This window comes from Pararobbsia silviterrae, assembly GCF_003628125.1.
Lineage (GTDB): Bacteria > Pseudomonadota > Gammaproteobacteria > Burkholderiales > Burkholderiaceae > Pararobbsia > Pararobbsia silviterrae.
This window is the reverse complement of sequence record NZ_RBZU01000002.1, coordinates 57,672-114,804: the sequence shown is the minus strand read 5'-3', so window position 1 is coordinate 114,804 and position 57,133 is coordinate 57,672. Positions and strand designations below refer to the sequence as shown.

Here is a 57,133-nt window from a genome sequence, read left to right as displayed (position 1 = left end):
GCCCGGCATCGGAGTGCGGCCTCGATCGATCACACGACATGCGCGAGATGTCCGACGTGCACGACGCCGCATGCGCTCACGCGCATTCGAAGCGCTAGCGGCCCGTCAGCGGAAAGACCATCACGATCGTGAGCTCGCCCGTTTCGTCGTTCGACTCGAACGTGCATTGACCGCCATGCGCCTCGGCCACGCGGCGCGGCAGCGTGAGCTGATGTTCATGGCTCGCGCGTTCGGCGGGTGCGGCCGCGCACGTCAGCGTCGTCGTGCACACGCCCTGCTCGACCGACACGCGCAGCGCGGCGGCATCGCTCGGCGCGCCGATCGCGGTCAGAGCCGCCGCGTTGCCCGCGGCGGCCTGCGATTGCTCGCGCGCATACGCAAGCAGACACCACCAGGCCTGCCACAGACGTTCGGCGTCGACGTCGGCCTCGCGCGCGTCGCCCTGCCATGCATAGCTCAGATCGCCGGGCCCGAGCGTGATCCGCGCGTTCGCGACGACGTCGTCGCAGATCGCCGCGAGCGACGCCCGGCTGCGCACGATCGCAAGATGACGCGTCGCGATGCGCGGCGCGTCGATGATCTTCTCGATGAGTCCGACCTGTTGTTCGACACCCGCGCGGATACCCGCGAGCGCGCGGCCGATCGAAGGGTCGGCGTCGCCGAGCTTGCGTTCGAGCACGTGCGCCCAGGTATGGATCGCGTTGAGCGGCCCGCGCAGATCGTGCGAAGCGACCGACAAGACATGATCGCGGCCGAACACCTGCGACTCGGCGCGCACACGCGCCGCGCGTTCGAATGCGAACGCGCGCTCGGACGGGATGGCCGGCGGAGTCGCGGCGGGTACGGAGGAAGCGGCGGGCGGATCGATCGTCGAAGACCGGCTGTCGGGTGTCATATCGGAAGCGGTCGTGGATTCGGACAAGGTGGGAGTCCTCGCAAGCGTCGACGAGATCGATTATAGGGGCGTCCACGCCGGTTCTGCGCGTCCGCTGAGGTACCATTGCGGATCATTTTGAGGAGATGCGCAACATGGCTGCAATTACGACCGATTCGGGTCTCAAGTATGAAGACCTGACCGAAGGCACCGGCGCCGAAGCGACGAAAGGCGCAACGGTCAGCGTGCATTACACGGGCTGGCTCACCGACGGTCAGAAATTCGATTCGAGCAAGGATCGCAACGAGCCGTTTTCGTTCCCGCTCGGTGCCGGTCATGTGATCCGCGGCTGGGACGAAGGCGTCCAGGGCATGAAGGTCGGCGGCGTGCGCAAGCTCACGATTCCGCCGCAGCTCGGCTACGGCGTGCGGGGCGCGGGCGGCGTGATTCCGCCGAACGCGACGCTCGTGTTCGAAGTCGAGCTGCTCGACGTCTGATCATGGCAGGCGGTACCTCCCCGTACGCTTCGCCGCTCGTGACCGTGCGAAGCTACGATGAAGTCTCCGCCACCGATTCGCACGACAGTTATCACCAGATCGCGCTGGGCATCGAAGGCGGCCTCGAACTCGAGGTCGATCATCTCGCGACGTGCGTCGCGCCGACGCTCGGCGTCATCGTGCCGGTCGGCGCGCGTCATGACTATCTCGGCATCGGCGCGAACAATCGGCAACTGATCGTCGACGTCCCCGTCGACGCGTTGACGCTGCCCCGGCAACTGTTCGACCGCCCTTCGCTGATTCCGATCGACGCGGCGTTCGCGCAATGGGTCGTGAGGCTCGCGCAGCTACGCGACAATCCCGACCGCTTCGCGCACTGGCAGGCGACCGCGCGACTCTGCGACGCCGTGCTCGAACGCATGAGCGGCGCCGGTCACCCGAACCCCGAGCGCTTCACGCTCGCGCGCGTCGATGCGTACTTGCGCGCGCATCTCGCCGAACCGCTGTCGATCGCCGCGCTCGCGTCGTTTTGCGGGTGCGGCGTGCGCAGCTTCCACGATCGCTTCGTCGCCGAATTCGGCATCACGCCGCATCGCTATCTGCTTCGGCTACGCGTCGAACAGGCCGCGCGCATGATGAACGAGCGCCGCAGAAGCCTCGCCGATATCGCGCTCGCGTGCGGATTCGCCGACCAATCGGCGATGACGCATGCGTTCGCGGCGCGCTTCGGCATGCCGCCGGGCCGCTGGCGCGGCGGCGACGCGGTGCGTCCCGGCACGTCGGACCGCGAAACGTAACCGTATCGCACACAGATCCGACGCGTGAAACGTTCGCGTCGAAGCGACGTCGACGACTACGCGATGCCGCGTGCGAGGTCGGCGCAGATATCGTTCGGGTCTTCGAGACCGACCGACAAGCGGATCACCCCCTCGGTCACGCCGGCCGCCGCGCGCGCCTCGGGCGTCACGCGCGCATGCGTCGTGCTCGCGGGATGCGTGATCGTCGTACGCGTGTCGCCGAGATTGCCCGTGATCGAAATCACGCGCGTCTGATCGATGACGCGCCATGCGTTCGCGCGCTGCGCCTCGGGCGTGTCGCCATGCAGCTCGAACGCGACGAGTGCGCCCCCGGTCTTCTGCTGGCGCTTGGCGATGTCATGCTGAGGGTGCGATGCGAGCGACGGATACCAGACCCGCTTGATGCCCGGCTGCGTCTCGAGCCACTGCGCGATCTTGAACGCATTCGCCGATTGGCGCTCCATGCGGATCGGCAAGGTCTCGAGACCGCGCAGCATGAGCCATGCGTTGAACGCCGACAGCGAGGGCCCCGTCGTGCGCACGAACACGAACACCTTGCCCATCACGAAGTCGCGCTTGCCGATGATCGCGCCGCCGAGCACGCGGCCCTGTCCGTCGATGTATTTGGTCGCCGAATGCACGACGACATCGGCGCCGTGTTCGATCGGACGCTGGAGCGCCGGCGAACAGAAACAGTTGTCGACGACGAACAATGCGCCCGCCTCGTGGGCGACGTCGGCGACCGCGCGGATATCGGAGACCTCGGTCAACGGATTCGACGGCGTTTCGAGGAAGAACAACTTCGTCGTCGGTTGCACGGCCGCGCGCCACGCGTCGAGATCGTTCGGATCGACGAACGTCGTCGTGATGCCGAAGCGCGTGAACACCGTCGCGAACAGATTGAGCGTCGAACCGAAGATGCTGCGCGAGCTCACGATGTGATCGCCCGCATTGCACGCGCTCATGACGATCGAGAGGATCGCGCTCATGCCCGATGCGGTCGCGATGCAGGCCTCGCCGCCTTCGAGCGCCGCGAGCCGGTCCTGCAGCATCGTGACGGTCGGGTTCGTGAAGCGCGAGTACGTGAAGAAGTCTTCCGAATTCGCGAAGCGCTCGGCCGCCTCCGCCGCCGACTTGAAGCAGAAGCTCGAGGTCAGGAACAAGGCCTCGGCATGCTCGTTGTATTCGCTGCGCAATGTCCCCGCGCGGACAGCCGCGGTATCGAATCCGAGTTCGTCGAAGTTCAGGGCTTCGCGTGGTGTGATGTCGTTCATTTTCCGGTCCTTGAAAAGCACAAAGCCCGCTTTGCAGTCATGCAAAGCGGGCTTTCAAATCTCCGCGCCGGTCGCACAGCCCCGGCGGCTCACCTCGCTTTAGCTGATTCGGGGCCGAGGCCCCCGCGTCCGCAAGCTGATTCAAATCGACGCGTGAGCCAGATGGTAGCACGGCGCGCGCGAGGCGCGCCGCACATCAAGGGCATGCGCGGACGCGATCCGTCACGCGGACAACTGCAGATGCAGTTGCGAGCGCGCGGGCGGCTCCGCGTCGAGGCTGCCGTCGCCCGCCGGATCGCGGTCCTTCTGCGAAGCCGGCTGCATGCGCGCGCGCTCGATGCTGTCGAGATAGCCGTCGGTCACGTCGCCCGTCACGTATTTGCCGTCGAAACACGAGGCTTCGAAGTCGGCGAGCTCGGGATTGATGTCGCGGATCGCGCGCTTCATGTCCTCGAGATCCTGATAGACGAGGTAGTCGGCGCCGATCAGCTGCGCGACCTCCTCGTCGGTGCGGCCATGCGCGACGAGTTCGCTGCGCGTCGGCATGTCGATGCCGTAGACGTTCGGGAAACGCACGGGCGGCGCGGCCGATGCGAAGATGACCTTCTTCGCGCCCGCATCGCGCGCCATCTGCACGATCTCGTGGCTCGTCGTGCCGCGCACGATCGAGTCGTCGACGATCAGCACGTTCTTGCCCTTGAACTCGACGCCCATCGCGTTGAGCTTCTGGCGCACGGACTTCTTGCGCACCGCCTGACCCGGCATGATGAAGGTCCGGCCCACGTAGCGGTTCTTGAAGAAGCCCTCGCGGTACTCGACGCCGAGCTTGCTCGCGACCTGCATCGCCGCGGGCCGGCTCGAATCGGGGATCGGCATCACGACGTCGATCTCGACGTCCGGCAGCTCGCGCTTGATTTTCTCGGCGAGATAGTTGCCCATGAGCAGCCGCGCGTTATAGACGGGCACGCCGTCGAGCACCGAATCGGGCCGCGCGAGATAGACGTATTCGAAAATGCACGGATACAGCGACGGCTTGTCCGCGCACTGGCGCGCGCTGATATTGCCCTCGAGATCGATGAAGATCGCTTCGCCGGGTTCGAGGTTGCGCACGAATTCGAAACCGACGCCCTCGATCGCGACCGACTCCGACGCGACGATCCATTCGGTGCCTTGCGGGGTTTCGAGCTTGCCGAGACTCAGCGGACGGATGCCGAACGGATCGCGGAACGCGAGCAGCCCGTAGCCGGCGATCATCGCGACGATCGCGTACGACCCCTTGACGCGCTTGTGCACGCCGTTGACGGCCTTGAACAGCGTGTCGAGATCGAGCGAGAGCCCGGTGCTCGTGAGCTGCAGTTCGTGCGCGAGCACGTTGAGCAGCACTTCGGTATCCGAGTTCGTGTTCAGGTGACGGCGGTCGATCCGGAACATCTCTTCCTTGAGCTGTTGCCAGTTCGTCAGATTGCCGTTGTGCGCGAGGATGATGCCGTACGGCGCGTTCACGTAGAACGGCTGGGCTTCCTCTTCGCTCGTCGCCGAACCGGCCGTCGGATAGCGGACCTGGCCGATGCCCGTCGTGCCGGGCAGCGACCGCATGTTGCGCGTGCGGAACACGTCGCGGACCATGCCGTTCGCCTTGTACATGTGGAAATTGCTGCCGTTCGCCGTCGCGATGCCGGCGGCATCCTGCCCGCGGTGCTGCAGCAGCAGCAAGCTGTCATAGATCAGCTGATTGACGGGCGATTTTGAAACTGCACCTACGATGCCGCACATGGCATGTCCTTCTAGTGAACCGAATCCTTCACGTCGCGCTTGCTACGCATGGCCGTATCGCACCCGTACGCGCATCGAGCGCCCTCAGTAGTGCACATAGGCCGCCAGCGTGTCCGGCAAGAGCGGCTTCAATCCGCGCACGCCCTGCTCGGCATAGGGCCGCAGCAGTCCGTTGCGCCAAAAATCCTGTTGCGGCAAGGTCGTCAGCCCCGCCAGCGCCACCATCAGCAGCACCAGCAGCACACCGCGTGCAAGCCCGAACACCATGCCGAGCGAGCGATCGACCGCGCGCAGCCCCGTTGCTTCCGTCATCCGATTCGCGAGCGCGGCGAGCACGCCGATCACGAGCATCGTCGCGATGAACAACAGCGCGAAGGCTAGCAGCAATTGCGTCATCTCGCCGCCGGGCCAGGTCGACGGAATCCATCCGGCAACCTCTCCAACATAGTGCCTCGCGACAAGAAATGCGATGACATATCCTGCCAGTGCAAAAATTTCCGCGAGCAAACCGCGCCACATGCCGCGCAGCGCCGACAGCCCGATGACGATCATGACCGCGTAGTCGAATCCGGTCAGCATCGGATCAGTCCCCGGCCCGCGCGCCGCACGCACGATTCACGCCGCACGCGCCGTTCATCCGTGCGCATCGGCCGGCGCATCGACCGTGCGGACCTTGCGGACTGCCGCCTCGGCCGCCGCGCGGTCGGCGAACGGCCCCGCGCGCACGAGCACGCGGTCGCTGCCGTCATCCTGACGCGCATGCTGCACATATGCGGGCACGCCCGCCGCTTTCAACTTGGCGACCCAGGCCTGGGCCGGCGCCTCGCTCGAGAACGCGCCGATCTGTACGACGAAATGACTGCCCGCGGGCGGCGCATCGTTCGCGGTCGGCGCCTTGGCGGCCGTCGAGGCCGTCGATGTCGCATCGCCGCGCGTGCTTTGTTCAGACGAAGGATTCGCTGCATTCGCAGCCGGCGCATTGACCGACGGTCGTGCCGTCTGCGTCGCGGCCGCGTTGGCGGACGGGCCGGTACTCGACTTCACGCTCGCGTCGGCCGACGTCGCGCGCTTGCCGCCCGACGCGAGGCCCGTGGATGAATTGGATGAAGCGTTGGCCGTCGAATTCGAATCGCCGCCGCTGGCCGGCGCGAGACCCGCGACGCCCGCCGCGGCCGAGGTCGAAGGCGCGGAGGCACCTGCCCCGCTTTCGTCGTCCGCCGCCTCATAGGCCGCGGTCGATCCCTCGGGCGCCGATGCCGCGCCCGGCGCCGGGGCGTCGTCGTGCGCCGGAATCTCGATCGCGATGCCGTCGGTCGCGGGCTTCGGATGGGAGTCGAGGACCATCGGCAAAATCACGACGGCCGCGAGAACCAGCGCAATCGCGCCGATGAGCCGCCGGCGCGCACGCTGCTTTTCGGGCAGCGTCGGATCCAGCATATTCGCGTCGGCCGGTTCGCTCTGGCGACGGCGGCGCAGGCCCTCGGTCTCGGACCGGTCCGCGCCTCGCCGGCTCGCGCGCCCCGCCGACCCGGACGAATTGCCGCCACGCGCCGACGTTGCCGAAGCGTCTTTGTTGCCGAACGAAAATAGGCCCATATTCGCTGCGTGGATCCCGGTCGGGGGTCAATGATGCTGGAGTTTTCGGTACGCCATCACGTCGGCGACAGTGTAATGCGATCCGAAGACCACGATTCTATCATTTTCACCCGCTTTTTCTTGCACTGCGGCGAACGCGGCGCGCGCCGAGTCAAACGTGCGTACGCCGTGGTCGGCATCGTCGACGACGCCCGCCTCGCGCAGATAGCGTTCGAGCATCGCCGCGGTCGCCGCGCGCGGCGTCGGCAGATCCGCGACGTACCAGAAATCGATTTCATCGTGCAGTTGCCGGACGATCGCCGCGATGTCCTTGTCCTTCATCGCACCGAACACCGCGTACGTGTACGGGAAGTAGCCCATATTGCCGAGGTTCTGCGCGAGCACGGCCGCCGCGTGCGGGTTGTGCGCGACGTCGAGAATGACCTGCGGCTTGCCCGGCACGACCTGGAAACGCCCGGGCAATTCGACGTTCGCGAGCCCGAGCCGGATGTCCTGCGCCGCGACCGGCAAGCGGTCGCGCATCGCTTCGAGCGCCGCGAGCGCGGCCGATGCGTTGAGCAGCTGGTTCGCGCCGCGCAGCGCCGGATAGGCGAGCGCGGGTCGCTTGAGCGCGCGGCCCGAATAGGTCCATTGCTGGCGCTCCGCGCCGGGTTGCGGATCGCAGCGGAAATCGCGGCCGACGAGCCAGAGGTCCGCGCCGATCTCGGTCGCGTGATCGATCAGCGTCTGCGGCGGCAGCGGATCGCCGCAGACGGCCGGGCGGCCGGCCCGGAATATGCCGGCCTTCTCGAACGCGATCTTCTCGCGCGTGTCGCCGAGATAGTCGGCGTGGTCGATATCGATGCTCGCGATGATCGCGCAATCCGTATCGATGACATTGACCGCGTCGAGACGTCCGCCGAGACCGACTTCGAGGATCACGGCATCGAGCCCCGCGCTCGCGAACAGATGCATGATCGCGAGCGTCGTGAATTCGAAATAGGTCAGCGAAACCGGCTCGGGCAGGCTCGTGCGCGCGGCTTCGACGATCTCGAAGTGACGCACGAGCGCCTCGTCGCTCGCATCGACGCCGTTGATCCGCGCGCGCTCGTTGAACGCGAGCAGATGCGGCGACGTATGGCAGCCGACCTTATAGCCCGCGCGCAGCAGAATCGTTTCGAGCAGCGCGCACGTCGAGCCCTTGCCGTTCGTGCCGCCGACCGTAAAAACGGGGCATTCGAACCGGAGTCCGAGTGCGTCCTTGACTTTGCCGATCCGCGTGAGCCCCATGTCGATGCCGACAGGGTGCGCGGTTTCGAGGTGGGCGAGCCAGTCGCCAAGCGTCGCGAAGGTAGTCATCAGGCGTAAAAAGCAAACGCGGCCGAAGCCGCGTTGTTCAAGAGAGTCCGTGTCGGGCGATGCGCGGCATCGGCCGTGCCGCCGCGAACGGGGAGCGTCTCGCGATCAGGCGACCGCGTCGGCCGGCAGACGCGTGAGCAGCGCGAGCAGACGCGCGATTTCCTCGCGCATCTTGCGGCGGTCGACGATCATGTCGATCGCGCCCGACTTGAGCAGGAATTCGGCACGCTGGAAGCCTTCGGGCAGCTTCTCGCGCACGGTCTGTTCGATCACGCGCGGGCCCGCGAAGCCGATCAGCGCCTTCGGTTCCGCGATGACGACGTCGCCGAGGAACGCAAAGCTCGCCGACACGCCGCCCATCGTCGGATCGGTCAGCACCGAGATAAACGGCAGCTTCGCTTCGGAGAGCTGCGTGAGCATCGCGGTCGTCTTGGCCATCTGCATGAGCGACAGCAGGCTTTCCTGCATCCGCGCGCCGCCCGAGGCCGTCACGCAGATGAACGGCACTTGCTGCTCGAGCGCCGTGCGCGCGCCGCGCACGAAGCGTTCGCCGACGACCGAGCCCATCGAGCCGCCCATGAACGCGAACTCGAAACACGCGACGACGACCGGCAAGGTATGGATCGCGCCGCCCATGACGACCATCGCGTCGGTTTCGCCCGTCTCGTCCATCGCTTCCTTGAGACGATCGGGATACTTGCGGCTGTCCTTGAACTTGAGCGGATCGACAGGCACGACTTCCTGGCCGATTTCGTAGCGGCCTTCGGGATCGAGCAGCGCATCGAGACGCGCGCGCGCATTGATCCGCATATGGTGGTCGCACTTCGGGCAGACCGAGAGGTTCGCCGCGACGTCGGTCCGGTACAACACGGACTCGCAGCTCGGGCACTTGATCCAGAGACCCTCGGGAATGCTCTTGCGGCTTGCCGGATCCGTTTGCTTGATCTTCGGCGGAAGCAGTTTATCGAGCCAGCTCATCAATACTCCTTGTTGATTACGCGAGCGACGCGGTCCGTCCGGAGACGGTCACGCCGACACGCGCGTCCGCGAACGATGCGGTTCGCGGACGATGTAAGGTCAAGCCGCCGCCGCACCCGTGGGTGCGTCGAGCGCCGCGCGCACACCCGCGACGAACTCGATCAGCGCGGGCACCGCGGCCTCGGGCGCCGCCTGTTCGAGCAGCTGGACGATCCGGCTGCCGATGACAACCGCGTCCGAATGCTCGGCGACGCGCCGGGCGGACTCGGCGTCGCGAATACCGAATCCGACCCCGACAGGAACCGGCACACGCGATTGAATGGCCGGAATTTTACTCGCGATACTGGAAACGTCCAGATTTCCGGCGCCGGTCACGCCCTTGAGCGAGACGTAGTACACATAGCCGCGCGCGATCTGACCGACCGCGGCGATCCGTTCGTCGAGCGAGGTCGGTGCGATCAGGAAGATCGGATCGAGGTCGAATTCGCCGAGTTTCGCGGCGAATTCATGCGATTCCTCGGGCGGATAGTCGACCACGAGCACGCCGTCGACGCCCGCTTCGCTCGCGGCCTTCGCGAACGCGTCGACGCCCATGCGTTCGATCGGATTCGCATAGCCCATGAGCACGACGGGCGTCGTCGCGTTCGACGTCCGGAACGTGCGCACGTCGTCGAGCACGCGGCGCAGCGATACGCCGCGCGCGAGCGCGCGCTCCGACGAGCGCTGGATCACGGGGCCGTCGGCCATCGGATCGGAAAACGGCACGCCGAGCTCGATGACGTCCGCGCCGCCCTTGACGAGCGCGTGCATGAATTCGACGGTCCGCGCGGGATCGGGGTCGCCCGCCGTGATGAACGGGATCAGGCCCTTGCGGCCTTGAGCGGCAAGCGCCGCGAAAGTTTTTTCAATTCGGGACATGGTGAGGAATATCGGCAATGCGTTGACGGGCGACCGCGTGATAGTCGGCGTTGATCTCGTAGCCGACGAAGTGACGCCCGTGCATCGCACAGGCGACAGCGGTCGTGCCGCTGCCCATGAACGGGTCGAGTACGGTGCCGCCCGGCGGGCAGCTCGCGAGCACCATTCTCGAGATGATCTCGAGCGGCTTCTGCGTCGGATGATCGACGCGTTCCGCGTGCTGGCGGTGCAATCTGGACACGGACCAGACGTCCTTCGGGTTGTAGCCCATTTCGAGCCACTTGCTGCCCTCGAAGATGCGCCGGGACCGTGCTTTCTTCGTGGCCGCGTCGTACGGGATGCGGACCGGATCGAGGTCGAAGTAGTAGTCCTTCGACACCGCGAACAGCCCGATGTTGTCGTGAACCGACGTGAAGCGTCGCGTCGTTCCGCCCATGCTCGGCACGCGCCGGTCCCAGACGATCTCGTTGATCATCGTGAGCTTCGTCTTCAGAAAGCTGAAGATTTCCGGCGCGTACTGCCAGGTGCAGAAGATGTAGAGCGAGCCGCGCGGCTTGAGCTTCGGCAGCGCGAGTTCGAGCCAGTGGCGCGTCCAGGCGAGAAAGTCCTCGCCGGAGCGCATGTCCGAATCGTTGCCGTAGTCCTTGCCGAGCCCGTACGGCGGATCGGCCAGAATCAGGTCGATCGACTGGTCGGGCAGATTCACGACGTCGGTCAGGAAATCGCGGTGATGCAGCGCGATCGACGGCGCCGCCTGCGCGCCATCGGTCGTGTGCACCGCCGCGGCCGGCGATCCGCCGGCCGCGTCCGCGATCTTGATCGGGTCGTCACGCATCGACATACGTGCGGCGCGGCTCAGAGCTCGATACCGCCGCGCTCGGCGACGGTATGCATGTCCTTGTCGCCACGACCGGACAGATTGACGAGCAACACCTTGTCGCGCGGCATCGACGGCGCGATCTTCGCCGCATGCGCGATCGCATGACTCGATTCGAGCGCGGGAATGATCCCCTCGATGCGGCACAGCGTATGGAAGGCCTCGAGCGCTTCTTCGTCGGTGATGCCGACGTAGCTCGCGCGGCCCGAATCCTTGAGCCATGCGTGCTCGGGACCGACGCCCGGATAGTCGAGCCCGGCCGACACCGAATGCGTCTCGATGATCTGACCGTCCGCGTCCTGCAGCAGATAGGTCCGGTTGCCGTGCAGCACGCCCGGCGTGCCGCCTTGCAGCGACGCCGCGTGGCGCCCCGTATCGAGCCCGTCGCCGTTCGCTTCGACGCCGATCAGCGCGACGTCCTTGTCGTCGATATACGGATAGAAGATCCCCATCGCGTTCGATCCGCCGCCGACGCACGCGATCACGGCATCGGGCTGACGGCCGATCATCTCGGGCATCTGCACCTTGCACTCGTCGCCGATCACGCGCTGGAAGTCGCGCACCATCATCGGATACGGGTGCGGACCCGCGACCGTGCCGATGATGTAGAAGGTGTTCTCGATGTTCGTGACCCAGTCGCGCATCGCTTCGTTGAGCGCGTCCTTGAGCGTGCGCGAACCCGATTCGACAGGCACGACGGTCGCGCCGAGCAGCTTCATCCGATAGACGTTCGCGGCCTGGCGGCGCACGTCTTCCGAGCCCATGTAGACGACGCACTCCATGCCGAAGCGCGCGGCGATCGTCGCGGTCGCGACGCCATGCTGGCCCGCGCCCGTCTCGGCGATCACGCGCGGCTTGCCCATGCGCTTCGCGAGCAGCGCCTGGCCGATCACGTTGTTGATCTTGTGGGCGCCCGTGTGATTGAGGTCTTCGCGCTTCAGATAGATCTGCGCGCCGCCGAGCATCTCGCTCCAGCGCTGCGCGTGATAGATCGGCGAGGGACGGCCGACGAAATGCTTGAGCTCGCGCGTGTATTCGGCGAGGAAGTCGGGGTCGTTCTGGTACTTCTCGTATTGCGCGCGCAGATCGTCGAGCGCGTGAATCAGGGTTTCGGCGACGAAAATACCGCCGTACGGGCCGAAGTGGCCGCGTTCGTCAGGCAAGTTATACATGGTCTGGCTCCGTCAGTGGCCGACGGAAAATCGGATGCATCCCGCGCTATCTCGCTATCTCGCTATCTCGATATCGCGGCGGTCCGCGCCGGCGCGCATCAATCGCGCGCGCCGTGTTCCGAATCGGCCTCAAGGCATTCAAGAGCGTCCTGTGCGCGCACCGCGTGCACAAACGCCGTCATCCGGGCGTGATCCTTCACGCCCCGCACCCCTTCGACTTCGATGCCGCTCGAGACATCGACAGCGAACGGGCGCACGCGGGCAATGGCCTCACGGACGTTTTGCGCGTTCAAGCCACCACTTAAAACGGCCCGATGCGCGAGCTCTTCGGGAATGATTGACCAATCGAACACCTTTCCGCCGCCGCCGTAGCCCTCGACGTGCGCGTCGAGCAGCAAGCCCTGCGCGGCCGCATAGTTGACGGATGATTCTACCAAATCGGCGCGCGTGGAATCCGCTTTGACCCGAATCGCCTTGAGCCAAGGCAAGCGCGCCGCGCTCGACAGCCGCTTGCACTGCTCGGGCGTCTCGTCGCCATGCAACTGCAGCGCGCCGAGCGGCAACGCGTTCGCGACCTCGCGCACGAACGCCTCGTCGGGATTCACGAACAAGCCGACGATCGTCACGAACGGCGGCACAAGGCGCGCGAGCTGGATCGCCTGCGACACGCTGATCGCGCGCGGGCTCGGCGGATAGAAGACCATCCCGATCGCATCCGCGCCGAGCGCGACCGCATGCTCGACGTCCTCGACGCGCGAGAGTCCGCACAGCTTGATGCGTGTGCGCAGTTGGGCGCGCGTCGGATGGGATTCGGGGAGCGTCTGCATCAAGGGGGCCGGCGTCAAGGGAGCCATCGAGGTTCGGGAGCGGGAAGGCGGTCAAATCGCCGCATGGGCGTCGCGCGCGGAACGCACGCGATCGCGATTTTACCGAGGGCAGACAGCCTCGGCTAGGCGCCCCAGACCTCGCTCCAGGCTTCGCTGCGCAGATTGGCCGGCGGCAAATCGAATTCGGCCGGATAACCGACGTCCGCCAGATACAGTCCGTCGGGCATGAAGGTCGGCGCCGCGGCCTTGCGGTCACGCGCCGCGAGGACGGCGCCCGCCCATTCGGGCCGCTCGCGCCCGCGACCGACGCTGAGCAGGCAGCCCATCAGATTGCGCACCATGTGATGAAGAAACGCATTCGCGCGAAAGCGGAAATGCACGAACGCCCCGCGCGTCTGGATATCGATGTCGTAGACGTGCTTGACCGGCGTCTTCGACTGGCACTCGGACGAGCGGAACGACGAGAAATCGTGTTCGCCGATCCAGTGCCGCGCGGCCTCGCGCATCGCCTCGACGTCGAGCGGCGTATGCACCCAGCCCGCACGGCGCGCGAGCATCGGCGCGCGGACCGGATGCACGTAGAGCACGTAGTAGTAGGTGCGCTCGAACGCCGCGAATCGCGCGTGGAACGTCTCGCTGACGGGCTTCGACCATTGGATCGCGACGGTCGGCGGCAGAAACGCGTTGACGCCGCGCACCCACGAAAAAGGCTCGCGTTCGAGGTCGGTATCGAAATGCAGCACTTGGCCGAGCGCATGCACGCCCGTATCGGTACGTCCCGCGACGACGGTCTGCAGGGGCACCGTCGCGAACGCCTTGAGGGCGCGCTCGACCTCGTCCTGGACCGTGTTGCCGTGCGGTTGCGATTGCCAGCCGCAAAAAGCGGCCCCGTCGTATTGCAGACCCAGTGCTATGCGCATCGCGACGTCATTTGAGCGAATCGAGCAGCGCCTGCGCGCGTTCGCGCGTCGCGAGGTCGTGCGTTGCGAGCACTTCGTTGAGCAAGGTGCGCGCGCCCGCACGGTCTCCGAGTTCGACATATTCGGCAGCGAGATCGAGCTTGTTGAGCGCGATCGTCGCGAGATCGTGCGACGTCGGCGTCGAACCAGGTGCCGCGGCGTTCGGCGTCAGTTCGAGATCGAAGTCGAGATTGAGCGCGCCGAAACCGGCCGCGCCCAGGCCCGGCGAGAGCGGCGGCGGCAACGGCGGCGGCTCGTCTCGCAGCAGGTTCCCGCGCTGCGCGTCGCGCAGCGCCGACGTGCGCACGGCGTCGCCCGAGAACAGCGGGCGGCTCGCATCGCGCGCGCGGTCCGGACTCTCCGTCGCTTCGGGGGCGTTCGCGCCAGGCGCATCGGCGCTGGTGTCGCTGGCGTCGCTTGCACCGCTCGCCTGCGCGGCGTCGCCGTCGAGGGCCGGCGGCTCGCCCGCATCGTCATGTCGGCGCGCGTCGGGCGGCGCCGCGTCAGTCTGCTCGGTTCCGGCCGGCGTCACGCTGCTCGCCCCGCTCGGCGCGCCGAGTCCCGCGACGGCGCCCGCACCCGCGGTACCGCGCGTCAGCGATTCACCGACCGGCGCAGGACCTGCATCGGGCTCGCCAAGCGACGTCGCGAGACGCGGATCGGCCACCGGCACGTGCTCGGGCTGCCGCGCCTCGGGCAGTGCGGCATTGTCACGCGCGGGCGGTGAACCCGCGGGCGTATGCGGTTGAAACGCCTCGCGCGCGCCCGCCGAGGGCGCGTCGAGCCACGAGAGATCGACCGGCCCGCGCGGCGCCGAGGGCGACTCGGGCGCGGCGCTCGGGCGTGCGGGCTGATCGCCGGCCGTCTCGCCGCGCGACGCGTCGGGGGCCGCGGCATCATCGACGGGCAGATTCAGATCGACGTCGGGCATCGGCTTGACGAGACCAGCCTCGGACGCGCCGTGCTGCGTGCGATACGCGGCAAACGGATCGTTCGCGTAAAGCGGATTGTCGGGATCGATGCGGCGGCCGAGTTCGGCAGCTCGCGCCCAGTCTGCGCCCTCGCCATCGGTCAGTTCCCAGAGTTCGTGCGCCGTTTCCTGGAAGCGATCGATTTCGCGGCGATGCGCGTGCATTTCGAGCAAGCCGAGCAGCAAGCCGGTGTCGAACGGCGTCCGCGTTTCGGCAAATGCACCGCGTTGCGGATCCTGCGGCGACATGCTGCCTGCCGCGCCGAATTCGTACGGCGGCTGCGCGGGCGCTTCATGTGCGGCGGCGGCGTCGAAGATCGAATCGTCTTCGGGCGGTTGTCCGCGCGGGATGTCGCGCGAGGCGCGTCCCGACGTCAAGCGCGATTTGGCGGTGTCGGCGGTCCGCGATCCCGACGGTTCGACGGTGTCGGCATCGCGGGACGCATCGTCCGCCGGATCGCCGGACACACCCGTATCGGCAGACGACAACGCGTCGTCGCCGAGATGCGGCGACTTCCGACGCCGCGCGGGCAAGCAGACCCAGATGCCGAGCAGGACGACGATCAGCACGGCCAGCGCGGCGGGCAGCGCGAGCGGTCCGCGCAATCCGGCCTGGGGCGTCGCCGATCCCACCGATCCCGCCGCCCCGGACGCCGAAGCCGACGATGTGCCGCCCGCGCGCGGCGCGGACGCGGCTGCGCCCAGGCCATGCGCCTGCATCGCGGCCAGGACGCGATTCTTCAACTGGAGCAGTTGCTGGAGACTCGACACGTTCTGCGCGGGCGCGTCGGCGCGCGCCGCACCGCTCGCGGGGACAGCGGTCGCGAGCGGCGCCGAAACCGGCGCGGGCTGGATACTGCCGGTCCACGCGTGCGAGGCCGACGCCGCGTTGGCGGGCGCGCCCGTCTGTGCGCCGCTCGCTGCGGCGCCGGTATCGGTTGCCGCTGCGGACGCCGAAGCGGCAGGGTTGGCGACCGATGTCTGCGACGCGGATGAAATCGATGAGGCTGCTGGTGCAGCAGCGGCAGCCTCACTCGATGCGGCGGTCACGTTCGATGCGCTTGCGGCGTTCGTCGTCGCCACGGCACTCGATGCCGACGCCGATCCGGCCGTCGATGCCGGCGCGCCCGTGGCCGCCGATCCGTTCGACGCGGCCAGCGTGGCCGAGGCAGCCGGCGCGTTCGACGCGGACAACACAGCCGCCGCCGTTGAAGCCGACGCGGCGGAGAGGCTCGTGGCCGTCGCCGGCGCACTCTTGGACGCCGTCGCCGTACTCGTTCCGGTCGGAGAACTCGATGGCGCCGACGCGGTCGCGGCGCCTTGCGAGGCACCGACAGCGGCATGCGCCTGAGTCGCGCCGCTTGCAGCGGCTGCCGCGGACGCCGAAGCGGACGCATCGGCACTCGCCCCCGGACGCGGCACGGCAAGCACGGCGCCGGCCTTCATCCGGCTCGGATTGTTCGCGTAGAACGCGTTCGGATTCGCGTCGAACAGGGCCTTCGCCATGTTCTGCTTGACGGTCTTGTCGTCCGACAGCGTGAGCGCGGCGGCGACGTCGAGCAGCGACTGCCCCTTCTGGACCGCATAGTGTTCGGGCAACGCCGCCGCGGAAGCGGCCTGCGGCGCCGCGCCGAGCTGCCCGGCGGGTGCGACGCCGGCCGCCGACGGGTGCGTCGATGTCGAAGCGGGTGCCTGGCCTTGTGCGTGCGCGGCCACCGAACTCGCGGCGAGCGCCGCGATCGACCACGCAAGCGCGGTGGTCTTCCACACTGCTGGCGCTGCATCACGACGCACCAGTCGGTCTAACACGATCATCACACTCCCGGACAAGGCTTTCGACGAGCACCCGATCGGCCCGCCCGCTTCGCGCGCCGATCCGCGCGCCGTTCAGACTGCAGCGTCCGCTGCGTCCGTCAAAGTTTTAAATGCAAAAAGAGCGCCGCGCGAACGCGGCGCTCTTTGACGCCAACCAGAGAATAGGCCGCCTGCTGGGCCCAAGGTTAGCACGAGCCGAAATGAATCCTGTATTCCGAATTCGCCCGATATGCGCCGGCCGCGTACGATCGCCGACAGGCCGGTGCAAGGGCTGCAGTGTGGCGCGTCGCGTCACACTGTCCCGACCGATTGATTACGCGTACGCGTGCGAATCGCGCTGACCCGCGGTCTGCTCGGCGTCGAGCAGGATCCGCAGCATGCGGCGCAGCGGTTCGGCCGCGCCCCAGAGCAGTTGATCGCCGACCGTGAAGGCCGACAGATACTCGCCGCCCATCGCGAGCTTGCGGAAACGGCCGACCGGCACGTGGAGCGAACCGGTGACCGCCGTCGGCGTCAGATCGCGAATCGACGCGTCGCGCGTATTCGGCACGACCTTGACCCAGTCGTTGCCCGACGCGACGATGGCCTCGATCTCGTCGAGCGACACGTCCTTCGTGAGCTTGATCGTCAGCGCCTGCGAGTGGCACCGCATCGCGCCGATGCGCACGCAGAGGCCGTCGACGGGCACGCAACCCGGCTCGCCCATCGCGGGCTTGCCGAGAATCTTGTTCGCTTCGGCGCCGCCCTTCCACTCTTCCTTCGACATCCCGTTGCCGAGATCCTTGTCGATCCACGGAATCAGCGAGCCGGCGAGCGGCACGCCGAAATGGTCGATCGGCATCGCATCGCCGCGCATCGTGTCGATCACGCCACGATCGATATCGAGAATCGCCGACGACGGGTTCGCGAGCTTGTCGGCCACCGCGTCATGCACGGTGCCCATCTGCTTGAGCAGCTCACGCATGTTCTGAGCGCCCGCGCCCGATGCCGCCTGATACGTCATCGCGGTCGTCCACTCGATGAGGTTTTCGCGGAACAGGCCGCCGAGCGCCATCAGCATGAGGCTGACCGTGCAGTTGCCGCCGATGAAATTCTTGACGCCCTTCTTGAGGCCGTTGCGGATCACGTCGAGGTTGACCGGATCGAGCACGATCAGCGCGTCGTCCTTCATGCGCAGCGACGACGCCGCATCGATCCAGTAGCCGTCCCAACCGGCCGCGCGCAGCTTCGGGAACACGTCGTTCGTGTAGTCGCCGCCCTGGCACGTGATGATGATGTCGCACTTGCGCAGGTCGTCGATGCTTGTCGCGTCTTTGAGTGTGGTCTCGTTTTTGGCGAACGACGGCGCCGCGCCGCCCGTATTGCTCGTGCTGAAGAACACCGGCTCGATCAGCGCAAAATCGTTTTCTTCCTGCATGCGCTGCATGAGCACCGAGCCCACCATACCGCGCCAACCTACGAGACCCACAGTCTTCATTTCTCTCTCACTCGCTTCGCGTTTTCACCACCGGCACTGAGCTGCACTGCTTGCGCCGTACCCGCCAGTATCGCCGACCTGGCCTTCATTCAGCGCAAAACCGCGCCGTTGCCGCCCAAAAAAACAGAAATTACCCGAATTCGGCCCGTCAAACGAAAATGGCCGCTGCATCCTGCCGCAGCGGCCACCTGAGGATCGGGCGTCGCTGCTAGAGCGCGGCGACCACTGCCGCGCCCATTTGTTGAGTCCCCACTTTGGTCGTGCCTTCCGACCAGATGTCGGCTGTGCGCAGACCCTGCGCGAGCACCGCCTTGACCGCATTCTCGACGCGATCCGCCTGTTCGGCCTTGCCGAGCGAATAGCGCAGCATCATCGCGGCCGACAGGATCGTCGCGAGCGGATTCGCGATGCCTTTGCCCGCGATATCGGGGGCCGAACCATGCGACGGTTCGTACAAGCCTTTGTTGCTCTTGTCGAGCGACGCCGACGGCAACATGCCGATCGAACCCGTCAGCATCGCGGCCTGGTCCGACAGGATGTCGCCGAACATATTGCCAGTCACGACGACGTCGAACGCCTTCGGCGCCTTGACGAGCTGCATTGCCGCATTGTCGACATACATATGCGAGAGCTCGACGTCCGGATACTGCTTCGCGACCTCGATCATCGTGTCGCGCCAGAGCTGGGACGTTTCGAGCACGTTCGACTTGTCGACGCTCGTGACCTTGCGGTTGCGCTTCTGCGCGGCCTGAAATGCGACATGCGCGATGCGCTGCACTTCGGGCTCACTATAACGCATCGTGTCGAAGCCTTCCTTCGCGCCCGCGAACGGACCGTCGGGCGCCGCGCGCACGCCGCGCGGCTGGCCGAAGTAAATATCGCCGTTGAGTTCGCGCACGATCAGGATATCGAGCCCCGACACGACTTCGGGCTTCAGCGACGACGCGCTCGCGAGTTCCTTGTACAGGATCGCGGGACGGAAGTTCGCGAACAGGCTCAGATGCTTGCGCAGACCGAGAATCGCCTGCTCGGGGCGCAGCGCGCGCTCGAGGCTGTCGTATTTCCAGTCGCCGACGGCGCCGAACAGGATCGCGTCGGCCTGCTTCGCGAGGTCGAGCGTCGAATCGGGCAGCGGATGCCCTTTGGCCTCGTAACCGGCACCGCCGACGGGCGCCTCCTCGAGCGTGAACGATTCGCCGAGGGCGTTCAGCACGTTGACCGCTTCGGCGACAATCTCGGGACCGATCCCGTCGCCGGGCAAAACTGCAATCTTCATGGAGCTGTTTTCCTTCGTTCCAGGAGGAACATTCAATGACGTTCGCGCGCGGATCGATCCGCGCGCGCGTTCGAACGATCGATCAGCCGGGCAGCCGGTTCGCGAGCCAGGGCTGGCGCGCGAGACGTTCGGCTTCGAACGCGCGGATCTGATCGGCGTGACGCAAGGTCAGGCCGATATCGTCAAAACCGTTGAGCAGACAGTATTTGCGGAACGCCGTCACGTCGAACGCATATTCGCGGCCGTCGGGCGCGCGCACGACTTGCGCTTCGAGATCGACCGTGAGCTGGTAGCCGTTGAACGCAAACGTCTCGTTGAACAGATGATCGACCTGCTGTTCGCTCAGCGCGATCGGCAGCAAGCCGTTCTTGAAGCAATTGTTGAAGAAGATGTCCGCGAAGCTCGGCGCGATGATCGCGCGGAAGCCGTACTGCTGGAGCGCCCACGGTGCGTGCTCGCGCGAGCTGCCGCAGCCGAAGTTCTTGCGCGAGAGCAGCACGGTCGCGCCTTGATAGCGCGCCTGATTCAACACGAAGTCCGGGTTCAGCGGACGATTCGAATTGTCCTGGCCCGGTTGTCCGACGTCACGGTAGCGCCATTCGTCGAACAGGTTCGGACCGAAGCCCGAGCGCTTGATCGACTTGAGGAACTGCTTCGGGATGATCGCGTCCGTATCGACGTTCTCGCGATCGAGCGGGGCGACAAGCCCCGTGTGTACGACAAACTTTTCCATGATCTGGCTCTGAAATGGATCCGGTTACGGCATTCGGGCGTTAACCGTTAACCGCTCGTGACCGCGTCGTGAATCTTGTGGCCGACGGTCTTCACACCGCTCGCGACCGCGTGGCCCGCCGCTTTCGCACCATCGCCGATCGCGTGACCCGCGGATTCGGCGCCTTCCTTGATGCTATGCGCGGCCGATTTCGAATCGCGTTTGATCGCGTGACCGGCTTCCTTGCTCTTGTCGCTCACCGCGTGACCGGCTTCCTTGCTTTTCTCGCCGACCTCGTGTCCCGCGGCCTTGCTGTCGTTCTTGATCGCGTGACCTGCCTCGCTGCTCTTTTCGCCGATCGCGTGACCCGCCTCGCTGCTTTTCTCGCCGATCGCGTGCCCGACCTCGCTGCTCTTCTCACCGATCGCGTGGCCGGCCTCTTTCGCATCGCTGCCGATCTCGTGACCCGCTTGCTTCGCGTCGTCGACCGGATGCACTTCATCGGCGTGCGCGTGCGGCGCAACAGCGAGCGCCGCCGCGCTCGCGACGACCGCCGCGACCAGCCAACGCTTCGAAATAGTCAACGACTCCTGCTTTGCCTTCATGCGTTCTTCTCCTTGAGACTAGACGTCAATCGGATGATGTTCAGCTCAGCTTGCGAATATCGACGAAGTGGCCTTCGATGGCCGCGGCCGCGGCCATCGCCGGGCTCACGAGGTGCGTGCGTCCGCCCGCGCCCTGCCGTCCTTCGAAGTTGCGGTTCGACGTCGACGCGCAACGCTCGCCCGGATCGAGACGGTCGGCGTTCATCGCCAGACACATCGAGCAGCCCGGCTCGCGCCATTCGAAGCCCGCATCCGTGAAGATCTTGTCGAGACCTTCGTGTTCGGCCTGCTGCTTGACGAGCCCCGAGCCCGCCACCACCATCGCGAGCCGGATATTCGGCGCGATCTTGCGGCCGAGCTTGCGCACGACATAGGCGGCCGCGCGCAGATCTTCGATCCGCGCATTCGTGCACGAGCCGATGAACACCTTGTCCGGACGAATCGCTTCGATCGGCGTGTCCGGCGTCAGCGCCATATATTCGAGCGCACGTTCGAGCGCGTTACGCTTGACGGGATCCTTTTCCTTCTCGGGATCCGGCACGCGGTCCTCGATCGACACGACCATCTCGGGCGACGTGCCCCAGCTGACCTGCGGCTTGATCTTCGCCGCATCGAGTTCGACGACACGATCGAACGTCGCATCGGCATCGGACGCGAACGTGCGCCAGATCGCGGCGGCCTGGTCGAATTCGACGCCCGAGGGCACGAACGGACGACCCTTCAGATAATCGATCGTCGTGTTGTCCACCGCGACCATGCCGGCGCGCGCACCCGCCTCGATCGCCATATTGCAGACGGTCATGCGGCCTTCCATGCTCAGCGAACGAATCGTCGATCCACCGAACTCGATAGCATAGCCCGTGCCTCCCGCCGTACCGATCTTGCCGATGATCGCGAGCACGATGTCCTTGGCCGAGCAGCCGCGCGGCAGCACGCCCTCGACCTTGACGAGCATGTTCTTGCTCTTTTTCTGCAGCAGCGTCTGCGTCGCCATCACGTGCTCGACCTCGGACGTGCCGATGCCGTGCGCGAGCGCGCCGAACGCGCCGTGCGTCGACGTATGGGAATCGCCGCAGACGATCGTCATGCCCGGCAGCGTCGCGCCCTGCTCCGGTCCAATGATGTGGACGATGCCCTGACGCACGTCGTTCATCTTGAACTGCGTGATGCCGTACGCGTCGCAATTCGAATCGAGCGTATCGACCTGCAGTTTCGACACGGGATCGGCAATGCCATGCGCGCGATCGAGCGTCGGCACATTGTGGTCCGACGTCGCGAGATTCGCGCTGATCCGCCAGACCTTGCGGTCGGCTAGACGCAGACCCTCGAACGCCTGGGGACTCGTCACCTCATGAAGCAGTTGGCGGTCGATATAGAGAATGGTGGTGCCGTCTTCCTCGGTATGGACGACGTGCGAATCCCACAACTTGTCGTAGAGCGTCTTTGCCATGATGGTCATCACTGCGGTTCGGTGCGTGGCACCGGTGGGGAATATCTCGTTGGATTCGATGCGGGCCCACGATAGCGCAATTCGGCGTTCTCGCTGTCCTGGTACCGCATCGAATGTGAGACGATTATGCCACAAGAAACCCGCTCAATTTCCGGCAAAGTGCATTCAATTTTTCTTAATCTCGCTCATTATCTGGTGTTTTTACTACCAGGATAATCAATACCCGAGAAACCGGCGCGGCGCAAAATAACCGTCGCCGCGCCAGCTAGATCACTTCAAATAGTCGACCACGTACGGCCACAACAGCACGACATGCACGACGACGCTGATCGTGATCGCGCACACGCCCGCGATGGTAATGGCCCATCCGCACACGTCGATCACGCGCGCCATATTTTTCTCGGACGACAGAAAGCGAATTGCCGCGTCTCTCATCGTTGTACCTCCCTTCAAAAGATGATTAAAAAAACATCGACCAGACCATCTGCATCGAATGAAATCCGACGCACGCAACGGCGCTGAACGTTGCGGATCGGATCGACCACCGGATAAACATGCCGCGCGAGCGGATCGAGGCCAAGGCCATGAGGCCCCGATATTGATCGAGCGACATCGGCGGGGAGCGTGTCGGCGTCATCAGCCGCTTCATGGCTCGGCGAAAATGGCCGACGACCGTGGCAGCGCTCAGCGCGACGATCGAGCCGAAGCCCACAATGCCGTAGCAGACGAGGAACACCGCGCACAGCACGCCCGGCCCGGCCGGCGCGCACTCGGCCGTCAACACCTCGAACGTACCGGCCGCGCACAAGCCGATCGCGACCCAGAACAATTGGCCGTCGCGAATCGACGCGCACATCATCTGATGCGACGCACGCGAGCCGATGACGGGCGACATCGAAAGCAGCGAGAACAGCGGCGCGAAGATCGGCACGCCGATATTGAGGAACAACCAGAGAACGAACTGCGCGGCCATGACTCGCTCCCGAAACAGTGGCGTCTCATTTTGACGAACCCACTATCTCGTATTCAAACTCGAGCGCCAGCTCATGGCTCTTCGCACATAAGACAACACCCCGCCGAATGCAAGCATCGGGCGGGGTGTTCGAGCGAACCTCGGGAAAGGTCCGCGGCAAGCGAGTCGCGCAGGCGACTCGCCGGGTTCAGCAGGGCTTAACGCGCGCCGAGCGCCTTGGCCTGGCGCGGCGTGTCGCCGATGAACAGCTGACGCGGGCGACCGATCTTTTGCTCGGGATCCGCGATCATCTCGTTCCATTGCGCGATCCAGCCGACCGTACGCGCCATCGCGAAGATACACGTGAACATCGACGTCGGGATGCCGAGCGCGCGCTGGACGATGCCCGAGTAGAAGTCGACGTTCGGGTAGAGCTTGCGCGACACGAAATACTCGTCCTCGAGCGCGATCTTTTCGAGCTGCATCGCGAGCTTGAACAGCGGATCGTCGTGCAGGCCGAGCTCGTTGAGCACTTCGTAGCACGTTTCACGCATGAGCTTCGCGCGCGGATCGTAGTTCTTGTAGACGCGGTGACCGAAGCCCATGAGCTTGACGCCCGAGTTCTTGTCCTTCACCTGACGGATGAACTCGGGGATCTTGTCCGGCGAGCCGATCTCTTCGAGCATGTTCAGCGCGGCTTCGTTCGCGCCGCCGTGCGCCGGGCCCCACAGACAAGCGATCCCCGCGGCGATACACGCGAACGGATTCGCACCCGACGAACCCGCGAGACGCACCGTCGACGTCGACGCATTCTGCTCGTGGTCCGCGTGCAGGATCAGGATGCGGTCGAGCGCGCGCACGAGCACGTCGTTGACCTTGTACTCCTCGCACGGGTTCGAGAACATCATGCGCATGAAGTTCGCCGTGTACGACAGGTCGTTCTTCGGATACACGAACGGCTGACCGATGTTGTACTTGTACGCCATCGCGACGAGCGTCGGCAGCTTCGCAATCATGCGGATCGCGGAGACTTCGCGGTGACGCGGATCGGCGATATTCAGCGAGTCGTGATAGAACGCCGACAGCGCACCGACGCAACCCGTGAGAACAGCCATCGGGTGCGAATCGCGACGGAAGCCACGGAAGAACAGATGCATCTGCTCGTGGACCATCGTGTGCTGCGTGACCGTCGTCACGAACTCTTCCTTCTGCGCAGCGTTCGGCAGTTCGCCGTTGAGCAGCAGAAAGCAGGTTTCCATGAAGTCGGCGTTAACCGCCAGTTCTTCGATCGGATAACCGCGATACAGCAATTCACCCTTGTCGCCGTCGATATACGTGATCGCCGAGTTGCACGCGGCGGTCGACATAAAGCCCGGATCGTAGGTGAACTTGCCCGTCTGGCCGTAGAGCTTGCGGATATCGATGACATCCGGACCCATCGTTCCCTGATAGATCGGCAATTCGACGCTGGGCGAATTGTCGCTGAACGATAGCGTGGCTTTTACTTCGGACGGAGTCATAGGGTTCCTCTATACGAACATTGAAAATTCAACACGAGCGCAGGATCGCGAGGACATGTGCGATCTCGGGAGTCGCGAGATCGCCCTCGAGTTCAGCGCGCGCCATCAGCAAATCCATAAGCTCATTGTCGGACAGTTCGAGCAGGGCTGTCAGAGCACCAACATCGGCGTCGGTCAGATCCAGCTCGTAGCGCTCGAAAAACCGCTCGAAAATCAGGTCGTTTTCAAGCAGCCCGCGACGCGCGCGCCAGCGAAGACGCGCGCGCCGATGGGGATCGGCCTGATGAGTCGAGGCGGTCGGTTCGTCCATATCAAACGGCACGGCGAACCATCAGTTCCTTGATCTTGCCGATGGCCTTCGTCGGGTTCAGTCCCTTCGGGCACACATCGACGCAGTTCATGATCGTGTGGCAGCGGAACAGACGATACGGGTCTTCAAGATTGTCGAGACGATCGCCCGTCGCGGTATCGCGCGAATCCGCGATGAAGCGATAGGCTTGCAGCAGACCCGCGGGACCGACGAACTTGTCCGGGTTCCACCAGAAACTCGGGCACGACGTCGAGCAGCTCGCGCAGAGAATGCACTCGTAGAGACCATCGAGCTCTTCACGCTCTTCGGGCGACTGCAGACGCTCCTTCTCGGGCGGCGGCGTGTCGTTGATCAGATACGGCTTGATCGAATGGTACTGATTGAAGAACTGCGTGAAGTCGCAGATCAGGTCGCGCACGACGGGCAGACCCGGCAGCGGACGCAGCACGATCTTCGCGGGCAGGTCGTTCAGGTTGGTCAGGCAGGCAAGACCGTTCTTGCCGTTGATGTTCATTGCGTCCGAACCGCAGACGCCTTCGCGGCACGAACGGCGGAACGAGATCGTCTCGTCGACCGACTTGAGGCGCACGAGCGCGTCGAGCAGCATCCGGTCCGTCGGTTCGAGTTCGATTTCGTACGTCTGCATCCGCGGCGCTGCATCCTTGTCCGGATCGTAGCGATAAATTTCGAAGGTGCGTTTTGCCATGATGGAATCCTGTATGTCGCCAGTGCGTCAGAAGGTACGGGCCTTGGGCGGAACCGAGTCGACGGTCAGCGGTTTCATCGTGACCGGCTTGTAATCGAGGCGGTTGCCCTCGCTGTACCAAAGCGTATGGCGCAGCCAGTTTTCATCGTCGCGATGCTCGTTGTCGCGAAGCGCGTGCGCGCCGCGGCTTTCCTTGCGCGCATCGGCCGAGACCATCGTCGCTTGCGCGACTTCGATCAGGTTCGCCAGTTCAAGCGCTTCGATACGCGCCATGTTGAACACCTTCGACTTGTCCTTCAGGTGCACGTTGTCGACACGATCCGAGATCGCGCTGATCTGCTTGACGCCTTCGGCGAGCAGTTCCGACGTACGGAACACGCCGGCATGGCTCTGCATCGTCTTGCGGATATCGTTCGCGATGGTCTGCGTGTACTCGCCCGACGTCGAGGCGTCGAGCTTCGCGACGCGCGAGCGCGCGAAATCGGCCGCATCCGCCGGCAGCGGCTTATGGTCGCCGAGTTCCTTGATGTGCTTGACGATATGGTTGCCCGCGGCACGACCGAACACGACGAGGTCGAGCAGCGAGTTCGTGCCGAGACGGTTCGCGCCGTGAACGGACACGCACGAGCATTCGCCGACCGCGTAGAAGCCGTGCACGGGCGCCTTGTGATCGCTGCCCTTGCCGACGACCTGGCCATGCATATTCGTCGGAATCCCGCCCATCTGATAGTGAATCGTCGGCACGACCGGAATCGGTTCCTTGATCGCGTCGACGTTCGCGAACTTGAGCGCGATTTCGCGGATCGACGGCAGGCGCTTCAGAATCGTGTCGGCGCCGATGTGCGACAGGTCCAGATACACATAGTCGCCGTTCGGACCGCAACCGCGGCCTTCCTTGATTTCCTGGTCCATCGAGCGCGAGACGAAGTCACGCGGCGCGAGATCCTTGAGCGTCGGCGCATAGCGCTCCATGAAACGCTCGCCGTTCTTGTTGCGCAGGATACCGCCCTCGCCGCGCACGCCTTCGGTGATCAGCACGCCGGCGCCCGCGACGCCCGTCGGGTGGAATTGCCAGAATTCCATGTCCTGCAGCGCGATGCCCGCGCGTGCGGCCATGCCGAGGCCGTCGCCCGTGTTGATGAACGCATTCGTCGACGCCGCGTAGATTCGGCCCGCGCCGCCCGTGGCGAACAGCGTGCACTTGGCTTCGATGATGCTGATCTCGCCCGTTTCCATTTCGAGCGCGACGACGCCGAGCACATCGCCTTCGGCGTCGCGGATCAGGTCGAGCGCCATCCACTCGACGAAGAACTGCGTGCGCGCCTGGACGTTGCGCTGATAAAGCGTGTGAAGCAGCGCGTGACCCGTACGGTCGGCTGCCGCGCAAGCGCGCTGGACCGGCTTCTCGCCGTAGTTCGCCGTGTGGCCGCCGAACGGACGTTGATAGATCGTGCCGTCGGGGTTACGGTCGAACGGCATGCCGAAGTGTTCGAGTTCGTAGACGACGTTCGTCGCTTCGCGGCACATGAACTCGATCGCGTCCTGGTCGCCGAGCCAGTCGGAGCCCTTGATCGTGTCGTAGAAGTGATAGTGCCAGTTGTCTTCGCTCATATTGCCGAGCGAGGCGCCGATGCCGCCCTGGGCGGCGACCGTGTGCGAGCGCGTGGGGAAAACCTTCGAGAGCACGGCGACCGAGAGGCCCGCCTGGGCGAGTTGCAGCGAGGCACGCATGCCCGAACCGCCCGCGCCGACGATGACCACGTCGAACTTGCGACGCGGCACAGCATTCTTGATTGCAACCATTTTTATTTACACTCTCCAGAGAATCTGCGCTGCGTAGGCCGCACAACCGACCAGCCAGAGAAACGTCAACGCGTGAAGCGTGATGCGCAGACCCAAGGGCTTGACGTAGTCCATCCAGATGTCACGCACACCGACCCATGCGTGATAGAACAGGCTCAGCAACGCGACGAACGTCGCGAGCTTCATCCATTGCAGCGCGAAGATCCCCGCCCAGCCGTCGTACGAGAAATTGCTCGCACCGAAGAACCAGACGACGAGGATGACCGTATAGATCGCCATGACGGTCGCGGTCAGACGTTGCAGCAGCCAGTCGCGCAGACCGTAGTGCGCACCGACGACCTGGCGCTTCGGGCCGATTTTTTGTTTGGATTCGTAGGCAGCCATCTCAGAAGGCTCCGAAGATTTTGAGGGCGATCGCGATCGTGAGCAGCGACGAGAGCACGAGCACGACGGTCGCCGTGTTACGGCCGCCCTCTTTGCTGACCGCCGTGTGGGTGTCGAGCAGCAGGAAACGCAGGCCGGCGAAGAAGTGGAACGCGAAGGCCCACGAGATCACCAGAACCACCAGCTTGACGATGATGTTGGAGAAGAAGCCTTTGAGGGTATCGAAGCTGATCTCGGACGTGAGACTTTGTTCGAACAGATACAGCGAGAACGGCAACAGAAGGAACAAAAGAATCCCGCTGATCCGATGCAGGATGGACACTTTCCCTGCGAGCGGTAGTCGGTACTTCGCAATCTGCCCTATACCGATGTTCCGGAACTCCGGCCTCGATTTTTTTACGGCTTCAGCCATGCTAGACCCCATAGGTGTTACGTCAAGCCGCGATTCTAGCGCCATTTGACAGCGCACTGCACCGTAGGAAGCCTCGCGACAGGGCATCCGGCGGGGCGGCCGCTGCGCGCTTCGCGCCCGGCCGCAGTCTCGTTTGCCTATGTGGCAAATTCATTTCAGCGGGTATCCGCGGACTCAGCTCAGATCATTTTGGTAAAAAAACCGCGTCGTCACGTACCACCCCCGCCGGACCTCGACGGGCTTGTCCCCGTAGGTATACGACACACGGTCCACGCTGAGCAGCGGAAACCCCGTCTCCACCTTCAACAACTCGGCCACGGCCGGATCGGCGGCCACGGCCCGGATCTTCTCCGACGCGCGGATCATCCGCGTGCCGAAATCCGTCTCGAACATCGCATACAGCGGCCCTTCATAGCCGGCCAGACGTTCGAGCGTCAACCCCTTGAACATCGCGCCGGGCAGCCAGATCTCGTCGAACACGGTCGGCGTGCGCTCGAATTCGAGTACACGCCGGATCAGCACCGCGGGATCGGCCGGCTTGAGTTCGAGCTGACGCGCGATCTCGGCCGGCGCGCGCAGCCTCCGGCATTCGACAAGCCGGCTGTCGTGTCCGAGCGATCCGCCGTCGTCGGGCAACAAGCGCAGAAACCGGAACTGGACCCGATCCTCATTGTGCGTTGCAACAAACGTACCCTTGCCCTGCCGCCTGACGAGCAGATTATCGGCCGCCAGCTCGTCGATGGCTTTGCGTACCGTGCCCTGACTGACTTTGTAGCGCCCCGCGAGCTCGACCTCGCTCGGGATCATTTCACCCGGCTTCCACTCGCCGCTTTCGAGCCCCTGTGTAATCAGCGCCTTGATCTGCCGATAAAGCGGACTGAACGTCGGCGAAGACGCGGCGACCCCTTCTGCACGGTCGTTTCCCGCGGGCGCCGAGGTCGAGCTTGCCGGGTTTGAATTCATGGCCGGGATTTTTTCACAGAGCTTCCGGATCGTCCACAGAAATTCCCCTCCGTCATATGTCTTATATAAGACATAAGATACGGTTGACTTTGACAGGAGCGGCTCCTACACTCCGAGCGGCTTGCGGTTATGCCGTGCCGGCTGTCCGAATCGGGGAGCGTCGAATCGCCGGGATTGTCCGACGTTGTCATGACCGGCACGCGACAGCCGATTACACTACTGCTTTTTCGCCGTTGCCCTGCCGTGCGGACGTGTTCGCCGGTGGTCCGCTTGAGCGTCACGCGGACCGCTTCGATCCGAACCACGACGGTGCGCCGGTGGTTCACGACCCGTCCTGGAGAACTTAAATGGCTAAAGCCGCTAAGCGTGTTGCCGTTACCGGCGCCGCCGGTCAAATCGCGTACTCGCTGCTGTTTCGCATCGCCAACGGCGACCTGCTCGGCAAAGACCAACCGGTCATCCTTCAGTTGCTCGATCTCCCGCAGGCGCAAGCGGCCGTCAAGGGCGTCGTCATGGAGCTCGAAGACTGCGCGTTCCCGCTGCTCGCGGGCGTCGTGATCACCGACGATCCCAAGGTCGCATTCAAGGATGCCGACGTCGCGCTGCTCGTCGGTGCGCGTCCGCGCAGCAAGGGCATGGAACGCAAGGACCTGCTCACGGCCAACGCCGAGATCTTCACGGTCCAGGGCCGCGCGCTCGACGAAGTCGCGAGCCGCGACGTCAAGGTGCTCGTCGTCGGCAACCCGGCGAACACGAACGCGTACATCGCGATGAAGTCGGCGCCGAATCTGCCGAAGAAGAACTTCACGGCCATGCTGCGCCTCGACCACAACCGCGCGCTGTCGCAGCTCGCCGCGAAGTCGGGCAAGGCGGTCGCGAGCATCGAGAAGCTCGCCGTCTGGGGCAACCACTCGCCGACGATGTACCCCGATTTCCGTTTCGCGACCGTCGAAGGCCAGCCGCTCAAGCCGCTGATCAACGACGACGTCTGGAACAAGGACGTGTTCATCCCGACCGTCGGCAAGCGCGGCGCGGCGATCATCGAAGCACGCGGCCTGTCGTCGGCCGCATCGGCCGCGAACGCCGCGATCGACCACGTGCGCGACTGGGTGCTCGGCACGAACGGCAAGTGGGTCACGATGGGCATTCCGTCGGACGGCTCGTACGGCATCCCCGAAGACATCATCTACGGCGTGCCCGTGACGTGCGCGAACGGCGAATACACGCGCATCGAAGGCCTCGAAATCGACGCGTTCTCGCGTGAAAAGATGGACGGCACGCTCAACGAACTGCTCGAAGAGCGCGACGGCATCAAGCATCTGCTCGGCTAAGCCGAACGCGATGCGCAAAACCGGAGCCCGCACGCCACACGCGCCGCGGGCGCCGGGTCCGAGCCGGCGCCCGGCCCCTCAGGGGCGGGCCCGGCTCCTCCAAGAGCGGCACGAGCCGCCGGGAACACGACGCAAGGCGTGCGGCACCGCCGCTTGCCTTGCGTGATGTCCTCGAATGCAGCACTGCACCCACATGCACCCGATTCGCAGACCGTCATGACGCGCCCTCTCGCACCCGCCCAAGTTCTGTTCGACGGCGACACGCCGCCGGTGGTGCTTCCGCCTTGCGATCACTACGCGGGCAGCGAAAAACTCATGCTCAAGTCGCTCTCGCTGCAGCGTGAGCGGGGTCCGGTCTTCGACGTCACGCTCGACTGCGAAGACGGCGCCGCCGTGGGACAGGAGGCGCGCCACGCCGAACTCGTCGCGTCGCTGATCGGTTCCGAGCACGACGCCTTCGGCCGCGTCGGCATCCGGATCCACGACTATCGGCATGACGCCTGGCAGGAAGACCTGCGGATCATCCTGAGCGAGGCGCGGCGCCCGCCCGCCTACGTGACGCTGCCCAAGGTCCGCCGCGCGAGCGAGGCGACCGAAATGTGCGCGTACATCGAGACGCTGCGCCGCCGCGACAACATTCAGACGCCGATTCCGGTCCACGTCCTCATCGAAACGCACGAAGCGCTGGCCGACGTGTTCGCGATCGCCGCGCTCCCGCCCGTCGAGGCGCTGAGCTTCGGCCTCATGGATTTCGTCTCCGCGCATCACGGCGCGATCCCCGACTCGGCGATGCGCTCGCCCGGCCAGTTCGATCACCCGCTCGTGCGCCGCGCGAAGCTCGAAATCGCGGCCGCCTGCCACGCGCACGGGAAGGTCGCCTCGCATAACGTCACGACCGAAGTCCGCGACATGGCGGTCGTCGCGAACGATGCGCGCCGCGCGCGCGGCGAGTTCGCCTATACGCGCATGTGGAGCATCCACCCCGCGCAGATCGAGCCGATCGTCGACGCGCTGATGCCGAACGACGGCGAGATCGGCGGCGCGGCCGAGATCCTGCTCGCCGCCCAGGCGAACGACTGGGGGCCGATCCGGCACGCGGACACGCTGCACGATCGCGCGAGCTACCGGTATTACTGGTCGGTTTTGCGACGCGCGCACGCCGCCGGCCGGCCGCTTCCGCCTTCCGTGCGCGATTTTTTTACAACATCATTGCATTCCGGCAAAACGTTGACCGCAGGGGTCCGCAATGCGTCTTAAAATCTCGCGGACCCGAGGCCGAATCGGAGACAATGGCGGCCTTGACGCGCATTCAAACCCATTGAATGCGGACTCGACGAACGACTCGTATTGAAGGTGAAACTGATGAATAAACCTCTGCTGGCTGCGCTCCTCGGTGCGGTTTCTTTTGCTCTCGCAGGCGTATCGGTCGATGCAGCCGCTCAGGCAGGCGCGCCCGCGCCGAAGCCCTCGACCGTCAAGAAGGTCAAGAAGTCGAAGAAGGCACAGGCCAAGGCCGCAGCCAAGGTCGATCCGATGCCCGACGGCGCGGAAACGTGGAATTGCGCGGAAGGCACCGCGCTGTACCTGAAGGGCGACATGAGCCGCGATATGGTCATGACGCTGCACTGGAAGGATCGCAACTACAAGCTGCCGCGCGTGATCACGACGACCGGCGCGGACCGCTTCTACGACACGGCCACCGGTCTCGACCTCGTCGTGATCCCGACCAAGGCCATGCTGTTCGACGACACGGGCGACCGTGAGCGTCTCGCCGACGAATGCAAGACCGACGACATGGCGCACAACGGCGCCCTGGCGCCGACGCAATCGAACGCCCTCAAGAACGGTCAATGACAGGAACGGCGCCGGCGCCTCGCCGCGCGCGCCGCGCCGGTGCTGACATTGCCGTTTTTGCCGGTCGACTCACCGCCGGCCTCGCGTACCTCGGGTGTCCGATCGATACCCGGCGCACACAGGCCGACCCAACCCAGTTCCGCGTTTAACGAAGGAATCTAAATGGCCCACAATCTACATAAAACGCTCAAGGAATTTGACAGCGGCGCCGGCAAAGGCAAGTACTACTCGCTGCCCGCGCTCGGGAAGGCGCTTGGTGTCAAGGTCGAACGTCTGCCCGTGTCGATTCGCGTCGTGCTCGAATCGGTCCTGCGCAATTTCGACGGCAAGAAGATCACCGAAGAACACATCGAGCAGCTCGCGAATTGGGCGCCGACCGCCTCGCGGGTCGATGAAATTCCGTTCGTCGTCGCACGCGTCGTGCTGCAGGATTTCACGGGCGTGCCGCTGCTCGCCGATATCGCCGCGATGCGCGGCGTCGCCGAACGCATGGGCAAGACGCCCAAGGCGATCGAGCCGCTCGTGCCCGTCGACCTCGTCGTCGACCACTCGGTGCAGATCGACTACTTCCGCCAGCCGGATGCGCTCGACCTCAACATGAAGCTCGAATTCCAGCGCAACAACGAGCGCTACGAGTTCATGAAGTGGGGCATGCAGGCCTTCGACACGTTCAAGGTCGTGCCCCCGGGCATCGGCATCGTCCACCAGGTCAATCTCGAGTACCTCGCGCGCGGCGTGCACAAGAAGACCGAAGGCGCGGACACGGTCTACTATCCGGACAGCCTCGTCGGCACCGATAGCCACACGACGATGATCAACGGCATCGGCGTCGTCGGCTGGGGCGTCGGCGGCATCGAAGCCGAAGCCGGCATGCTCGGCCAGCCCGTGTACTTCCTGACGCCCGACGTCGTCGGCGTCGAGCTCAAGGGCAAGCTGCGCGAAGGCCTGACCGCGACCGACCTCGTGCTCACGATCACCGAAATGCTGCGCAAGGAGAAGGTCGTCGGCAAGTTCGTCGAGTTCTTCGGCGAAGGCGCCGCATCGATCGGCGTGCCCGATCGCGCGACGATCGGCAATATGGCGCCCGAATACGGCGCGACGATGGGCTTCTTCCCGGTCGACGAAAAGACGATCGAATACTTCGAGGGCACGGGCCGCACGAAGCAGGAAATCGCCGCGTTCGCCGCCTATTTCAAGGCGCAGAAGATGTTCGGCGTGCCCAAGGCCGGCGACATCGATTACAGCAAGGTGCTCACGCTCGACCTGTCGACGGTCACGCCGTCGCTCGCCGGCCCGAAGCGCCCGCAAGACCGCATCGAAATCGGCAAGGTCCAGCATACGTTCGAGGACCTGTTCTCGAAGCCGGTCGCCGAAAACGGCTTTGCGAAGAAGGCCGATGATCTCGAAACGGTCTACAAGACGAAGGACGGCATCGACGTCAAGAACGGCGACATCCTGATTGCCGCGATCACGTCGTGCACGAACACGTCGAACCCGAGCGTGCTGCTCGCCGCCGGTCTGCTCGCGAAGAAGGCCGTCCAAGCGGGCCTGACGGTCGCGCCGCATATCAAGACCTCGCTGGCCCCCGGCTCGCGGATCGTCACCGAATATCTGACCGCGACGAAGCTGTTGCCGTACCTCGAGAAGCTCGGCTTCACGCTGGCCGCCTACGGCTGCACGACGTGTATCGGCAACGCGGGCGACCTCACGCCCGAACTCAACGAAGCGATCACGAGCAACGACATCGTCGCGGCGGCCGTGCTGTCGGGCAACCGTAACTTCGAAGCGCGTATCCACCCGAATATCCGCGCGAACTTCCTCGCGTCGCCGCCGCTCGTCGTCGCCTACGCGATCGCGGGCAACATCACGCGCGACCTGATGACCGAGCCGGTCGGCAAGGGCAAGAACGGCAAGGACGTCTACCTCGGCGACATCTGGCCGACGAGCGACGAGATCAACAAGCTGCTCAAGTACGCGCTCAACGCCAAGGCGTTCAAGTCGAACTATTCGAAGCTCACGACGGACGGCGACCTCTGGAGCAAGATCCACGGCGTCGACGGCGACGTCTACGAATGGCCGAAGTCGACGTACATCGCCGAACCGCCGTTCTTCGAGGGCTTCGGGATGGAACCGAAGGCCGAGATCGAACAGGTCAAGGGCGCGCGCGCGCTCGGCATCTTCGGCGACTCGGTGACGACCGACCACATCAGCCCCGCGGGCAGCATCAAGGAAACGTCGCCCGCAGGCGTGTGGCTCAAGGAAAACGGCGTGCTGAAGGCCGATTTCAACAGCTACGGCTCGCGTCGCGGCAACCATGACGTCATGATGCGCGGCACGTTCGCGAACGTCCGGATCAAGAACCTCATGATCCCGGCCAAGGCCGACGGCACGCGCGTCGAAGGCGGTCTCACGATCCATCAGCCGAGCGGCGAACAGCTGTCGATCTACGACGCGGCCATGAAGTACATCGCGGCGAAGACGCCGACGGTCGTGCTCGCGGGCGAAGAGTACGGCACGGGTTCCTCGCGCGACTGGGCGGCCAAGGGCACGGCGCTGCTCGGCGTCAAGGCGGTCGTCGCGAAGAGCTTCGAGCGGATTCACCGTTCGAACCTCGTCGGCATGGGCGTGCTGCCGCTGCAGTTCAAGGAAGGCGACAGCGTCACGTCGCTGGGCCTGACGGGCGAAGAAACGTTCGATATCGAAGACCTCGGCAACGACTTCAAGCCGCAACAGCAAGTCACGCTCGTCGTGCACGGCAAGAGCGGCACGAAGCGCGTCCCGGTGCTGCTGCGCATCGATACGCCGATCGAAGTCGACTACTACAAGCACGGCGGGATTCTGCCGTTCGTGCTGCGTTCGCTGCTCGCGGCGTAACGCGACGACGTCCGACCCTTTGCGGGTGGCCGCGCCTCGCGCGGCCCTTCTAGCCCGGCTGAAAAGCCGGGCTTTTTTATTGCCCGCCGCTTTTGGATTCAAGCCCGCGTCCAGCCCGAGTCCAAGGCCCCGTCCAAGCAAACCCCAAGCCCGCTCGCGCGAGCTCGCGCAGAACGACTAGAATGTGGGGCCATGCACCTTTCCGTGTGGCGCGGCCCTTTGACGCCACCCTGAACCCTCACCATGCGCTCGCGAATCGCCAAACGTCTTCCTCCTGATGCCGACAAGCTTGTCGGCCTGTCGCTCGCGCTCGTCGCGTCGGGCAGTCGTACCGAAGACCGCTTCTGGGAAGCCCGGATCGACGCCCTGCTCGCAAAGATGCTGCGCAACGGCAGCCAGACCACGCTCGACGCCGCGCTCGACCATCTGCAGCAGAATCATCCCGATGCGTACGCCGCGCTCGCGGACATCGCCGAAACGCACAGCGAGTCGTTCGTCATCCAGCACGACGGCGCCGACTGGGACATCGTGCTGATCGCGGCGCCGGTGCTCGCGTGGACGCGCTATGCGATTCCTTCGGGTCCGCTCAAGGCCGATACGGCCGATGCGCTGCGCACGCACCTGCATGCGCATGTGCTCGCGAGCGGGTCGCGGGTCGCGATGTCGCCCTATCTCTACAGCATCGACCAGTTACCGCGTCATCACGTCGAGACGTTCCGTCTCGCGCAGCAGCTCGCGCAAGCGGCCGTGGCCGGCACCGTGCCGCGCGTGTCGTTCGGCGATCTGCCCGAAACCTCGCCGATCCTCGCGGATCCGCGCTTTTTGCTTGCCGCGGTCGCCGCGCCCGCGGGCTCGGCCCTGTTCCGCTGGCAGGAAGACGATGCGGGCAACCGGATCGAGCGCGGCCAGTGCCTCGATCAATGGTCGAACCAGGGCGGTGCGAATCTCGCGCTCGTGTTGCCGGGCTGCGAAATCGAGTGCTTGCTGCCCGATGCGTTCTACTCGGCGTGCCGCGATGCCGACGAGAAGATCCGGCCGCACACCGTGCGCACGGCCGTGCGCTATCTGGCCGATACGCTGCAGGCCGAGCCGGCCGAGTTGCGCGCCGTGATCGGCGGTTTCGGCGAACGTCACGTCGACGAATTCCGCATCGGGTTCACGCGCCGCGGCAGCAACGACGTGCTGTACGGCGTCGTCTGGCCGCTCTACGGGCGTGAGAACGTCGATGCGGACCTCAACGATCACGACGGCCCCGCCGAACCCATCAGCGGCGCCGGCCCGCTCGACGAACTCATCGCGCTGCTCAAGGAAGCCGGCATCACGGACGTTCGCCAGCACTCGGGCCGCTTCGAACCCGAGTACTGCGACGATTGCGGCGTACCGCTGTATGCGGATCCGCTCGGCGAAATCGTACACGCCGAGATGCCCGAGGACGTCCAGCCCGTCCAACCGCATTTTCACTGAGCCGCGCGACGCCCGGCGCATCGGATCGAAGCCCGGTGCGGCGTCGTGGGCGTCATCGGCGTGGTGAGCGTCATCGACTATTGCGGCGGCGATTGCGGGTCGTCGGGCCCGCCCAATTCGTCGGACTCGTCCAGCTCGTGCGGCTCGTCCAGCTCGTGTAACTCGTCTCGCATCGGCGAGGGTCCATATCGGGCCCTGTCCTGCTGACCCTCGCGGGACGTGTCCTCGAATGAGGTGCGAGGCGTGCGCATACGCCGCCGCGTACGTCCATGCCGCCTTTCCGGCGCCGTGGAGGGCACGCCGCGCGTCGCCCTTTCGCCACGCACGGCGGCGTCGTTTCGCGCTGCCTCCGAGGCGAACCGCGTCTCGTCAGGGGCCGCCGAGTCTTCCCCCTGCGCCGATGCACAGTCGAGCACCGCACCACCATCGAGCGCCGGCTCACGGTCGAACACCGTGTCGCCGTCACGCGCCGACGCGCGGTCGGGCGTTGCTTCGCCATCGGGTCCCCGATCGTCGTCCTGTGACGATGCGCGGCGAAGCACGGCATCGCCGGCGCCCGCACGGGCCGCCGGCGGCGACGCGGCGCCGCGCGCGTGCGGCGGTCGGCCCCGAAGCATCGCGCCATCGCGCGCCTCGAAACCGCCGTCTTGCGCAGACGCCGCGCCGGCACACGCCGATGCCGAAGCCGATGCCGCGCGACGCCGCACCTGCCTGCGCGGCGGAGCAAACGGCCATTCCGCTTGGGCCGCGACGAGATACGGCGACGCGCGCTCGAAGCCGTCGTTCGCCGCCAGTGTGGCATCGAAGACCCGAGGGACCGCGCTACACCGCAACGGGACGGGCGAGCGCATACCGTGCCGCGGTTCGGGCTCGCCGTCCTCGGTCTCCATGCGCAGCGACGGCAATGCGCCGTACTGCCATCCGTTATAGAGCGCGACGGCCGCGGCGCGATTCGCGGCGCCGAGCAAGCGGAACACGGCCGCAAGATGAATCTTGACCGTGCCCTCGCTGATATCGAGCGCGCGCGCTATCGTCTTGTTCGTATTCCCCAGGTGCACGAGGCGCATGATCTGTTGCTGGCGCGGCGACAACAGCCCGGCGCGCGTGACGCGCCGCGCGCTCGATCGACAGCCCGCCAGCGCGGCGGCGCGGTCGCTTCTCGACAACGGCCGCTCGAGGGACCCGCGCACCGCCGGCGCGACGCGCGGGATCATATCGGGGCCGAGCGCGCCGACCGGCACGTAGTAGCCGCCCAGCAGCACGAATTCAAGCGCCCGCAAGATGAGCCGCGGCTCGAGATCGCGCGGTATCACGCCAAGCGCACCCGCGCGGACCAGCGGACCCACGGTGTCCGCATGTCCGTCGTCCGTCAGCACCGCGACGGCAAGCGCCGGATGCGAACCGTGCGCGCGACGCAGCGCCTCGACCGTGCAGTCCGCATGCCAGTCGATCACCAGCAGATCGGGCAACCCTCGCGCCAACAGCCGTTCAAGCTGCGCCCAGTCCGCCGCATCGGACATCCTAGCCTGCCGGTAGATTTGCCTGAGCAGCGCCTTGACGCCTTCGCGACGCTCCGACTGCCTATTCATGACGTAGAAAAGCACGCACCCCCCTCTCGAAACGATGTTGACACGCGATCCATCATCGCAAACACGCGGGGAAGGCGCGCCTCGGCCAAAAGCAATAGCGCGAGAATCGAGATATATCTAAGCTGTGATTAGGCAATCTTCGCGAGCCGACCGGCGAGACGCGGCCGTCCGAGCACGCTTCGTTGCTTGCGATGCGGCTCGCGCGAACAACGCCCGCGTTGCGCGTGACCCACGTGGGCGATTTGTACGAGTAAGATTGGTTTTATGGGATTTATTTACGCACCCCTTCCATGGATCTGGATCGTCGCCGGCTGGATTGCGGCGGCGGGGTTGCTCGCCTATGCGATAGGGACGCGCCCGCTGCGCAGAGTGCGCAACGACACGCTCCAGCATCTCTGGCTCGCGACGGTCGTGACGCTGTCCGTGCTCTGGGCCGTCGATGAGTGGTTCGGCGACGGCCCGACCTTCCATCTGCTCGGTGCCGCGCTGATGGTGACGCTGTTCGATTGGGCGCTCGCGCTCATCGGCACGTACGTGATGATCGGCTTGTCGGCGCTCGTGCTCGACGCCCCGCTCGATACGCTCGGCCTCACCTTGCTCGTGCTCGGTGCGGTCCCGGTGCTCGTCGCGTTATCGCTGCAACGACTGTTTGCGGCACTGCTGCCGCGCAACCGCGCGGTTTTCGTGTGCGGCAACGGATTTATCGCGCCCGCGTGTTCGCTGATCGCCGCCGCCCTCTCCGGCGTATTGCTTCACACGGCGCTCGCGGGCGAGTGGCAAGGATTTCCGGTTGCATTCTGGGATCGCGCCCTCTGGGTCGCGGGCGGCGAAGCATGGTTCTCGGGCACGTTGACCACGATCCTCGCGATCTACAAGCCCGCGTGGGTGACGACCTACGACGATCACCGCTATCATCTGGATCAACGCTAGGGATGTCGGCGTCAGGGATGGCCTCTTGCGGCCTTTGAGGCCCGTCGCGCGCGCCGAGCATGACGTACCGATGCGCGCCCGATCGCGTATCGCGTGCCCGCCACGTACGGGCCGATCGCGCCAAGCATGGAACTCCGCGAGCGATCGGATATCAGACGTACGGTTGCGATCCTAAAACTCCAGCGGTGACGTGTCCGCGCTCCAACAACGGTTCCAGACAGTTGCGTTTTCCTTTCCCGATTCCGTCCGTTTCTCACCGTACAGTCGCTCACTGTGCGACCTCCATCGCGCTCACCGTTCTCGCGTGCCTCGGTGGCGCGGCTCGCGCCGATCAACTCGAGCAGCACAACGATCTCGTGAGCAAATACATCAACGAACAGCATGCGAACCCGCTCGCGGCGGACTGCGCGGCACATGCGGTGTTCATCATCGGGACCTCGCCGATCTACGACCATGTCGACTTCCCGGGCGATATCCTGACCGACGCGCACGCGTCGATCGAGCCCTGGAACGCGGCATTCGGCGCCGACAAGCAGAAGATCAAGGTCGACACGATGGTCAAGATCGAGGGTCAGGGCTTTCGCAAGCAAGGCAGCTCAGATCCGGATTCCCTCGAATTCCGATGCGGATACGCCGACAACAAACTGCTCGCGTTCGACTCGAACGAGCCGAATTCAGGCGGATCGGGATCGAAAAAGCATGGCCGCGGCGGCAAGGGCAAGCACGGCGGCGCGAAAGGTTCGAGCCATTCGAGCGGTCGGCACAGCAAAAAGAAAAGCTGACGCAAGAACGCGAACCCGCGGAACGCGAGCCCGCGCGCCCAAGACGCGCGCCGACGCCGCCGCCGATGCCTCGCGCGGTCAGCGCTTCGGAAACGCGTCGAGCTGGGCCGCGATCGCTTCGAGCATCGCGGCGCCGAGCGCAGCGCTGCGCGCGCCGTTCCAGCCCACCACCGGGTCCGGACTATTCGCGTTGTCCTTGAACGGCATTTCGAGCGTCAGCGACAAGCAGCCGAACGCATGTCCCGCATATTTCGACGCAAGCGAGAGCGCGTCCTCGCGGTACTTGTCGGCCTCATAGCCATGCACGTCCTGGAAGTCCGGCGCGGCTTGCTTGAATGCATCGATGAACGCGGCCTGACGCTTCGCCTGATCGTCGGTGAAATCCGGCAGCATCTCGCTGCCCGCCGCGAACACATACGGTAGCGTCTCGTCGCCATGGATGTCGAAGAACATGTCGACGCCCACGCGATGCATCTCGTCGCGCACGACCTTGACCTCGGGACTGCGCACGCTGTCCGGATTCATCCATTCGCGGTTCAGGTTCGCGCCGGCCGCATTCGTGCGCAGATTGCCCAATGCGGCACCGTCGGGATTCATATTCGGCACGATATAGAACGTCGCGTGGTCGAGCAGCGTTTCGCCGAGCGTATCGTCTTCGGCCCAGTCGCCTTGCGCGGTCAGGCGGCCCAGCAGACCTTCGACGAACCACTCGGCCATCGTCTCGCCCGGATGCTGGCGCGCGATGATCCAGATATTCGCTTTCGCGGGATCCGCGTCGCCGAGCCGCAGCAGTTCGACGGGACGGCCCTCGACCGTCTTGCCGAGGTCGCGCAGTTCGGCGACCGGATGTTGCTGCAGGTGACCGAGTACGACGTCGTGCCGCGATTCATCGTACGGTTCGAAATACGCGTAGTAGATCGTGTCGCATTCAGACGTGTGTTCGATGGTCAGGCGTTCGCCGTCGTAGGACGTCGGCACACGAAACCATTCGAGCCGGTCGTAGCTCGCGACGGCCTGATAGTCGCGCCAGCCATCGGGAAACGCGCAGGCCGATGCGTTTTCGAACACGAAACGGCACGCCTCGCCGCGTGCGCCGTTGACGCGAAAGTAGAACCACTGCGCGAATTCGGCGCGCGTATCGGGTCGGATGCGCAGACGCACATCGTCGGCGCGTTCGCTCGATATGACGTCGATGGCGCCCCCATCGAAACGGCTCGTGATGCTCAGTGTCATGAATGTCTCTCGATGAACGATAGCCGGCATTGTCGGCCGTCTCGACGCTTCGCGCTACTGTGTCCACGGCGCACCGCGGCGGTGCGTCACCGCATCGCAAACCCACGCGATGCGCTCTTACCCATTCATACCCGCTCACACCTGCTCACATCTGTTCATCCCCACTCATACCCGCTCATGCGCGCGTGGATACGCTACGCGGCGCCGCCCGCCTGCTTGCGGCGAAACACCCAGGTCTGCTCGCTCGACACGTCGGGCGCATACGCGTATCCGTCGACATCGAAGTCCCGGAGCGCACTCGGGTGGCGGATGCGGTTGAGCACGGCATAGCGCGCCATCATGCCGCGCGCGCGCTTCGCATAGAAGCTGATGATCTTGTAGCGGCCGCCCTTGAAGTCCTCGAACACGGGCGTAATCACGGGCGCATCGAGCGACTTCGGCCGCACCGACTTGAAATACTCTTCGGATGCGAGGTTCACGAGCGCGCGCGACATCGGATCGCGCTGTCCGAGTTCGCCATTGAGCGCATGCGTGATCCGGTCGCCCCAGAATGCATAGAGATCCTTACCACGCGCGTTCTTGAGGCGTGTGCCCATCTCGAGGCGATAGGGCTGCATCAGATCGAGCGGCCGCAACACACCGTAGAGCCCCGACAGGATCCGCACATGCTGCTGCGCGAAGTCGAGATCCGTGTCGGCGAACGAGCGCGCATCGAGCCCCTCGTAGACATCGCCGTTGAACGCGAGCACGGCCTGCTTCGCATTGGCCGGCGTAAACGTCGGCGTCCAGTCCTGATATCGCTGGAAATTCAGATTCGCGAGCGGATCGGAAATGCTCATCAGCGAGCCGATCGATGCCGGGCTCAAGGCGCGCAGCGTATCGACGAGTTCGCTCGAATGATCCACGAACGCCGGTAACGAATGCTGTTGGACATGCGGCGGGGTTTCATAATCGAGCGATTTCGCCGGAGACAGAACGATTATCATTAGACGCAGATGCCGCGTATGCGGCCCAATATGACGGCCCCCATTGTATCGAATGACCTCTTCAGCCGCCGAACGTAGGCCCCGCGTCGTGCTCGATTCGAATGTCTGGATCGATATCCTCGTGTTCGACGACCCCGCGACGCGACCGATCGCGTCGGCGCTCACGCATGCGCGCATCGACGCCGTGATCGATGCGCGTTGCCGCGCCGAGCTCGCGCGCGTGCTCGACTATCCGCAATTCGAACGGTTCGCGATCGACAAAGCAGCTGCGCTCGCGCAGGTCGACGCGTGGACGACGTCCGTGGCGCTGCCGGCCCCGAGCGATTCGGCACGTGATATGGCGCGTGATGTGGCACGCGATACGGCCAATGCGAACACGGGCGCCGATGAGCAAGCACGTGCGAGCGTCGGCGCGGCCGCGAGCGTGACGACGAGCGCCGACCCGAACGCACGCGCCGCGAACGACGCGCCTGCATCGACGCACGATGAGGCGACTCGCACCGCATCGCAGCCGATCGATGCACGCCCCCTGCCGCAATGCCGCGATCGCGACGACCAGAAGTTTCTCGAACTCGCGCATCGCGCCCGCGCCGACTGGCTCGTCTCGAAGGATCGCGAACTCTTGCGCATGGCCAAGCGCATCGCGCGCGACTTCGGTTTTTCGATCGGCCTGCCGGCCGCGTTCGTCGATGCACGCCGCGGCGACGTCCCATCGACGTTCGGCAACTGAGGCATACTTGACGCGTTTCCGACCTTCGCGCCGCCATGAACGCTCAGCCTCACGCCGCTTTTTCCGCCGATTCCCTGCCCTCGCGCCTGCCGAACGTCGGCACGACGATCTTCACCGTGATGTCGGCGCTCGCCGCCGAGCGAGGCGCCGTCAATCTCGGCCAGGGCTTCCCCGATTTCGATTGCGACCCGCGTATCGTCGATGCCGTTTCGGCCGCGATGCGCGACGGCTTCAATCAATATCCGCCGATGGCGGGCGCCGCGCCGCTGCGGCAAGCGATCGCCGCGAAGATCGGTGCGCTCTACGGCCATGCCTACGATGCGGACACGGAAATCACCGTGACGGCCGGCGCAACCCAGGGTCTGCTGACCGCGATTCTCGCGGTCGTGCATCCGGGCGACGAGGTCGTCGTCATCGAGCCGAACTACGACAGCTATCTGCCCGCGATCGAGCTCGCCGGAGGCACGCCTGTCTTCGTCTCGCTCGAAGCGCCCGACTATGCGATCCCGTTCGATCGCCTCGCGGCCGCGATCACGCCGCGCACACGGCTCATCGTGATCAACACGCCTCACAACCCGACCGGCACGATCTGGCGCGACGCCGACATGCGCAAGCTCGAAGCGATCGTGCGCGACACGCAGGTGCTCGTGCTCTCGGACGAGGTCTACGAGCACATGGTCTACGACGGGCAGCCGCACGCGAGCGTCTCGCGTTATCCCGCGCTTGCGTCGCGCAGCCTCGTCGTATCGAGCTTCGGCAAGACGTATCACGTCACGGGCTGGAAAGTCGGCTACGTCGCGGCGCCGCGCGCATTGACGGCCGAGTTTCGCAAGGTCCATCAGTTCAACGTGTTCACCGTCAACACGCCGATGCAGATCGGACTCGCGCGTTTCATGGCCGATCCCGCGCCCTATCTCGACCTGCCCGCGTTCTATCAGCGCAAGCGCGACCACTTCCGCGCAGGGCTCGAACGCACGCGCTTTCGGCTGCTGCCCTGCGACGGCACGTACTTCCAATGCGTCGACTATTCGGCGATCAGCGATATGCCCGAGGCCGACTTCGCGAAGTGGCTGACGTCGGAAATCGGCGTCGCCGCGATCCCCGTGTCGGCCTTCTATCACGAGCCGCATGAATCGGGCATCGTGCGCTTCTGCTTCGCCAAGAAGGAAAGCACGCTCGACGAAGCGCTCGGACGGCTCGCGCGGCTTTGACATCATGAGCGCAGAACTCAAAGCCACGCAGATCGACACGACCTGGGTGCTCACGATTTCGAATCCGGGCGCGCGCGAGCCGTCGGCCGACGTATTCGCGTCGGCGATCGAAGCGCTCGATGTGGCCGAACGCGATGACGAGACGCGCGCCGTCGTCGTCACGGGGCTCGACGCGCTCGTCAGCGTGATGCCGAGTTCGCGCTTGGCGCGTCGCGACGCGATCCAAGATGGGCATGCTTCGGCGATCGCGAGCTTCGCGGGACTGCTCGATGCGCTGCGCACGTTCAGCAAGCCCGTCATCGCAACCATCGAACGACAGGCGGAAGGCGCGGGACTCGCGCTCGCCCTCGCGTGCGACCTGATCGTCGCCGATGAAGCCGCGCATGCGGGTCTGCCTCGCGACGCGCAGGGATCGCTGCCCGACAGCGGCGTGTCGTGGTTCGCCGCGCGCACGCTCCCGAAGGCGCTCGCGAATGAAATGATCCTCACGGGCGCGCCGATCGAAGCCGCGCGCCTCTATGCGGCCGGCATCGTCAACAAGCTCGCCGCGCACGGCGAGGCGCTTCAGCTTGCGATCGATTGGGCGAGCGAGATCGGACGACGCGCACCGAACGCGTTCGCCGACGCGAAGCGATTGCTCGAACAGGCCACCGACCGCGATCTTCAATCCCAGATGACGGCCGAGGGGGAAGCGCGTATCGCGCGTCTTCGCTGAGCGCGACGCGCACGCGTGACCCGATGTGTCGCCGCGGTCGTCTCCCCGCTTGCTGGCCTCGCTTACTGCCCCGCTTGCTGCCTCATTCACCGGGACGTTCACAACGTCATGCGCCACGCGACACGGCATCGTCTCGCGTGGCAAGCATCGCCCGCATCGCCGCACCTAGCACCCACGACACCGCCCGGTCAGCCTGGGCCGGGCGTCAGCGGGCAAATGGGATCTGTGCTGTAATCGCCGACACCGAACGCACGCGGCGGCGCGTGCGTCACTCAGACACTCGATGGAGTTGCGATGATCGACGTTTACAGTTGGCCGACGCCGAACGGCCACAAGGTTCACATCATGCTCGAGGAGACCGGGCTCGACTACGCGGTGCATCCGATCAATATCGGCGCGGGCGATCAATTCAAGCCCGAGTTTCTCGCGATCAGCCCGAACAACAAGATCCCCGCGATCGTCGATTCCGAGGGTCCGGACGGCAAGCCGTTCGCCTTGTTCGAATCGGGCGCGATTCTGCTGTATCTCGCGGAGAAGACGGGCAAGTTTCTGCCAAAGGATCCGGTCCAACGCTATACCGTCATCCAATGGCTGATGTTCCAGATGGGCGGCGTCGGTCCGATGTTCGGCCAGACGCATCACTTCAGGATGTATGCGCCCGAGCAGATCGAATACGCGGTCAATCGCTATACGAAGGAAGCGGGCCGGCTCTATGGCGTCATGGACACGCAGCTCGGCAAACACGCGTATCTCGCGGGCGACGACTACACGATCGCCGATATCGCGACGTTCCCGTGGACGCGCTCGTGGGCCAATCAAGGACAGCAGCTCAGCGACTTCCCGAATGTCGAACGCTGGTTCAACGCGATCGCTTCGCGGCCGGCTGTCCAGCGCGGCGTCGAAGTGCTCGCGAATGCGCGCAAGCCGCTGCAAGACGACAAGGCGAAGGAAACGTTGTTCGGCGCGACGCAATACGCTCGCCGCTAAATACACACGTGGACGCGTGGGGCCCCGCGTCACCGAGCCTTGAGACGCAGGGCCTTAAGCCGTACGGCGCTAAGCCGTGCCTGCGTCAGCCGTAAGCCACAAGCGGCGGACCTTAAGACGCAGCGCCCTGCGCCGCGCAGTCCCTAAGCCGTGGGCCCAATCGCCGCGCTATTGAAGCGGTCCGTCGAGCGCGGCCGGGATCGGCATCGACACCACGTCGATCCCTTCTTCCTGAAGCTCGCGCCGCTGCTCGGGCGTCGCGACGCCGCGAATGCCGCGCGCGGGCGCTTCTTCGTAGTGAATCTTGCGGGCTTCCTCGGCGAATCGGTCGCCGACATTCTCGGTCTTGGCGATCACCTCGCGCGCGAACGCGAGATAGCGGCGCTCGAGTTCCTGCAATACCTCGGCCGTCGCACCCGACGCGGGCGCCGCATCGTTTGCGGCCGCCGGCGCCGTTCTGCTCGGCGCGCTCGGCGCATTCGATGCCGCCGTCTCAGGCGGCGCGCTCGCGCCCGACAAATTGAGTCTCGGCGCCGACGGCAGCTTGTCGATCGCAAGCGAGCCGCACACGGGACACGCGATCATCTGCTTGCCGAGCTGCGCCGTATAGTCGACGTCGGAACCGAACCAGCCTTCGAATCGATGGTCGCTATCGCAGCGCAGATCAAATACTTTCATGACGGGGAGCGCGCACGTCAGACAGCCGGCTCGCCGAGCGGCCAGCTGCCGTTCAGGATCTTTTCGAGCCAGAACGTGCCGATAATGGTCTTCACATCCGTGATCCTACCCGATCGGATCCAGTCGAACATCTGCCCGATATCGGCCGTGAAGATATCGAGGAACTCGTGCTCGTCGAGATGCCGTTCTCCCGCGGTCAGACCCTTCGCGAGATAGAGATCGATAAACTCGGTCGAATACGAAAAAACCGGGTGAATCCGCGTGATAAAGAAAAAATCCTTCGCCGAGTAACCGGTCTCTTCCTTGAGCTCGCGGCGCCCGCAGGTCACGGAATTCTCGTTCGGATCGAGCTTGCCCGCCGGATATTCGATGACGACCTGATCGACCGGATAGCGGAATTGCCGCTCGACGAGCACGCGGCCGTCGTCGAACACGGGCAGGATCATGACCGCGCCCGGATGCACGATGTATTCGCGCGTCGTGATCGCGCCATCGGGCAACTGTACGCGGTCGCGACGCACGTCGAGAAAGCGACCCTTGAGCAACTGTTCGCCGTCGAGGCGCGTTTCGATCAACGCCGCGTCATCGGTACGTTGAAGATCATCTGCCACGGCCGTGCTCCGTAAAGATCAGCGAAACTTGACGAGATATCGGACGGTATATCCGGGGAAGGCGAAGACAAGAAACAGGCAGAACGTAATCGCGTAGAACTGCCAGCCCAGCGGGAAGAGATTGCCGGCCTGGGCCTCGAGCGCACGGCCCACGGCCCCGACGACGAAGTAGTAGACGATGAGTTCCGCAAGGCGCCACCAGGCGCTCTTGCGGCCACTTCTGAAAGGCACCACGCACAGCAGGCGCTGATTCGCGAACGGCAGATTGGCGAACACGACCGCCAATAAAACGATAAACCAGCCTGCTGCGGACATACGTCGAGTCCTGCGCGATTACGGCGTCAGTTGGTGAACGGCCTGCAAGCAGACGTTCATCAGCGGGCCCGGCACGATACCGAGCGCGAGCACGAGCAGACCGTTGACGACGAGCAAGGCGCGCGCGCCGCCATAGGCCGTCACGGGCGCTTCATCGGTCGGCGCATCGAAGTACATGATCTTGACGATGCGCAGGTAGTAGAACGCGCCGAACACCGACGTGATGACCGCAAGCACCGTCAGCCAAGTAAGACCGGCATTGACCGTGGCTTCGAGCACCGCGAGCTTCGCGTAGAAACCGACCGTCGGCGGAATGCCGGCGAGCGAGAACATCAGCAGCAGCATGACGAACGCATAGATCGGATGACGCTGGTTCAGACCGCGCAGATCGTCGATGAACTCGCATTCGAAGTCCTTGCGCGCGAGCAGCATGACGATGCCGAACGTGCCGAGCGTCGTCACGAGGTAGACCACGCTATAGAACATCGCCGAGCTGTACGCGCTCGCCGCGCCGTCGGCCTTGCCGTCGACGACGCCCGACAGCAGACCGAGCAGGATGAAGCCCATGTTCGCGATCGCCGAGTACGCGAGCATCCGCTTGATGTTCTTCTGCACGATCCCCGTGATGTTGCCGATGATCAGCGACAGCGCCGCGAGAATCACGAGCATCTGCTGCCAGTCGGCCGCATACGGCAGCAACGCGATGACGAGGAAACGCACGCCCCACGCGAAAGCCGCGACCTTCGGGCCGCCGCCGGTCAGCAGCGTCATCGCGGTCGGTGCGCCGTGATAGACGTCGGGCACCCACATATGGAACGGCACGGCGCCCATCTTGAACGCGATGGCCGCGACCACGAAGATCACGCCGAACAGCACGACCGAGTTTTCGACACGGCCCGACGCGAGGATCTTGAACACTTCGTTCAGATCGAGCGTGCCCGTTGCGCCATAGAGCATCGAAATGCCGTAAAGCAGGAAACCCGATGCGAGCGCGCCGAGCACGTAGTACTTCATCGCGGCTTCGTTGGCCTGGGCGGCGCTCGTGCGCAGCGCGATGATCGAGTACAGCGACAGCGACATCAACTCGAGACCGAGGTACAGCGTCAGGAAGTTGTTGCCCGAGATCATGACGAGCTGACCGAGCAGCGAGAACATGCCGAGCAGGTAGAAATCGCCGCGGAACAGCTCGCGATCCTCGATGTACTTGCGCGCATAGATGATCGACGCCGCATAGCCGATCGACACGAATGCCTTCATGACGTTCGCGAACGGATCGACGACATACATATTGCCGAAGAACAGCTGGCTATGACCGTCGAGCGCGTTGACCGCGTACCAGACCGCCGCGACGACCGACGACAGCACGGCGATCCCGTAGGTCGTCTTGCGGCCTTCCTGACCGAAAAACAGATCGTTGAGCCAAGCGACCACGACGGCCGCCATCAGCAGCGCGTCGGGCAGAATCAGATAAGTGTTTTGCATGGTGTTGGGTCTCGTCCGATCTTATTGCAACTTCGACTGCGCGACGTGCGAGAGCAGGTTCGAGACGGACTCGTGCATCGGGTCGGTGAAGTACTTCGGATACAGGCCCATGAACAGCGTCAGCAGGCCCAGCACCATCAGCATCCAGAACTCGCGCGAACCGACGTCGACGAGTGCCTTGACGTGGTCGTTCGCGATCGCGCCGAAGTGCACGCGCTTGTACATCCAGAGCGAGTAAGCCGCGCCGAGGATCAGCGTGAACGTCGCGAGGAACGCGATCCAGAAGTTGAACTTGACCGCCGCGAGAATCACCATGAACTCGCCGACGAAACCGCTGGTGCCCGGCAAGCCGCAGTTGGCCATCGTGAACAGCATCGCGAGCGCCGCGAACTTCGGCATCACGTTGACCACGCCGCCGTACTCGGCGATGTTGCGCGTATGCATGCGGTCATAGAGCACGCCGATGCAGAGGAACATCGCGCCCGACACGAAGCCGTGCGACACCATCTGGACGATCGCGCCTTCGACGCCCATCTGGCTGAAGATGAAGAAGCCGAGCGTCACGAAGCCCATGTGCGCAATCGACGAATACGCGACGAGCTTCTTCATGTCCGTCTGCACGAGCGCGACGAGACCGATATAGACGACCGCGACGAGCGACAGCGTGATGACGACCGGTGCGAGGAAGTGGCTAGCGTCCGGCGCGATCGGCAGCGAGAAACGCAGGAAACCGTATGCGCCGAGCTTCAGCATGATCGCGGCCAGCACGACCGAACCGCCGGTCGGTGCTTCGACGTGCGCGTCGGGCAGCCACGTATGCACGGGCCACATCGGCACCTTGACCGCGAAGGCCGCGAAGAACGCGATAAACAGCAGGACCTGCGGCGTCAAAGCGAGCGGCGCCTTCGCCCACGTCGCGAGATCGAACGTTCCCGTCGTCGTGTACAGATAGAGCAGCGCGACCAGCATCAGCAGCGAGCCGAACAGCGTGTAGAGGAAGAACTTGAACGCCGCGTACACACGGTTCGCGCCGCCCCAGACACCGATGATGATGTACATCGGGATCAGCGTCGCTTCGAAGAACACGTAGAACAGCAGACCGTCGAGCGCGACGAACACGCCGACCATCAGACCCGAGAGGATCAGGAAGGCCGCGAAGTATTGCGCGACGTTCTTCGTGATGACTTCCCAGCCCGCGATCACGACGATGATCGTGATGAACGCGGTCAGCACGACGAACCACATCGAGATGCCGTCGATACCGAGGTGATAGCTGATCTTGAAGCGCGTGATCCAGTCCGCCTGCTCGACGAACTGCATCGCGGCCGTGCCGCTGTCGAAATGCGAAATCAGCGGCAGCGTGACGAGAAAGCTCAACACCGAACCGATCAGCGCGATCGCGCGCACGGTCCCCGGATTGCGGTCGTTACCGACCAGAAGGATCAGCACGCCGAACAGGATCGGCAGCCAGATCGCGATACTCAGAAGCGGAAAAGATTGCATTGTGTCCCTCGCCTTATTTTCCGCCGATCGTTACAAACAGCGTCAGGAGCGCCAGCATGCCGATGATCATCGCGAATGCGTAGTGGTAGATATAGCCCGACTGGACAAAGCGCAGAACGCCACCCAACCAGCCGACCGCACGCGCGCTGCCGTTGACGATCCCGTCGATGACGACCTGGTCGCCCTCTTTCCAGAGACCGCGGCCGATCGCGACCGCGCCGCGCGCGAACACGACTTCGTTGATCTTGTCCATGTAGTACTTGTTATCGAGCAGACGATAGATGAACGGGAACCGTGCCGCGACCTTCGCCGGCAGATCCGGACGCTTCATGTAGAAGAACCACGCGACGATCACACCGAGTGCGGCCAGATACAGCGGCAGACCCGTGACCGACTTGAGGCCCATGTCGACCCAGCCATGGAACTCCTCGCCCATCTCGGCGAGCGCCGGATGGTTCGCACCGATCTCGATGACCTTGTCGAACACGACGCCGTGCGCGAAGTAGTCGCCGAACAGCATCGGACCGACGGTCCATGCACCGATGATGACCGACGGAATCGCGAGCAGCACGAGCGGCAGCCAGACGACCCACGGCGATTCATGCGGTACGTGCGCGTGACCATGACCGTGGTCGTCGTGACCGTGGTCGTCATGAGCATGGTGCGCAGCGCCGTGCTGCGGGTTGCGGAAGCGCTCTTCGCCGTGGAAGACCATGAAGTACAGACGGAACGAGTACAGCGCCGTCACGAACACGCTCGCCGTGACCGCGAAGTACGCGAAGCCCGAACCCGGCAGATGCGAGAGCTTGACCGCATCGATGATCGAGTCCTTCGAGTAGAAGCCCGAGAAGAACGGCGTGCCGATCAGCGCGAGGTTACCGATGAGCATCGTGATCCACGTGATCGGCATGTACTTGCGCAGGCCGCCCATATTGCGCATGTCCTGATCGTGATGCATGCCGATGATGACCGAGCCCGCGGCAAGGAACAGCAGCGCCTTGAAGAACGCGTGCGTCATCAGGTGGAACACGCCGACCGGGTAGGCCGACGCGCCGAGCGCGACCGTCATGTAGCCGAGCTGCGAGAGCGTCGAGTACGCGACCACGCGCTTGATGTCGTTCTGGACGACGCCGAGGAAACCCATGAACAGCGCGGTGATCGCGCCGATGACCATCACGAACGAGAGCGCGGCGTCCGACAGTTCGAACAGCGGCGACATCCGCGTGACCATGAAGATGCCGGCCGTCACCATCGTTGCCGCGTGAATCAGCGCGGAGATCGGCGTCGGGCCTTCCATCGAATCGGGCAGCCAGACGTGCAGCGGGAACTGCGCCGACTTACCCATCGCGCCGATGAACAGGCAGATACATGCGACCGTGATCAGATGCCAGTGCGTACCCGGGAACGCGAGGGCCGCGAGGTCGGCGCGATGCGCGAAGACCTCGCCGTAGTTCAGCGACCCGGCATACGCGAGCACGAGGCCGATGCCGAGCAGGAAGCCGAAGTCGCCGACACGGTTCACGAGGAACGCCTTCATGTTCGCGTAGATCGCCGACTCACGCGTGAAGTAGAAGCCGATCAGCAGGTACGAAACGAGACCCACCGCTTCCCAGCCGAAGAACAGCTGCAGGAAGTTGTTGCTCATCACGAGCATCAGCATCGAGAACGTGAACAGCGAGATGTACGAGAAGAAGCGCTGATACCCCGTTTCTTCATCGGCCATGTACCCGATCGTGTAAATGTGGACCATCAGCGACACGAAGGTCACGACGCACATCATCATCGCGGTCAGCGAGTCGACGAGGAAGCCGACTTCCATCTTCAGCGAGCCGTCGCCGAACGGCACGTTGAGCCATTCATAGATCGTCGCGTTGAAGCTCGCGCCGCCGATCACGTCGAGCAGCACGAGGAACGAGATCACGAACGAGATCGCGACGCCGAGAATCGTCACGCTATGCGCGCCCGCCCGGCCGATCGTCTTGCCGAACAGGCCCGCGATCAACGAGCCGGCCAGAGGCAGGAGCGGGACCGCGAGCAGCAGGTTTTGGTTGAGTGTCGTTGCCATAACAGCTTGTGATTCGCCCTTGAATTAGCCTTTGAGCCGGTCCAGATCCTCGACGTTGATCGTGTCGAGGTTGCGGAACAGCGTGACCAGGATTGCAAGGCCGATCGCTGCTTCTGCGGCCGCAACGGTCAGCACGAAGAACACGAACACTTGCCCGTGGATATCGCCGAGGTAGTGCGAGAACGCGACGAAGTTCGTATTGACGGCGAGCAGCATGAGCTCGATCGCCATCAGGATGATGATCACGTTACGGCGGTTCAGGAAAATCCCGACGATGCTGATCGCGAACAGGATTGCACCCAGAACCAGGTAGTGCGGAAGCGAAACCATGATGTCCTCGTTCAGTTCGTCTGGCCCGCGCCGGCGTTACCCGGCGCTGCGGTGTCTTCGGTCGGCGGCGCTTCGACTTCGGCGGCCATCTTCACGACGCGCACGCGCTCCGAGGCACGCACGCGAAGCTGATCGCCGATGACCTGGCGCTTGCTGTCCTTGCCGTGACGCAGCGTCAGCGCAAGCGCCGCGATGATCGCCACGAGCAGCACGAGACCGGCGACTTCGAACGCGAAGATGTAGTCGGTGTACATGATCTTGCCGATCACGCGCGTGTTCGACCAATCCGACGCGGCGGCCGCGGCCTGCACCGGTGCGGCGATGCCCGCATAACCGTGCCAGAGGATCAGCGCGGCCTCGATGACCATGATCGCGCCGATGATCGTCGCGATCGGCACGAAGCGCTTGAAGTCGCGGCGCAGCACGTCGATGTTGATGTCGAGCATCATCACGACGAACAGGAACAGCACCATGACGGCCCCGACGTAGACGAGCACGAGCAGGATCGCGAGAAACTCGGCCTGCAGCAGCATCCAGATCGCGGCCGCATTGAAGAACGACAGCACGAGAAACAGCGCGGCCTGCACCGGGTTCGGGGCAGTGATCACACGCAGCGCGGAGATCACCAGGATCGCCGCAAAGATATAGAACAGGACGGTCGTGAATTCCATTTTTACCGGATCATCGTTGGACGGCTGCGAGGCAGTCGCCGGTGGATCGGACTGTGCTTCGCGCGAGGCCTTCGCCCCGCGGTGCGCTGATCACCCGCATCAACGGTACGGCGCGTCGGCTGCCTTCGCCGCCGCGATTTCCGTCTCGTAGCGGTCGCCGACCGCAAGCAACATGTCCTTCGTGAAGTACAGGTCGCCGCGCTTCTCGCCGTGATATTCGAGGATGTGCGTCTCGACGATCGAATCGACCGGGCAGCTCTCTTCGCAGAAACCGCAGAAGATGCACTTCGTCAGGTCGATGTCGTAGCGCGTCGTACGGCGCGTGTTGTCGGCACGCGTCTCGGACTCGATCGTGATCGCGAGCGCCGGGCACACCGCTTCGCAGAGCTTGCACGCGATGCAGCGCTCTTCGCCGTTCTCGTAACGGCGCAGCGCGTGCAGACCGCGGAAACGCGGCGAGATCGGCGTCTTCTCCTCGGGGAACTGCACGGTGATCTTGCGCGCGAACGTGTACTTGCCCGTCAGCGCCATCCCCTTGAGCAGTTCCGTCAGCAGGAACGTATTAAAGAAACTCTTGATCGAAGAAATCATGATTCGTCCGTCCTTACTTCCAGATATTCCACGGCGACATCAGCCAGAAGCCGACGATCACGAGCCATACGACCGACACCGGAATAAACACCTTCCAGCCCAGACGCATGATCTGGTCGTAGCGGTAACGCGGGAACGTCGCACGAACCCAGATGAACACCGACAGCAACGCGAACACCTTGAGGATGAGCCAGAAGATGCCGGGGATGAAATCGAGGAACCCAAACGGCGCGGACCAGCCGCCGAGGAACAACGTCGCCGCGATCGCCGAAATGACGATCATGTTGATGTATTCGCCGAGGAAGAACAGCGCGAACGCCATCCCCGAGTAATCGATCATGTGACCCGCGACGATTTCCGATTCGCCTTCGACGACGTCGAACGGATGGCGGTTCGTTTCGGCGATCCCCGAGATGAAGTAGACGCCGAAGACCGGCAGCAGCGGCAGCCAGTTCCACGACAGGATGTTGACGCCGAAGCTCGCGAAGATGCCGCGCTCTTGCGACGCGACGATGTCCGACAGATTCAGGCTGCCCGAGGTCATGAGCACGATGACGAGCGCGAAGCCCATCGCGATTTCATACGAGACCATCTGCGCGGCCGCGCGCATCGCGCCGAGGAACGCGTACTTCGAGTTCGACGCCCAGCCCGCGAGAATCACGCCGTAGACGCCGATCGACGAGATCGACATCACATAGAGCAAGCCCGCGTTGATGTTGCCGAGCACCGCGCCCGCCTGGAACGGAATGACCGCCCAGACCGCGAACGCGGGCGCGACGACCATGACCGGCGCGATCAGGTAGAGCCAGCCCGTCGACTTCGTCGGGTGAATGACTTCCTTGAGGATCAGCTTGAGCACGTCCGCGATCGGCTGCAGCAAACCCGCGGGGCCCACGCGATTCGGCCCGAGACGCACGTGCATCCAGCCGATGAGCTTGCGTTCCCAGAGAATCAGGTAGGCCACGCAGAGCAGGATCGCCACGGCGACGATCAGGATGCGAACGAGCGTGAAGACCGTCGGCCACGCGATGCCGAGGGCTTGCCCACCGGCGAGGTTGATCGAATCGTACAAGCTCATCAGGCCTTCTCCACGACCAGTTCACCGAACATGCCACCCAGTTGGGCGGAGGCCGTCGTTGCAGCCGGCACGCGCACGACGTTCGCCGGCAGATTGTTATCGAGCACCGCAGGCAGCGTGACCGACAGGTCGCCCTGACGCACGCGGACCGCATCGCCATTCTTGAGGCCGAGACGCTCGTAGAGCGCGCTCGGCAACGACGCGCGCGTGGCGGCCTTCGCGGCCTGCGTGAGCTGCAGCGAAGCGGCGCGGCGCGCGAGTGCGTCGGCGTGATAGATCGGCACGTCGGCGATGCGCTCGACCGAGCCCGTCGCCGAACCCTTGCCGAGCGCCGGCACGACGGTCGTCGCGTTCGAGAGCTTCGCGGCGAGATCGATCTGACCGAGCGCGGCGTCGCGGACCTGTTCCGACGTATCGAATTCGAAGCCCGGCAGCTCGAGCAGATTGCCGAGCACGCGAAGCACCTTCCAGCCCGGACGCGTCTCGCCGAGCGGACGCACGACGCCGTTGAAGCTCTGCGCGGTGCCTTCGGCGTTGACGAACGTGCCCGACGTTTCGGTGAACGGCGCGATCGGCAGCATGACGTCCGCGTATTCGGCGCCGTGCTTGAACGGCGACAGCGAGACGACCATCTCGGCCGCGTTGAGCGCGGCGAGCGCTTGTTGCGGGTTCGCCGCGTCGAATTCGGGTTCGGCGTTGAGCAGCACGTAAGCCTTGCGCGGTTGCGCGAAGGCTTGCGCGGCGTTCAGACCGTCGGTGCCCGGCAGCGCGCCGACCAGATGCGCGCCGACCGTGTTGCCGGCTTCGGTCAGGAAGCCGAGCGTCGCACCCGAGGTTTCCGCAATGAATTGCGCAGCCGCATGAATCAGCGAGAACTCGGGATGCTGGACGGCGGCGTTGCCGAGCAGCACGACACGCTTTTCACCGCCGACGAGCGACGTGGCCGCCGCACGCGCAGCATCCGATACCGTGACGTTCGCGAACGCGGCCGGTGCGGCCACGCCCTTGGCTTCAGCGACGGCTGCCGCGACACCGGCAAGTTCCGCGACCCACGCCGACGGCGCCGCCACGATGCGGTGCGCGGTCGGGATCAGCGAATCGTCGCCCGTCGCGTTGAGCAGGCTGATCTTCGCGCCGTTCTTCGCGGCCTGACGCAGGCGCGAGGCGAACAACGCATGATCGCGGCGCAGGAACGAGCCGACGACGAGCGCGGCGTCGAGCGTGCTCAATTCGGCGATCGGCAGACCGAGCCACGGCGTACCGCCGAGCGTCGCGCCGAAATCCGACTGACGCAGACGGAAGTCCACGTGCGGCGTGCCGTAGCCCGTCGCGAGATCCTTGAGCAGCGACAGTTCCTCGACCGTGCTGTGCGGCGTCGCCAGCATCGCGACGGCATTCGCGCCGTGCTCGGCGCGGATATTGCCGAGGCCGCTCGCGACATACTCAAGCGCGGTTTGCCAGTCGACTTCGCGCCATTCGCCGCCCTGCTTGATCATCGGCTGCGTCAGGCGGTCTTCGCCGTTGAGCGCTTCGTACGAGAAACGGTCCTTGTCCGAGATCCAGCACTCGTTGATCGCTTCGTTTTCGAGCGGCAACACGCGCATGACGCGGTTGTTCTTGATCTGCACGATGACGTTCGCGCCCGTGCCGTCGTGCGGGCTCACCGACTTGCGGCGCGACAGTTCCCACGTCCGCGCGCTGTAGCGGAACGGCTTCGACGTCAGCGCACCGACCGGGCACAGATCGATCATATTGCCCGACAGTTCGGAGTCCACCGAATTGCCGACGAACGACGTGATCTCCGAATGTTCGCCGCGGCCGAGCATGCCGAGTTCCATGACGCCGGCGACTTCCTGACCGAAACGGACACAACGCGTGCAGTGAATGC

The 57,133-nt window shown here is 64.7% G+C and carries 54 protein-coding genes (1 of these 54 running past the window's edge); 13 read left to right on the top strand and 41 right to left on the bottom strand.

The window, feature by feature from the left end; all coding sequences use genetic code 11:
• Nucleotides 1-94: 94 nt before the first annotated feature.
• A complete protein-coding gene (locus tag D7S86_RS30105) occupies nt 95-922 on the bottom strand; it encodes a sensor histidine kinase (protein WP_240648007.1) in 828 nt (275 codons plus the stop codon).
• A gap of 107 nt (nt 923-1,029) precedes the next feature.
• Between D7S86_RS30105 and D7S86_RS05950 the strand changes: the two genes are divergently transcribed.
• Complete coding sequence (locus D7S86_RS05950; protein ID WP_121085232.1) at nt 1,030-1,371, top strand: FKBP-type peptidyl-prolyl cis-trans isomerase; 342 nt, start codon at nt 1,030-1,032, stop codon at nt 1,369-1,371.
• 2 nt (nt 1,372-1,373) lie between these two features.
• A complete protein-coding gene (locus D7S86_RS05945) occupies nt 1,374-2,168 on the top strand; it encodes an AraC family transcriptional regulator (protein ID WP_121084543.1) in 795 nt (264 codons plus the stop codon).
• Between the two features lie 56 nt (nt 2,169-2,224).
• On the opposite strand, the gene D7S86_RS05940 is transcribed toward D7S86_RS05945, so the two are convergent.
• The 26 genes from D7S86_RS05940 to D7S86_RS05820 form a co-directional block, all read right to left on the bottom strand.
• Nucleotides 2,225-3,442 carry an O-succinylhomoserine sulfhydrylase gene (locus tag D7S86_RS05940; RefSeq protein WP_121085231.1) on the bottom strand — a complete coding sequence of 406 codons (1,218 nt, stop codon included), beginning with the start codon at nt 3,440-3,442 and terminating at the stop codon, nt 2,225-2,227.
• A 222-nt stretch (nt 3,443-3,664) separates the two neighbouring features.
• Nucleotides 3,665-5,215 (bottom strand): amidophosphoribosyltransferase, encoded by a 1,551-nt coding sequence (purF, locus tag D7S86_RS05935; protein ID WP_121084541.1) that lies wholly within the window; start codon nt 5,213-5,215, stop codon nt 3,665-3,667.
• A gap of 84 nt (nt 5,216-5,299) precedes the next feature.
• Nucleotides 5,300-5,794, bottom strand: coding sequence for a CvpA family protein (locus D7S86_RS05930; RefSeq protein ID WP_121084539.1), 495 nt, complete (start codon nt 5,792-5,794; stop codon nt 5,300-5,302).
• 54 nt (nt 5,795-5,848) lie between these two features.
• Entirely contained in the window at nt 5,849-6,652 is an 804-nt protein-coding gene (locus tag D7S86_RS05925; protein ID WP_338069158.1) for an SPOR domain-containing protein, read from the bottom strand.
• 186 nt (nt 6,653-6,838) lie between these two features.
• Nucleotides 6,839-8,149 carry a bifunctional tetrahydrofolate synthase/dihydrofolate synthase gene (gene folC, locus D7S86_RS05920; RefSeq protein WP_121084535.1) on the bottom strand — a complete coding sequence of 437 codons (1,311 nt, stop codon included), beginning with the start codon at nt 8,147-8,149 and terminating at the stop codon, nt 6,839-6,841.
• Nucleotides 8,150-8,254: 105 nt separating this feature from the next.
• Nucleotides 8,255-9,127, bottom strand: coding sequence for an acetyl-CoA carboxylase, carboxyltransferase subunit beta (gene accD, locus D7S86_RS05915; RefSeq protein ID WP_121084533.1), 873 nt, complete (start codon nt 9,125-9,127; stop codon nt 8,255-8,257).
• Between the two features lie 99 nt (nt 9,128-9,226).
• The gene (gene trpA / locus D7S86_RS05910) at nt 9,227-10,045 is read right to left on the bottom strand and encodes a tryptophan synthase subunit alpha (protein WP_121084531.1); all 819 of its coding nucleotides are present in this window, start codon (nt 10,043-10,045) and stop codon (nt 9,227-9,229) included.
• Complete coding sequence (locus tag D7S86_RS05905) at nt 10,032-10,880, bottom strand: DNA-methyltransferase (RefSeq protein ID WP_121085230.1); 849 nt, start codon at nt 10,878-10,880, stop codon at nt 10,032-10,034. The genes trpA and D7S86_RS05905 overlap by 14 nt, the downstream gene beginning before the upstream one ends.
• Nucleotides 10,881-10,900: 20 nt before the next feature.
• Nucleotides 10,901-12,094 carry a tryptophan synthase subunit beta gene (gene trpB / locus D7S86_RS05900; protein ID WP_121084529.1) on the bottom strand — a complete coding sequence of 398 codons (1,194 nt, stop codon included), beginning with the start codon at nt 12,092-12,094 and terminating at the stop codon, nt 10,901-10,903.
• A 98-nt stretch (nt 12,095-12,192) separates the two neighbouring features.
• Nucleotides 12,193-12,921 (bottom strand): phosphoribosylanthranilate isomerase, encoded by a 729-nt coding sequence (locus tag D7S86_RS05895; protein WP_121084527.1) that lies wholly within the window; start codon nt 12,919-12,921, stop codon nt 12,193-12,195.
• Nucleotides 12,922-13,043: 122 nt separating this feature from the next.
• Nucleotides 13,044-13,841 (bottom strand): tRNA pseudouridine(38-40) synthase TruA, encoded by a 798-nt coding sequence (gene truA, locus D7S86_RS05890; RefSeq protein ID WP_121084525.1) that lies wholly within the window; start codon nt 13,839-13,841, stop codon nt 13,044-13,046.
• 7 nt (nt 13,842-13,848) lie between these two features.
• Nucleotides 13,849-16,620 carry a FimV/HubP family polar landmark protein gene (locus D7S86_RS05885; protein ID WP_121084523.1) on the bottom strand — a complete coding sequence of 924 codons (2,772 nt, stop codon included), beginning with the start codon at nt 16,618-16,620 and terminating at the stop codon, nt 13,849-13,851.
• Nucleotides 16,621-16,978: 358 nt separating this feature from the next.
• Nucleotides 16,979-18,142 carry an aspartate-semialdehyde dehydrogenase gene (gene asd / locus D7S86_RS05880; protein ID WP_121084521.1) on the bottom strand — a complete coding sequence of 388 codons (1,164 nt, stop codon included), beginning with the start codon at nt 18,140-18,142 and terminating at the stop codon, nt 16,979-16,981.
• A gap of 208 nt (nt 18,143-18,350) precedes the next feature.
• A complete protein-coding gene (gene leuB / locus D7S86_RS05875) occupies nt 18,351-19,418 on the bottom strand; it encodes a 3-isopropylmalate dehydrogenase (protein ID WP_121084519.1) in 1,068 nt (355 codons plus the stop codon).
• Between the two features lie 82 nt (nt 19,419-19,500).
• Nucleotides 19,501-20,151 (bottom strand): 3-isopropylmalate dehydratase small subunit, encoded by a 651-nt coding sequence (gene leuD / locus D7S86_RS05870; RefSeq protein ID WP_121084517.1) that lies wholly within the window; start codon nt 20,149-20,151, stop codon nt 19,501-19,503.
• A 47-nt stretch (nt 20,152-20,198) separates the two neighbouring features.
• Entirely contained in the window at nt 20,199-20,735 is a 537-nt protein-coding gene (locus D7S86_RS30100; protein WP_121084515.1) for a hypothetical protein, read from the bottom strand.
• A 40-nt stretch (nt 20,736-20,775) separates the two neighbouring features.
• Nucleotides 20,776-22,185 carry a 3-isopropylmalate dehydratase large subunit gene (leuC, locus tag D7S86_RS05860; RefSeq protein ID WP_121085229.1) on the bottom strand — a complete coding sequence of 470 codons (1,410 nt, stop codon included), beginning with the start codon at nt 22,183-22,185 and terminating at the stop codon, nt 20,776-20,778.
• Between the two features lie 270 nt (nt 22,186-22,455).
• Nucleotides 22,456-22,620 carry a hypothetical protein gene (locus tag D7S86_RS29430; protein WP_158601869.1) on the bottom strand — a complete coding sequence of 55 codons (165 nt, stop codon included), beginning with the start codon at nt 22,618-22,620 and terminating at the stop codon, nt 22,456-22,458.
• A 25-nt stretch (nt 22,621-22,645) separates the two neighbouring features.
• A complete protein-coding gene (locus D7S86_RS05855) occupies nt 22,646-23,158 on the bottom strand; it encodes a hypothetical protein (RefSeq protein WP_121084513.1) in 513 nt (170 codons plus the stop codon).
• A gap of 197 nt (nt 23,159-23,355) precedes the next feature.
• A complete protein-coding gene (gene gltA, locus D7S86_RS05850; protein ID WP_121084511.1) occupies nt 23,356-24,657 on the bottom strand; it encodes a citrate synthase in 1,302 nt (433 codons plus the stop codon).
• Nucleotides 24,658-24,685: 28 nt separating this feature from the next.
• Nucleotides 24,686-24,967, bottom strand: coding sequence for an FAD assembly factor SdhE (locus D7S86_RS05845; protein WP_121084509.1), 282 nt, complete (start codon nt 24,965-24,967; stop codon nt 24,686-24,688).
• Between the two features lies 1 nt (nt 24,968).
• On the bottom strand, nt 24,969-25,673 hold the full coding sequence (locus tag D7S86_RS05840; RefSeq protein WP_121084507.1) for a succinate dehydrogenase iron-sulfur subunit: 705 nt from the start codon (nt 25,671-25,673) through the stop codon (nt 24,969-24,971).
• 27 nt (nt 25,674-25,700) lie between these two features.
• Nucleotides 25,701-27,476: a succinate dehydrogenase flavoprotein subunit gene (gene sdhA / locus D7S86_RS05835; protein ID WP_121084505.1), complete on the bottom strand. Its 1,776-nt coding sequence runs from the start codon at nt 27,474-27,476 to the stop codon at nt 25,701-25,703.
• A 6-nt stretch (nt 27,477-27,482) separates the two neighbouring features.
• Nucleotides 27,483-27,860, bottom strand: a complete 378-nt coding sequence (gene sdhD, locus D7S86_RS05830) for a succinate dehydrogenase, hydrophobic membrane anchor protein (protein WP_121084503.1) — start codon at nt 27,858-27,860, stop codon at nt 27,483-27,485.
• A 1-nt stretch (nt 27,861) separates the two neighbouring features.
• A complete protein-coding gene (sdhC, locus tag D7S86_RS05825) occupies nt 27,862-28,272 on the bottom strand; it encodes a succinate dehydrogenase, cytochrome b556 subunit (protein ID WP_121085228.1) in 411 nt (136 codons plus the stop codon).
• 174 nt (nt 28,273-28,446) lie between these two features.
• Entirely contained in the window at nt 28,447-29,235 is a 789-nt protein-coding gene (locus D7S86_RS05820; RefSeq protein ID WP_166444101.1) for a GntR family transcriptional regulator, read from the bottom strand.
• A gap of 347 nt (nt 29,236-29,582) precedes the next feature.
• On the opposite strand from D7S86_RS05820, the gene D7S86_RS05815 reads away from it, so the two are divergent.
• From D7S86_RS05815 to D7S86_RS05795, 5 genes are all read left to right on the top strand, one after another.
• Nucleotides 29,583-30,566, top strand: coding sequence for a malate dehydrogenase (locus D7S86_RS05815; RefSeq protein ID WP_121084499.1), 984 nt, complete (start codon nt 29,583-29,585; stop codon nt 30,564-30,566).
• Nucleotides 30,567-30,782: 216 nt separating this feature from the next.
• Complete coding sequence (locus D7S86_RS05810) at nt 30,783-31,823, top strand: HpcH/HpaI aldolase/citrate lyase family protein (RefSeq protein WP_121084497.1); 1,041 nt, start codon at nt 30,783-30,785, stop codon at nt 31,821-31,823.
• Between the two features lie 105 nt (nt 31,824-31,928).
• Entirely contained in the window at nt 31,929-32,420 is a 492-nt protein-coding gene (locus D7S86_RS05805) for a hypothetical protein (protein WP_121085227.1), read from the top strand.
• A gap of 162 nt (nt 32,421-32,582) precedes the next feature.
• Nucleotides 32,583-35,294, top strand: coding sequence for an aconitate hydratase AcnA (gene acnA, locus D7S86_RS05800; RefSeq protein ID WP_121084495.1), 2,712 nt, complete (start codon nt 32,583-32,585; stop codon nt 35,292-35,294).
• 243 nt (nt 35,295-35,537) lie between these two features.
• Nucleotides 35,538-36,758 carry a DUF2863 family protein gene (locus D7S86_RS05795; protein ID WP_121084493.1) on the top strand — a complete coding sequence of 407 codons (1,221 nt, stop codon included), beginning with the start codon at nt 35,538-35,540 and terminating at the stop codon, nt 36,756-36,758.
• A 77-nt stretch (nt 36,759-36,835) separates the two neighbouring features.
• Here D7S86_RS05795 and D7S86_RS05790 read toward each other — a convergent pair whose 3' ends face one another.
• Complete coding sequence (locus D7S86_RS05790; RefSeq protein ID WP_121084491.1) at nt 36,836-38,347, bottom strand: response regulator transcription factor; 1,512 nt, start codon at nt 38,345-38,347, stop codon at nt 36,836-36,838.
• Nucleotides 38,348-38,611: 264 nt separating this feature from the next.
• On the opposite strand from D7S86_RS05790, the gene D7S86_RS05785 reads away from it, so the two are divergent.
• Together D7S86_RS05785 and D7S86_RS05780 are read left to right on the top strand one after the other, a co-directional pair.
• Nucleotides 38,612-39,277, top strand: coding sequence for an energy-coupling factor ABC transporter permease (locus D7S86_RS05785; RefSeq protein ID WP_121084489.1), 666 nt, complete (start codon nt 38,612-38,614; stop codon nt 39,275-39,277).
• Between the two features lie 356 nt (nt 39,278-39,633).
• A complete protein-coding gene (locus D7S86_RS05780) occupies nt 39,634-40,059 on the top strand; it encodes a BspC domain-containing protein (RefSeq protein ID WP_121084487.1) in 426 nt (141 codons plus the stop codon).
• 78 nt (nt 40,060-40,137) lie between these two features.
• Here the strand turns inward: D7S86_RS05780 and D7S86_RS05775 are convergent, their stop codons facing one another.
• Nucleotides 40,138-41,292, bottom strand: a complete 1,155-nt coding sequence (locus tag D7S86_RS05775) for a M14 family metallopeptidase (RefSeq protein ID WP_121084485.1) — start codon at nt 41,290-41,292, stop codon at nt 40,138-40,140.
• A 194-nt stretch (nt 41,293-41,486) separates the two neighbouring features.
• Nucleotides 41,487-42,278, bottom strand: a complete 792-nt coding sequence (gene yaaA, locus D7S86_RS05770) for a peroxide stress protein YaaA (RefSeq protein ID WP_121084482.1) — start codon at nt 42,276-42,278, stop codon at nt 41,487-41,489.
• A 52-nt stretch (nt 42,279-42,330) separates the two neighbouring features.
• Between yaaA and D7S86_RS05765 the strand changes: the two genes are divergently transcribed.
• The 4 genes from D7S86_RS05765 (at nt 42,331) to D7S86_RS05750 (ending at nt 45,921) form a co-directional block, all read left to right on the top strand.
• Nucleotides 42,331-43,008, top strand: a complete 678-nt coding sequence (locus D7S86_RS05765; protein ID WP_121084480.1) for a PIN domain-containing protein — start codon at nt 42,331-42,333, stop codon at nt 43,006-43,008.
• Nucleotides 43,009-43,043: 35 nt separating this feature from the next.
• Complete coding sequence (locus tag D7S86_RS05760) at nt 43,044-44,219, top strand: pyridoxal phosphate-dependent aminotransferase (RefSeq protein WP_121084478.1); 1,176 nt, start codon at nt 43,044-43,046, stop codon at nt 44,217-44,219.
• Between the two features lie 4 nt (nt 44,220-44,223).
• Nucleotides 44,224-44,934: an enoyl-CoA hydratase-related protein gene (locus D7S86_RS05755; RefSeq protein WP_158601868.1), complete on the top strand. Its 711-nt coding sequence runs from the start codon at nt 44,224-44,226 to the stop codon at nt 44,932-44,934.
• 294 nt (nt 44,935-45,228) lie between these two features.
• A complete protein-coding gene (locus D7S86_RS05750; protein ID WP_121084474.1) occupies nt 45,229-45,921 on the top strand; it encodes a glutathione binding-like protein in 693 nt (230 codons plus the stop codon).
• 168 nt (nt 45,922-46,089) lie between these two features.
• Here the strand turns inward: D7S86_RS05750 and D7S86_RS05745 are convergent, their stop codons facing one another.
• From D7S86_RS05745 to nuoG, 11 genes are all read right to left on the bottom strand, one after another.
• Nucleotides 46,090-46,599, bottom strand: coding sequence for a DUF1178 family protein (locus D7S86_RS05745; RefSeq protein ID WP_121084472.1), 510 nt, complete (start codon nt 46,597-46,599; stop codon nt 46,090-46,092).
• A gap of 17 nt (nt 46,600-46,616) precedes the next feature.
• On the bottom strand, nt 46,617-47,210 hold the full coding sequence (locus D7S86_RS05740) for an NUDIX domain-containing protein (protein ID WP_121084471.1): 594 nt from the start codon (nt 47,208-47,210) through the stop codon (nt 46,617-46,619).
• A gap of 18 nt (nt 47,211-47,228) precedes the next feature.
• Nucleotides 47,229-47,525, bottom strand: a complete 297-nt coding sequence (locus D7S86_RS05735) for a DUF2818 family protein (RefSeq protein WP_121084469.1) — start codon at nt 47,523-47,525, stop codon at nt 47,229-47,231.
• 18 nt (nt 47,526-47,543) lie between these two features.
• Nucleotides 47,544-49,007 carry an NADH-quinone oxidoreductase subunit NuoN gene (nuoN, locus tag D7S86_RS05730; protein ID WP_121084467.1) on the bottom strand — a complete coding sequence of 488 codons (1,464 nt, stop codon included), beginning with the start codon at nt 49,005-49,007 and terminating at the stop codon, nt 47,544-47,546.
• A gap of 21 nt (nt 49,008-49,028) precedes the next feature.
• A complete protein-coding gene (locus D7S86_RS05725; protein WP_121084465.1) occupies nt 49,029-50,510 on the bottom strand; it encodes an NADH-quinone oxidoreductase subunit M in 1,482 nt (493 codons plus the stop codon).
• A gap of 13 nt (nt 50,511-50,523) precedes the next feature.
• On the bottom strand, nt 50,524-52,575 hold the full coding sequence (nuoL, locus tag D7S86_RS05720) for an NADH-quinone oxidoreductase subunit L (RefSeq protein ID WP_121084463.1): 2,052 nt from the start codon (nt 52,573-52,575) through the stop codon (nt 50,524-50,526).
• A 24-nt stretch (nt 52,576-52,599) separates the two neighbouring features.
• Nucleotides 52,600-52,905, bottom strand: coding sequence for an NADH-quinone oxidoreductase subunit NuoK (gene nuoK / locus D7S86_RS05715; protein WP_121084461.1), 306 nt, complete (start codon nt 52,903-52,905; stop codon nt 52,600-52,602).
• A gap of 11 nt (nt 52,906-52,916) precedes the next feature.
• Nucleotides 52,917-53,576: an NADH-quinone oxidoreductase subunit J gene (locus D7S86_RS05710; protein ID WP_121084459.1), complete on the bottom strand. Its 660-nt coding sequence runs from the start codon at nt 53,574-53,576 to the stop codon at nt 52,917-52,919.
• Between the two features lie 99 nt (nt 53,577-53,675).
• Nucleotides 53,676-54,167, bottom strand: a complete 492-nt coding sequence (gene nuoI, locus D7S86_RS05705; protein ID WP_166444100.1) for an NADH-quinone oxidoreductase subunit NuoI — start codon at nt 54,165-54,167, stop codon at nt 53,676-53,678.
• Between the two features lie 13 nt (nt 54,168-54,180).
• Nucleotides 54,181-55,245, bottom strand: coding sequence for an NADH-quinone oxidoreductase subunit NuoH (gene nuoH / locus D7S86_RS05700; RefSeq protein WP_121084457.1), 1,065 nt, complete (start codon nt 55,243-55,245; stop codon nt 54,181-54,183).
• Nucleotides 55,245-57,133, bottom strand: the 3' portion of a protein-coding gene (nuoG, locus tag D7S86_RS05695) for an NADH-quinone oxidoreductase subunit NuoG (RefSeq protein ID WP_121084455.1). 439 nt of this gene lie beyond the right edge of the window; only the last 1,889 of its 2,328 coding nucleotides appear in the window; its start codon lies off the right edge, out of view; the stop codon is at nt 55,245-55,247. Before nuoG ends, nuoH begins: the two co-directional genes overlap by 1 nt.

Coding starts and splice junctions, on each gene's coding strand:
- D7S86_RS05950 (WP_121085232.1), top strand. CDS start 1,030: ATGGCTGCAATTACGACCGATTCGGGTCTCAAGTATGAAGACCTGACC.
- D7S86_RS05945 (WP_121084543.1), top strand. CDS start 1,374: ATGGCAGGCGGTACCTCCCCGTACGCTTCGCCGCTCGTGACCGTGCGA.
- D7S86_RS05940 (WP_121085231.1), bottom strand. CDS start 3,442: ATGAACGACATCACACCACGCGAAGCCCTGAACTTCGACGAACTCGGA.
- purF (WP_121084541.1), bottom strand. CDS start 5,215: ATGTGCGGCATCGTAGGTGCAGTTTCAAAATCGCCCGTCAATCAGCTG.
- D7S86_RS05930 (WP_121084539.1), bottom strand. CDS start 5,794: ATGCTGACCGGATTCGACTACGCGGTCATGATCGTCATCGGGCTGTCG.
- D7S86_RS05925 (WP_338069158.1), bottom strand. CDS start 6,652: ATGCTGGATCCGACGCTGCCCGAAAAGCAGCGTGCGCGCCGGCGGCTC.
- folC (WP_121084535.1), bottom strand. CDS start 8,149: ATGACTACCTTCGCGACGCTTGGCGACTGGCTCGCCCACCTCGAAACC.
- accD (WP_121084533.1), bottom strand. CDS start 9,127: ATGAGCTGGCTCGATAAACTGCTTCCGCCGAAGATCAAGCAAACGGAT.
- trpA (WP_121084531.1), bottom strand. CDS start 10,045: ATGTCCCGAATTGAAAAAACTTTCGCGGCGCTTGCCGCTCAAGGCCGC.
- D7S86_RS05905 (WP_121085230.1), bottom strand. CDS start 10,880: ATGCGTGACGACCCGATCAAGATCGCGGACGCGGCCGGCGGATCGCCG.
- trpB (WP_121084529.1), bottom strand. CDS start 12,094: ATGTATAACTTGCCTGACGAACGCGGCCACTTCGGCCCGTACGGCGGT.
- D7S86_RS05895 (WP_121084527.1), bottom strand. CDS start 12,921: ATGCAGACGCTCCCCGAATCCCATCCGACGCGCGCCCAACTGCGCACA.
- truA (WP_121084525.1), bottom strand. CDS start 13,841: ATGCGCATAGCACTGGGTCTGCAATACGACGGGGCCGCTTTTTGCGGC.
- asd (WP_121084521.1), bottom strand. CDS start 18,142: ATGAAGACTGTGGGTCTCGTAGGTTGGCGCGGTATGGTGGGCTCGGTG.
- leuB (WP_121084519.1), bottom strand. CDS start 19,418: ATGAAGATTGCAGTTTTGCCCGGCGACGGGATCGGTCCCGAGATTGTC.
- leuD (WP_121084517.1), bottom strand. CDS start 20,151: ATGGAAAAGTTTGTCGTACACACGGGGCTTGTCGCCCCGCTCGATCGC.
- D7S86_RS30100 (WP_121084515.1), bottom strand. CDS start 20,735: ATGAAGGCAAAGCAGGAGTCGTTGACTATTTCGAAGCGTTGGCTGGTC.
- leuC (WP_121085229.1), bottom strand. CDS start 22,185: ATGGCAAAGACGCTCTACGACAAGTTGTGGGATTCGCACGTCGTCCAT.
- D7S86_RS29430 (WP_158601869.1), bottom strand. CDS start 22,620: ATGAGAGACGCGGCAATTCGCTTTCTGTCGTCCGAGAAAAATATGGCG.
- D7S86_RS05855 (WP_121084513.1), bottom strand. CDS start 23,158: ATGGCCGCGCAGTTCGTTCTCTGGTTGTTCCTCAATATCGGCGTGCCG.
- gltA (WP_121084511.1), bottom strand. CDS start 24,657: ATGACTCCGTCCGAAGTAAAAGCCACGCTATCGTTCAGCGACAATTCG.
- D7S86_RS05845 (WP_121084509.1), bottom strand. CDS start 24,967: ATGGACGAACCGACCGCCTCGACTCATCAGGCCGATCCCCATCGGCGC.
- D7S86_RS05840 (WP_121084507.1), bottom strand. CDS start 25,673: ATGGCAAAACGCACCTTCGAAATTTATCGCTACGATCCGGACAAGGAT.
- sdhA (WP_121084505.1), bottom strand. CDS start 27,476: ATGGTTGCAATCAAGAATGCTGTGCCGCGTCGCAAGTTCGACGTGGTC.
- sdhD (WP_121084503.1), bottom strand. CDS start 27,860: ATGGCTGCCTACGAATCCAAACAAAAAATCGGCCCGAAGCGCCAGGTC.
- sdhC (WP_121085228.1), bottom strand. CDS start 28,272: ATGGCTGAAGCCGTAAAAAAATCGAGGCCGGAGTTCCGGAACATCGGT.
- D7S86_RS05820 (WP_166444101.1), bottom strand. CDS start 29,235: ATGAATTCAAACCCGGCAAGCTCGACCTCGGCGCCCGCGGGAAACGAC.
- D7S86_RS05815 (WP_121084499.1), top strand. CDS start 29,583: ATGGCTAAAGCCGCTAAGCGTGTTGCCGTTACCGGCGCCGCCGGTCAA.
- D7S86_RS05810 (WP_121084497.1), top strand. CDS start 30,783: ATGACGCGCCCTCTCGCACCCGCCCAAGTTCTGTTCGACGGCGACACG.
- D7S86_RS05805 (WP_121085227.1), top strand. CDS start 31,929: ATGAATAAACCTCTGCTGGCTGCGCTCCTCGGTGCGGTTTCTTTTGCT.
- acnA (WP_121084495.1), top strand. CDS start 32,583: ATGGCCCACAATCTACATAAAACGCTCAAGGAATTTGACAGCGGCGCC.
- D7S86_RS05795 (WP_121084493.1), top strand. CDS start 35,538: ATGCGCTCGCGAATCGCCAAACGTCTTCCTCCTGATGCCGACAAGCTT.
- D7S86_RS05790 (WP_121084491.1), bottom strand. CDS start 38,347: ATGAATAGGCAGTCGGAGCGTCGCGAAGGCGTCAAGGCGCTGCTCAGG.
- D7S86_RS05785 (WP_121084489.1), top strand. CDS start 38,612: ATGGGATTTATTTACGCACCCCTTCCATGGATCTGGATCGTCGCCGGC.
- D7S86_RS05775 (WP_121084485.1), bottom strand. CDS start 41,292: ATGACACTGAGCATCACGAGCCGTTTCGATGGGGGCGCCATCGACGTC.
- yaaA (WP_121084482.1), bottom strand. CDS start 42,278: ATGATAATCGTTCTGTCTCCGGCGAAATCGCTCGATTATGAAACCCCG.
- D7S86_RS05765 (WP_121084480.1), top strand. CDS start 42,331: ATGACCTCTTCAGCCGCCGAACGTAGGCCCCGCGTCGTGCTCGATTCG.
- D7S86_RS05760 (WP_121084478.1), top strand. CDS start 43,044: ATGAACGCTCAGCCTCACGCCGCTTTTTCCGCCGATTCCCTGCCCTCG.
- D7S86_RS05755 (WP_158601868.1), top strand. CDS start 44,224: ATGAGCGCAGAACTCAAAGCCACGCAGATCGACACGACCTGGGTGCTC.
- D7S86_RS05750 (WP_121084474.1), top strand. CDS start 45,229: ATGATCGACGTTTACAGTTGGCCGACGCCGAACGGCCACAAGGTTCAC.
- D7S86_RS05745 (WP_121084472.1), bottom strand. CDS start 46,599: ATGAAAGTATTTGATCTGCGCTGCGATAGCGACCATCGATTCGAAGGC.
- D7S86_RS05735 (WP_121084469.1), bottom strand. CDS start 47,525: ATGTCCGCAGCAGGCTGGTTTATCGTTTTATTGGCGGTCGTGTTCGCC.
- nuoN (WP_121084467.1), bottom strand. CDS start 49,007: ATGCAAAACACTTATCTGATTCTGCCCGACGCGCTGCTGATGGCGGCC.
- D7S86_RS05725 (WP_121084465.1), bottom strand. CDS start 50,510: ATGCAATCTTTTCCGCTTCTGAGTATCGCGATCTGGCTGCCGATCCTG.
- nuoL (WP_121084463.1), bottom strand. CDS start 52,575: ATGGCAACGACACTCAACCAAAACCTGCTGCTCGCGGTCCCGCTCCTG.
- nuoK (WP_121084461.1), bottom strand. CDS start 52,905: ATGGTTTCGCTTCCGCACTACCTGGTTCTGGGTGCAATCCTGTTCGCG.
- D7S86_RS05710 (WP_121084459.1), bottom strand. CDS start 53,576: ATGGAATTCACGACCGTCCTGTTCTATATCTTTGCGGCGATCCTGGTG.
- nuoI (WP_166444100.1), bottom strand. CDS start 54,167: ATGATTTCTTCGATCAAGAGTTTCTTTAATACGTTCCTGCTGACGGAA.
- nuoH (WP_121084457.1), bottom strand. CDS start 55,245: ATGAGCTTGTACGATTCGATCAACCTCGCCGGTGGGCAAGCCCTCGGC.